The 41621-nt window shown below is 67.0% G+C and carries 37 protein-coding genes; 24 read left to right on the forward strand and 13 right to left on the reverse strand.

Annotated elements, in window-relative coordinates; all coding sequences use genetic code 11:
• Positions 1 to 134 precede the first annotated feature (134 nt).
• A complete protein-coding gene (locus AB0M95_RS35175) occupies positions 135 to 629 on the forward strand; it encodes an N-acetyltransferase family protein (protein WP_363774286.1) in 495 nt (164 codons plus the stop codon).
• A gap of 300 nt (positions 630 to 929) precedes the next feature.
• Here AB0M95_RS35175 and AB0M95_RS35180 read toward each other — a convergent pair whose 3' ends face one another.
• From AB0M95_RS35180 to AB0M95_RS35205, 6 genes are all read right to left on the reverse strand, one after another.
• Positions 930 to 1139, reverse strand: coding sequence for a helix-turn-helix domain-containing protein (locus tag AB0M95_RS35180; RefSeq protein ID WP_363774289.1), 210 nt, complete (start codon positions 1137 to 1139; stop codon positions 930 to 932).
• 318 nt (positions 1140 to 1457) lie between these two features.
• Positions 1458 to 1904, reverse strand: a complete 447-nt coding sequence (locus tag AB0M95_RS35185) for a helix-turn-helix domain-containing protein (RefSeq protein WP_363774292.1) — start codon at positions 1902 to 1904, stop codon at positions 1458 to 1460.
• A 104-nt stretch (positions 1905 to 2008) separates the two neighbouring features.
• Complete coding sequence (locus tag AB0M95_RS35190) at positions 2009 to 3037, reverse strand: C40 family peptidase (protein ID WP_363774295.1); 1029 nt, start codon at positions 3035 to 3037, stop codon at positions 2009 to 2011.
• A 367-nt stretch (positions 3038 to 3404) separates the two neighbouring features.
• Positions 3405 to 3974 (reverse strand): DUF6545 domain-containing protein, encoded by a 570-nt coding sequence (locus tag AB0M95_RS35195; RefSeq protein ID WP_363774298.1) that lies wholly within the window; start codon positions 3972 to 3974, stop codon positions 3405 to 3407.
• A 1-nt stretch (position 3975) separates the two neighbouring features.
• Entirely contained in the window at positions 3976 to 4494 is a 519-nt protein-coding gene (locus tag AB0M95_RS35200) for a hypothetical protein (protein WP_363774301.1), read from the reverse strand.
• Between the two features lie 211 nt (positions 4495 to 4705).
• Complete coding sequence (locus tag AB0M95_RS35205) at positions 4706 to 5137, reverse strand: helix-turn-helix transcriptional regulator (RefSeq protein ID WP_363774304.1); 432 nt, start codon at positions 5135 to 5137, stop codon at positions 4706 to 4708.
• Positions 5138 to 5392: 255 nt separating this feature from the next.
• Between AB0M95_RS35205 and AB0M95_RS35210 the strand changes: the two genes are divergently transcribed.
• From AB0M95_RS35210 to AB0M95_RS35260, 11 genes are all read left to right on the forward strand, one after another.
• A complete protein-coding gene (locus AB0M95_RS35210; RefSeq protein ID WP_363774306.1) occupies positions 5393 to 5716 on the forward strand; it encodes a hypothetical protein in 324 nt (107 codons plus the stop codon).
• A 19-nt stretch (positions 5717 to 5735) separates the two neighbouring features.
• Positions 5736 to 6485, forward strand: a complete 750-nt coding sequence (locus tag AB0M95_RS35215; RefSeq protein ID WP_363774309.1) for a hypothetical protein — start codon at positions 5736 to 5738, stop codon at positions 6483 to 6485.
• Between the two features lie 105 nt (positions 6486 to 6590).
• Entirely contained in the window at positions 6591 to 8009 is a 1419-nt protein-coding gene (locus AB0M95_RS35220; protein WP_363774312.1) for a hypothetical protein, read from the forward strand.
• Positions 8006 to 9556, forward strand: a complete 1551-nt coding sequence (locus tag AB0M95_RS35225; RefSeq protein ID WP_363774315.1) for an SCO6880 family protein — start codon at positions 8006 to 8008, stop codon at positions 9554 to 9556. Before AB0M95_RS35220 ends, AB0M95_RS35225 begins: the two co-directional genes overlap by 4 nt.
• Positions 9557 to 9558: 2 nt before the next feature.
• A complete protein-coding gene (locus AB0M95_RS35230) occupies positions 9559 to 11067 on the forward strand; it encodes a type VI secretion protein (RefSeq protein WP_363774318.1) in 1509 nt (502 codons plus the stop codon).
• Position 11068: 1 nt separating this feature from the next.
• Positions 11069 to 12943: a TraM recognition domain-containing protein gene (locus AB0M95_RS35235; protein ID WP_363774321.1), complete on the forward strand. Its 1875-nt coding sequence runs from the start codon at positions 11069 to 11071 to the stop codon at positions 12941 to 12943.
• Positions 12927 to 13739, forward strand: coding sequence for a hypothetical protein (locus AB0M95_RS35240; RefSeq protein WP_363774324.1), 813 nt, complete (start codon positions 12927 to 12929; stop codon positions 13737 to 13739). The genes AB0M95_RS35235 and AB0M95_RS35240 overlap by 17 nt, the downstream gene beginning before the upstream one ends.
• Positions 13740 to 14042: 303 nt before the next feature.
• Positions 14043 to 15059 carry a DnaB-like helicase N-terminal domain-containing protein gene (locus tag AB0M95_RS35245; protein ID WP_363774327.1) on the forward strand — a complete coding sequence of 339 codons (1017 nt, stop codon included), beginning with the start codon at positions 14043 to 14045 and terminating at the stop codon, positions 15057 to 15059.
• 17 nt (positions 15060 to 15076) lie between these two features.
• The gene (locus AB0M95_RS35250) at positions 15077 to 15403 is read left to right on the forward strand and encodes a hypothetical protein (RefSeq protein WP_363774330.1); all 327 of its coding nucleotides are present in this window, start codon (positions 15077 to 15079) and stop codon (positions 15401 to 15403) included.
• A gap of 113 nt (positions 15404 to 15516) precedes the next feature.
• Positions 15517 to 17187 carry a hypothetical protein gene (locus tag AB0M95_RS35255; RefSeq protein ID WP_363774333.1) on the forward strand — a complete coding sequence of 557 codons (1671 nt, stop codon included), beginning with the start codon at positions 15517 to 15519 and terminating at the stop codon, positions 17185 to 17187.
• Positions 17188 to 17207: 20 nt separating this feature from the next.
• Entirely contained in the window at positions 17208 to 18806 is a 1599-nt protein-coding gene (locus AB0M95_RS35260; protein WP_363774336.1) for a hypothetical protein, read from the forward strand.
• Between the two features lie 138 nt (positions 18807 to 18944).
• Here AB0M95_RS35260 and AB0M95_RS35265 read toward each other — a convergent pair whose 3' ends face one another.
• The 5 genes from AB0M95_RS35265 to AB0M95_RS35285 all read right to left on the reverse strand — a co-directional run bounded on the left by AB0M95_RS35265 (position 18945) and on the right by AB0M95_RS35285 (position 25876).
• Positions 18945 to 20123 (reverse strand): hypothetical protein, encoded by a 1179-nt coding sequence (locus tag AB0M95_RS35265; protein ID WP_363774339.1) that lies wholly within the window; start codon positions 20121 to 20123, stop codon positions 18945 to 18947.
• A gap of 42 nt (positions 20124 to 20165) precedes the next feature.
• The gene (fxlM, locus tag AB0M95_RS35270; protein WP_363774342.1) at positions 20166 to 22241 is read right to left on the reverse strand and encodes a methyltransferase, FxLD system; all 2076 of its coding nucleotides are present in this window, start codon (positions 22239 to 22241) and stop codon (positions 20166 to 20168) included.
• 78 nt (positions 22242 to 22319) lie between these two features.
• Entirely contained in the window at positions 22320 to 23426 is a 1107-nt protein-coding gene (locus AB0M95_RS35275; RefSeq protein ID WP_363774344.1) for a lanthionine synthetase LanC family protein, read from the reverse strand.
• 44 nt (positions 23427 to 23470) lie between these two features.
• Positions 23471 to 25612, reverse strand: coding sequence for a lantibiotic dehydratase family protein (locus AB0M95_RS35280; protein ID WP_363774389.1), 2142 nt, complete (start codon positions 25610 to 25612; stop codon positions 23471 to 23473).
• A gap of 90 nt (positions 25613 to 25702) precedes the next feature.
• Positions 25703 to 25876 carry an FxLD family lanthipeptide gene (locus AB0M95_RS35285; RefSeq protein WP_363774347.1) on the reverse strand — a complete coding sequence of 58 codons (174 nt, stop codon included), beginning with the start codon at positions 25874 to 25876 and terminating at the stop codon, positions 25703 to 25705.
• A gap of 164 nt (positions 25877 to 26040) precedes the next feature.
• Between AB0M95_RS35285 and AB0M95_RS35290 the strand changes: the two genes are divergently transcribed.
• The 9 genes from AB0M95_RS35290 (at position 26041) to AB0M95_RS35330 (ending at position 38065) form a co-directional block, all read left to right on the forward strand.
• The gene (locus AB0M95_RS35290; RefSeq protein WP_363774350.1) at positions 26041 to 27414 is read left to right on the forward strand and encodes a tetratricopeptide repeat protein; all 1374 of its coding nucleotides are present in this window, start codon (positions 26041 to 26043) and stop codon (positions 27412 to 27414) included.
• A 12-nt stretch (positions 27415 to 27426) separates the two neighbouring features.
• Entirely contained in the window at positions 27427 to 27903 is a 477-nt protein-coding gene (locus tag AB0M95_RS35295; RefSeq protein ID WP_363774353.1) for an NUDIX domain-containing protein, read from the forward strand.
• 1113 nt (positions 27904 to 29016) lie between these two features.
• Positions 29017 to 30018 carry a hypothetical protein gene (locus AB0M95_RS35300; RefSeq protein ID WP_363774356.1) on the forward strand — a complete coding sequence of 334 codons (1002 nt, stop codon included), beginning with the start codon at positions 29017 to 29019 and terminating at the stop codon, positions 30016 to 30018.
• Positions 30019 to 30096: 78 nt separating this feature from the next.
• Entirely contained in the window at positions 30097 to 31311 is a 1215-nt protein-coding gene (locus AB0M95_RS35305) for an ABC-three component system protein (protein WP_363774359.1), read from the forward strand.
• Complete coding sequence (locus AB0M95_RS35310; RefSeq protein WP_363774362.1) at positions 31308 to 31793, forward strand: three component ABC system middle component; 486 nt, start codon at positions 31308 to 31310, stop codon at positions 31791 to 31793. Before AB0M95_RS35305 ends, AB0M95_RS35310 begins: the two co-directional genes overlap by 4 nt.
• Positions 31794 to 31797: 4 nt before the next feature.
• The gene (locus AB0M95_RS35315) at positions 31798 to 33744 is read left to right on the forward strand and encodes a DUF3732 domain-containing protein (protein WP_363774365.1); all 1947 of its coding nucleotides are present in this window, start codon (positions 31798 to 31800) and stop codon (positions 33742 to 33744) included.
• An 83-nt stretch (positions 33745 to 33827) separates the two neighbouring features.
• The gene (locus AB0M95_RS35320) at positions 33828 to 36854 is read left to right on the forward strand and encodes a hypothetical protein (protein ID WP_363774367.1); all 3027 of its coding nucleotides are present in this window, start codon (positions 33828 to 33830) and stop codon (positions 36852 to 36854) included.
• Positions 36855 to 37080: 226 nt separating this feature from the next.
• On the forward strand, positions 37081 to 37518 hold the full coding sequence (locus AB0M95_RS35325) for a winged helix-turn-helix domain-containing protein (RefSeq protein WP_363774370.1): 438 nt from the start codon (positions 37081 to 37083) through the stop codon (positions 37516 to 37518).
• Positions 37466 to 38065 carry a transposase gene (locus AB0M95_RS35330; protein WP_363774373.1) on the forward strand — a complete coding sequence of 200 codons (600 nt, stop codon included), beginning with the start codon at positions 37466 to 37468 and terminating at the stop codon, positions 38063 to 38065. Before AB0M95_RS35325 ends, AB0M95_RS35330 begins: the two co-directional genes overlap by 53 nt.
• Positions 38066 to 38101: 36 nt before the next feature.
• Here AB0M95_RS35330 and AB0M95_RS35335 read toward each other — a convergent pair whose 3' ends face one another.
• Positions 38102 to 38935: a hypothetical protein gene (locus AB0M95_RS35335; RefSeq protein ID WP_363774376.1), complete on the reverse strand. Its 834-nt coding sequence runs from the start codon at positions 38933 to 38935 to the stop codon at positions 38102 to 38104.
• A gap of 49 nt (positions 38936 to 38984) precedes the next feature.
• Complete coding sequence (locus AB0M95_RS35340; protein ID WP_363774379.1) at positions 38985 to 39617, reverse strand: hypothetical protein; 633 nt, start codon at positions 39615 to 39617, stop codon at positions 38985 to 38987.
• Between the two features lie 291 nt (positions 39618 to 39908).
• On the opposite strand from AB0M95_RS35340, the gene AB0M95_RS35345 reads away from it, so the two are divergent.
• Genes AB0M95_RS35345 through AB0M95_RS35355 form a run of 3 tightly spaced genes read left to right on the forward strand, consistent with a single transcriptional unit; the run spans position 39909 to position 41558 of the window.
• Complete coding sequence (locus AB0M95_RS35345) at positions 39909 to 40697, forward strand: hypothetical protein (protein WP_363774381.1); 789 nt, start codon at positions 39909 to 39911, stop codon at positions 40695 to 40697.
• Positions 40624 to 41040 (forward strand): hypothetical protein, encoded by a 417-nt coding sequence (locus tag AB0M95_RS35350; RefSeq protein WP_363774384.1) that lies wholly within the window; start codon positions 40624 to 40626, stop codon positions 41038 to 41040. The genes AB0M95_RS35345 and AB0M95_RS35350 overlap by 74 nt, the downstream gene beginning before the upstream one ends.
• Entirely contained in the window at positions 40980 to 41558 is a 579-nt protein-coding gene (locus AB0M95_RS35355) for a hypothetical protein (RefSeq protein ID WP_363774386.1), read from the forward strand. Before AB0M95_RS35350 ends, AB0M95_RS35355 begins: the two co-directional genes overlap by 61 nt.
• The last annotated feature ends 63 nt before the right edge of the window (positions 41559 to 41621 follow it).

Here is a 41621-nt window from a genome sequence, read left to right on the forward strand (position 1 = left end):
GACTGGCAGCTGGACGACCCGGCCGGACAAGGCATCGACGCCGTACGGCCGATCCGCGACCAGATCGAGGCCCGCGTCGGCGCGCTGATCGCCGATCTTCTCACCTCCGAGACGACGACCGCCACCGGCCCGGCATGAGTATGCGCGTCCGGGCCATGACCGAAGAGGACGCCGGACAGGTGCTGGCCATCTACCAGCTCGGCATCGACGAAGGACAGGCCACCTTCGAAACCACCGCCCCGACCTGGCAGCACTTCGACGTGGCCAAGCTCCCCGACCACCGGCATGTCGCCGTGGACGACACCGGCCGGGTGCTCGGCTGGGTCGCCGCCTGCGCGGTCTCCGATCGGTGCGTCTACGCCGGCGTGGTCGAGCACTCGGTCTACGTGCACCCCGACGCCCGCGGCCGCGGCGTCGGGATGGCCCTGCTGCAGACACTCATCGCCTCTACCGAGACCGCCGGGATCTGGACCATCCAATCGGGGATCTTCCCCGAGAACACCGCCAGCCTGACCCTGAACGCCCGCGCCGGCTTCCGCCTCATCGGCACTCGCGACCGCATCGGGCGCCACCACGGCGCATGGCGCGACGTTGTACTCGTTGAACGCCGCAGCCCAACGGTGACATAGATGGCTCCCTGCTCCTGACGTGAGCAGCACCGGCACGCTCAGGCGGGAGTCGCCGAGGCCTTCCTCGCCGAGCTAATGTCCGGGGAGCCGACGGCCGACCGGCACGACGATGACGTGTCGGAGGCGGCCTGGGTGCCAGTGGAGGAGCCCAACACACTTATGCCGTGGTATCCGGACGGCATGGCCGAGCTCCTGGCGGTGGCAGGGGCCGCTACAGCACCGCCCGCGAGAGCCGACGGTACGTCCCGTCACTGGTCTTTCTCCGCATGGATCAGCTGGCACTTCATCTCGGCAGGCAGTTCACTGCGATGATGCCGCTTCCTGTTCCAGTAGCGTGATGTAGTCGAAGATCGCTGAGGCCGGGATCAGCCGGGTGCGGCCCTGGGTGACCGAGCGGATGCGCCCGGTCCTGAGCTGCTCGTAAATCACGGTGCGGCTCATGCTCAGCAGTTGCATGGCATCGGTGACGCGGTAGAGCCGCAGAGGGTCGAGTGCGGGGGTTGGAGTCATTCGGCCGCCCGCCAGCCATAGGCGGTGCGAGTGGTCTGTACCTTTTGCCGGACGCATTCGGTCAAGATCACCCCACCGCCGTCCACTGAGTCCTCGCTCAAGCTTCCCGCCTCCTAGCTCCCACCTATACCCTTGTATATGGCTAGTATGCAAATATACTCAAATATATGAGCCGGTCAAGAGGCCATGTGTTTCTTCGAGCCGGGCCGGGGACGATTCAGAGGGGGAAGGCGGTAGAACGGGCAACGCCGGCGGGCGATGTCGCGCTCTGGTGCCTGTTGCGTTTCCAGGTGCTGAGGTGGGTCTTTGGGCTCGCCTTCAGGCCCTGTGCTGTTCGTTGACCGCGGGGAGACCTTCGAGGGTGCGTGCGCGGTCGATCATGTCCTGGATCGTCTTCAAGGTCTCGTCGGAGAGGCCGGCCGCCCGTAGCGCGACCTCTTTGACCGCTTCGTCTCTGAGGGCCAGGTCGGCCTTCGTCGCTGGGGCTGTGGCGCCGTCTTCGGTCTCGTCCTCGAAGAAGTACAACACCGAGACGCCGAAGAAGGCCGCCAAGGCGGCGAGGTGCCGCTTGGTGGGGTTGTCCTTGATGCCCTTGCGGAGCTGCCAGACGTAGGCTTGCGAGATCACCTTTTCGCCGGCGGCGGCGTTGATCGATTCGGCGACCTCTACGTTGGTGTACGGCTTGCCGCCCTTGGGGTAGACGGTCTGGAACAGGTGCTCAAGCCGGTCTGCGAGCGGGCCGGGTTTGGAAGGCGTGGCGCTCACGTGTCCTTCCCCTCCCTTGGGCGGACGGTCGGTGACGCGACCCCTGCCGGACTGGCCATAGACTCCAGTACTCAGCAATAGGGCGGCGTTTACATGAGTACATCCTAGCCGGTGATGCGGGCGCCCGCGATGAAGGTCTTGTGCCGGTAGGTTCCTGGTGCCATGGAGTCGAAGCGCAGGTTGGCGCCGGTGAAGGGTGCGTTGAAGAAGCGGTGGTCGCCTGCGTAGATGCCGACGTGGGACGGGGCGCTGCTGGTGCCCGAGGTGCCTGGCCAGAAGACCAGGTCGCCTACCTGGAGCTGATCGTAGGGGACGTGCTTCCAGCGGCGGTCCTGGAACTGTGTGGCGGCGGTCCGGGGGAGCAGGACCTTGCCGCCGGTGGCCTGGTAGACGGCCCAGACGGTCAGGCCTGAGCAGTCGAAGCCTGGTTGGCCGCTTCCGTTGGAGTTCGTGCCTACCGAGGGCCCGTTCTGGTCGCCGCCGCCGTACTGGTAGGCCATCCCGGTCCACTTCTGCGCCTGGGCGAGGATCGCCGCGCCGAGGTCGCTGGCTGGGACGGCGGTGGGGCAGGTGGCTGCTGTCTCTGCGAAGGCTGCGACGATCTTCGTAGCGAAAGGCTCCCACTGCGCGTAGGCGTCCGGAGTGCGGGACTTCTGGACGGCTTGTGCGGCTTGCGTCAGGGGGATCGTCTGCCAGTTCGGCACCTTGACGAGCGCCGCGTAGAACTTCTTGGAGGCATGGACCGGATCGGTCAGCTGCTCGGGAGTGCCCCATCCTTGGGACGGCCGCTGCTGGAACAGGCCCAGGCTGTCGAGATCGCCTGGGGTTGTGGAGTTGCGGAGCCGGTCTTCCTGCATCGAGGTCGCGATGGCGATGATCGCCGCCCGTGTCGGCAGCTTGAGCTCGGTGGAGACCTTGTAGATGATCTGAGCGTTCTGGGCTTGGCTGTCGTTGAGGATCTCGCCGCGGCCGGCGTCCATGCCAGAGCCGGTGGTGCCGGAGCACGAGGAGTCCGCGTTTGATGGGGGAGGACCGGGGACGGTGCCTGCGGCAGAGCCGAGCCCGATGCCCAGAACAAGCGTGAGCGGCGCGGCGACGGCCGCGACCACGGCACCGACGAGCTTGCCGCTCACAGGCCGACGAGGGAAAGCGAGACAGGGGTGATCGTGTGCATGTGATCTCCCTTGAACTCGCTGAGATCCGGGTCGGCAGGGGAACAACCAGGCTGTTTGCTTCAGCAAACGAATTGGGACGACCGTATTAGACAGATCCGGATGTGGTCAACTGCGCCAAAGGAGATGAGCCTGCCTGGTGCTGCTCTGTTTGCCGGGACGTTGTGCAGAGTTCAATGGAGGAGCTTGTCGGCCCTGGTGTCGGCCGGTTCACGGAGTAGGGCCTGGTCCGCTGCCTGGCTGGGGCGTGGTAACGGAGTCGAAGATCAGCGTGTACTCGGTTCGCGTGGCTGCGAGTGCCGGGCGACGGCAGGCATCTGTGTCTTGGTCATGGGTGTCGCACCGCTATTCGGTGATTGAGTGTGGCAGCAGCGGTCGCGACGGCCTTGGAGCGGCGGGCGTGGTCGATCAGGCGGAGCCAGCGCACCTCGTCGCGCAGGTCGCTTCCACCGCGCGCTGGTCGTGAAGCTGGTGGCACGTAAGGCCGGCCATGGTGTCGCGCGTCGACCGCGCAGGTGAGCCAGGCGGCCTCGATCGCCGCGTCGAGCTGCTCTCCTGCCAGGCCATGGCTGAGCAGTTCGTCTCGAATCCAGCGATGGTCCTCGTCGGTCACGTAGCCGCGCAGGGCCAGCCATGCGTCGCGGATCTCGATCGTGCGACGCAGCAGCCGGATGCGGAGATCGGCGAACGAGGTCAGGTCGGTGCGTCGGCTGGGTGGGGTGCCGAGGACGACGTGCGGGGCCGCGTCGGTGAGTTGCTTCCACAGCGGGCGCAGCGCGTTGAGGTTCCGATAAGCCCAGCAGGCATCGAGCGCGACGCTGATGCTCGGAAGCGGCAGGCGCCACAGGGGGACGGCCCACAGGACGGTCCATGGGACGGTGATGGGGAGGATCTTCATCTTAGTCGCGCGGACTTTGCTTCGGGCGCTGCCAAGCGTTGCTGAGCCGGGTCACCCAGCTACCGGAGTGAGGCGGTGAGACGCTGGCCCGTTCCAGGATCAGCGAGGAGAGTAGCTCGGCCTGAAGTTCGTTGTCGGTGGTGTAGATCCGCCGGCTCAGCCAGTGCCGCACTTTGCCGGGGTCCAGGTCGGGCAGTATCCCGGCGAATTCGAGGGCGTCGGCCACGTCGGAGGAGTGGCCAAGGAGCATGTGAGAGATCTCGTGCAGGATGATCGCGTCTCGATGCAGGGGGCTGGTGTCCTGCTCGTAGTAGATGCGATCGACATGGTCGAAGCCGACCCACAGGCCGTATGGGCACGATTCCGCGGTGGGGGTCATCTGGGTCGGCGTGAGGATCATCGGCTTGCCGCGGCGCTCGGACACCGAATCACAGAACGTGGTGATCTCGAAAGGATTCGGAATCGTCAGCTCGCGCAGAAGTTCCTCGCACTGCGCGCGGAAGCGCTTCACATCGTTCAACCCGAACTCTCCTCGGTCAAACGGGAGGGTTGCCGTCACGGTCTGACTCGGCGGCACGATTGCGGGCAATCCACCCTCGTCTGGCAATGGGAGAGTAAAGGAACTTGAAGATCCTTGGGGCGGGTGGGGGGCTGCTGGCTGCGGAAACGCCGTGCGGCACGGGGATGTGGGGCCAGGTAAAAACTTTACGGCGGGGTCGACAGCCGGTGAATCACTGCTTGGGGCCGTCCTCTGGCAGGCCTTCGATCTTCCGGGCCTGCTCGACCATGCTCAAGATCGCTTTGAGGGTTTCGGGGGACAGGCCGGACGCTCGCAGAGCGATTTCGCGCACGCCGCTGTCGCGGATCGCGGCGATCAGCGCGAGCTGGCTGTCGGTGCGCACGGCCACCTCGTCGTCGGCGAAGTAGGTCACGTCGACGCCGAAGAAACGGGCGATGGCACTCAGTCGTTCGTAGCTGGGCCTGGTCTTCTCTCCCGTGCGCAGTTGCGACAGGTAGGAGGCTGAGATGATCGCCTTGCCGGCCTCTTGGTTGATCTGTCTGGCGGCTTCGCGGAGCGTGTAAGGCCCGCGCCCCTTGGGGTGCACGGTCTTGAAGAGATGGTCGAGTCGCTGCGCGAGCACATCCGGCTTGCTGTCGATCATGTCAGGTGTAGCCCTCCGTCAGCTCACCAACGCAAGATCCAGCACTGTCCATAGTGTAGTGCTTGCTCCCGCAAACTGGGTTGACCCTCTGCTGGCATGCTTGTTTGCTGTGGTTGACAGGGTTCTTCTTGGGCGCGTATAACCGTTTCCGCGGTGTTTGCTCGGAAACGTCGCAGGTCAGATCCCGTCCCTGCGCGATTCGGGCCGCTCGCGTGCCTGGTCGGCGGGCGGGCCCCCTACCCCAAGGAGCCCGATTTGCCCCTTTTGTTGTCTCTGCACGATGGTGTTCACACCGCGGTTCAAGCGCTGGCGGCCGACATCGACAATCCCGCCCCGCAGGACCCGACCGCGGGCAGCAACGGCGTCAACCTACTGCTGGCCTACGCCAAGTGGGGCGCCCTGATCGCCTGCGCGGTCGCCGCGGTCGTCTCCGGCGGGTTGATGGCCATCGGCGCCCTGTCCAACAGGCCCGACCACGCCGACAAGGGCAAGCGGGCCCTGGTGTGGAGCCTCGGCGGGGTCGTCGTGACGGCCATCGCGATTCCCATGGTCAACACCGTCTTCGGAGCCGCTTCCTAGCGGGCGGTGCGCAGACGACATGAGCAACACCTTCCTGCAGCGTCGCCGCCCGGTGCTCTTCTACGTGCGCATGATCGTGCTCGCACTGGTCACGTTCGTGGCTGTCGGCCTGGTCATCCAAACGGCCCTGATGCCCAACAACCCCCCGAACCACCGTGTCCCAGCGCCCGGCGGAGGGCCGGGGGATGTGATCGGCATCGACCAGAACGGCAAGATGATCGGGTTCGGTGAGCACCCGCCGCCGTTGCAACTCTTGCCAGGAACCCGGCTGGTGCATGACGTCTCGGTCGGTTACCCGCACTCGACGCTCGGCGCGGTCTCCGCCGCAGTGCAGTACTGGGGCCAGATCGCTTCCACCCTCGACCCCGCCCGCGCGGCGCAGATCGGCACTGTCATCGCGGATCCGGCGTGGACGACCGCCGCCGTTGAGCTGTCGAAGGGACCGATCAACACCCGCAAGCGCCTGGGGCTGCCCACCAGCGGACCGGCTCCCGACGGCGCGTCGGTGCTGCTCACGCCGATGGCTTATCAGATTCAGCAGATCACGGCTGACTCGGTGACCGTCCTGCTACTGGGCTACTACCAGATCACGCTGCCGGGCCAGGAGCCTGAAAACCGCATCGGGGTCTTTCCTTTGCAGATGCACTGGGCCGCCGGTGACTGGAAGATGCCTGTCCCCACGCTTAGCGCGGACTACTCGGGCCTTGAGGCTATGCCCGGGTCGGATGTGGCGGCTGCCATGGGCTGGCTGCCGCTGGCCTCGCGGTGAGTCCGAGCTCTGTGACCGATCATCCCCGTCTGACAACAGAGGAGGTCTCCCATGGCATGCCCATTTGATCCGGCCAGCTGTATCGGCGACCTCGTCGGCGGGGGCGTGAGCAGCATCGCGGGCAGCGCCTTCAACGCGGTCGTCCAGAGCTTTGTGTCGGCGGCGAACGGCCTGCTGGAAGGCTTCGGGAAAGCGTTCGTCGCCATCCCGCCGGTCGATCTGACCTCTCCCGGGGTCCGCAGCGTCTACCAGATCTCCCTCAAGCTCGCCGGAGTGATCGCTGTTTTGCTCCTGCTGGGCCAGGTCATCAAGACGGCGATCACCCACGACGGTTCCGCCCTGGTTCAAGGGCTGATCGGCGTCGGCAAGGCCGCCTTGGCGTTCATGCTGACCCTGGTGATCGCGGGGACGTCTCTCAGAGCCGCCGACGAGCTGACCAACTTCATCGTGGTGCAGAGCTTCGGCAGCACCAGGGCCCTCACCGCGAGGATCACCGGCCTGATTCCGTTGAACTCCGTTGGTGCGGCGGGCGCTCTCATCCTGCTCTTGGCTGTGATCGGGATATTGCTCACGCTGGTGCTCTGGTTTGAGCTGCTGCTGCGTAACGCGGCCATCGTCGTCTTGGTGGCCACCTCGCCGATCGCCGCGGCCGGGCAGCTCTCGGATGCCACCACCTCCTGGTGGACCAAGTTCGCGGTGTCCACCGGGCAACTGATCATCCTGAAGCCGGTCATCGCGCTCGTCTTCGCACTGGGCTTCGGGATGACCGGCAAGAGCACGGACATCCAAACGTTGCTGGCCGGGATGCTGGTGCTGATCCTGGCCGTCTTCGCCTGGCCGGCCATCGCCCGCTTCTTCGCGTTCGCCAGCGTCGCGGTAGGCGGCAGCGCGGGGCTTGGGGCGCTTTTGGGCTTCGCTGCGGGAAGGGCCGGTGGTGGTGCGGGGGGTGGCGCACCGACAGGCGTCGACCCCGACCAGTTCAGTCAGGCGTCTGAGGCGCGGACCATGGCGTCTTTCGGGCAGTCCGGCGGTGGTGCATCAGCAGCCGGGGGCGCAGGCGGGTCTGCGGCAGCCGGTGCCGGTGCCGCGGCGATCCCCGCAGCCGTTGCCGTCGCGGCCCTCCAAGGAGCTCAGAAGGCGATCAACAGCCTCAGTGGCGGCATGGACCAGATGGCGACCCATGCGGGAATGGGTGGACGACCGGCAGCCTATGCGGCAGGAGTACCGCCCTACGCCGGGCGCGGTGGTTACCGGCGCCCATACGGCGGCGGATCTTCCGATGGTTCAGGCAGCACGGCCCCCGCTCAGGGGTCAGACCCCGGCACGCCGACGCCACCATCGCCAGCTGAGCAATCTGCCCATGAGCCGGCGCAGGTTGAGTCTTCGGCGGGTCAGGCCGCCCCCGAGGAGTCGTCGCCTGCTCCGGCCGAGGAGTCTGCTCCGGCAGAGCGCCAGCCAGCGTCGCCACAGCCGAAGCCGAGCCCTGCCAGCGACGGCCATGAATCCAAGGCCGGTGAGGCATGAGCACACGTACTGAGAGCAGCACGCCCGCCTCGCGGACCTATTTCGGTTGGCAAGAAGAGAAGGTGGCCTTCATCTTCGGGCTCAGCGGCCGGCGCGCCGCGATGCTGGGCATCGGCGTCCTGGCCGCCGCCTGGCCGCTGGCCGCGTCCGACTTCAGGCAAGGTGCGGTGTGCTGGCCGGTCGCCGCTGTGCTGATCACGCTCGCGTTCGTCCGGATCGCCGGACGGACGGTCGATGAATGGATCACGGCCGCCGTCTCTTACGGACTGCTGCGGTCCCGAGACCAGCACAAGTTCGCCAGCGCCGCGTTCGCCCCGCGCTCCAAAACCCGGCCCGGCGCGCCTGCCCCGATGGACCTTCCCGGGATTTTGGCCCCGCTGACCATCCTGGAAGCGGACTTCGGCAACGGCGGCACCATCGCGGTCGCGCACAACCGATACGAGCGGACCTTCACCGCGGTCGCACGGATCCGTTTCCCCGGCATCGGGCTCGTCGACTCCTCGCGCAGGGACCTGCGTGTCGCGGGATGGGGCGGCTTGCTGTCAGGTCTGTGCACCGAGGGCAATCCGATCGTCCGGGTGCAGGCGCTCCAGCGGCTGGTCCCCGAATCGGGGGCGGCGCTGCGCCGATGGCACGCCGACCACCTCAACGACGAGGCTCCGCCGCTCGCGCGGCAGATCACCGAGATCCTTTTGGCGACCTCGACGCTGGCCAGTTCGCAGCGCGAGGCGTTCCTGGCCTTCACCATGGACCACAAGAGGGCGGCATCTCAGATCAGGGCCGCCGGCGGTGGCGCGGCCGGAGCCGCCGTCGTCCTGGTACGCCAGCTCAAGGCACTCACCTCCGCCATCAGCGGTGCAGACCTCCAGGTGGAAGGCTGGCTCGATCCTCGCGAACTGGCCGAGGTGCTGCGGACCGCGTTCGACCCCCACTCGGCTCGTGTCCTGGCCGACCAGCGTGCCGGGGCGATGGCCGCGGTGGGCGACCGGCAGTACGGGCTGCCGGGTGTCGACCCGGCGCTGGCGGGACCGGCCGCCGCCGAGGCCAAGCCCGGCTCCTACGCCCACGACGGCGCCCACTCGGTCAGCTACGTGGTTCACGACTGGCCGCGCAACCAGATCTACTCCACCGCGCTGGCCCCGCTGCTGGGTGAGGGAGACCACCGTCGCGCCTTCTCCTTGCACATCGAGCCCCTCGGCCCGCGCAAGGCCGAACAGGAGGTCATGCGCGAGCGCACCGCACGTGACGTCGCGATCAAGATGCGGCAGCGCACCGGCCAGATCGTCCCCGAACACGAGCAGGCCGCCCTGGACCGTGCCCGTGCCCAGGACCGCGAACGCGCGGCCGGTCACGGACTGGTCCGCTTCTCGGCGTACGTCACGGTCACCGTCACCGATCCGGCCAGCCTGGACGACGCCTGTGCGGCCCTGGAAGCCGACGCGGCGGCGGCACGGATCTCCATCCGCCGCATGTGGATGGCCCAAGACATCGGGTTCGCGCTCGGCGCCCTGCCGCTTGGCATGGGCCTGCCCCGGAGGAGGTTCTGAGCATGGGGCTGCTGCGGAAGCGGAAGAGCACCGCTCTGCCCGTCTTCGACCTTGCCGGTGTTCTCGGTGCTCCTACCACCCCGGCGGCCACCGCTCGCAAGAACCGATCCCGGACGGACGAGCGCAGCCGCAAGGACCCGCTCGCGCCCAGGCGGGGTCACGCGCACCCCTTCGGCGGGCGCGCTCCCCGCTTTCCTGCGATCCCCGTCTTCCGGGGGAGCACCGGCCAGGTGCAGGGCCTCTACCCGTGGCTGTACGGGGCGAGCATGCCGCCGGTCGGCGTCTACGTCGGCGTCGACTGCCTGTCCGGCGGCGCCTTCGCCTGCCACCCCATCGAATGGCTGCGCCGCGGTCTCATCTCCAACCCCAACATGCTGATCACAGGAGTACCCGGCGCGGGCAAATCCGCCACGATCAAAGCCCTCATCACCCGGCTCAGCGCGTACGGGGTCAAGACCTTCGTGCTCGGCGACATCAAGAACGAGTACGCGCCCCTGGCGCGCGCGTTCGGCGTCGCACCGGTCGAACTCGGCCCTGGCCTCGGAACCCGGCTCAACCCGCTGGACGCCGGGCCGCTCGGTGAGAACCTGCCCACCGACACCGAGCAGCTCCGCGAACGACTGGAGGAGATCCACCGCCGCCGCATCACCCTCCTCTCCTCGCTACTGGTCATGCGGCTGGACGGAGACCTCACCCCAACGGAGGAGGCGGCGATCAGCTTGGCGATCAAACACGCCTCCGGACAGGCCACCGGCGCCACCATCCTCAAAGACCCCACCATCCCGCAGATCTGGCAGCTGCTGCGCGACCCGCTGCCGGAGATGGCAACCGAACTGCGGGTGCGGGGCGAGGACGTCGGGGAACTGCGGGAGATGGTCCGGCGGGCGACCGACGCCCTGGGCAACATGGTCCGAGACTCCCTTTCCGGCCTGTTCGACGGCCCCACCAGCGTGCAGCTCGACTTCAACGCCCCGATCCAGACCGTCGATCTGTCCCGTATCGACGGCCGCGGGGATGAGACCGTGGCCATGACGCTCGCCTGCGTCTCCTCCTGGGGCCAAGCCGCCATCGACGAACCCGGCGGCCCCGTCCGCCTGGTCGTCCGCGACGAGCTGTGGCGTGCCATGCGCGTCCCGGCCATGATCCGCAAAGTCGACTCCGACCTTCGCCTGTCCCGCGCCCAGGGCACCATCCAGGTCCTGGCCACTCACCGGCTCGCGGACTTCGAGGCGGTGGGGCCGGAAGGGTCGCAGGAGGTCACGATCGCCAAGAACCTGATCGCGAGCTGCGACGTGAGAATCTGCCTGAGGCAGGACACCGCACCGCTGGCGATGACCCGGGATGCGATCGGGCTCACCGACACCGAGTGCGCACACATCGCGTCCTGGTCCGGCGAGCAGATCGGCCGGGCGGTCTGGAAGATCGGCCGCACCGCCAGCCACGTCGTCCAGGTCGTCCTCACTCCTGTGGAGCGTCGGCTCTACTGGACCAACGAGCGCATGGCCGTCTGACATGGCGCGAAACGAGACCATCGCCGGCCGCGGCATGTTCGATGGCCCTGCCGACTACCTGCTGTTCGGTGCGCTCGGATGCATCGTCGTCGCGGTCGTGGGGGTCTGGCTGACCGGGCAGATCGCCGGACTGGTATTCGCCTTCTCCTGGCCGGACACCAGCCTGGGTGACTCCCTGTCGATCCTGCAACGGCTTCCCCACCACCTGTCCGACCCCAAGCAAGCCTGGCCGGCCTCGGCACGTGACTCGCTGCCGGGCTGGCCCGGCTACCTACTGTCTTCTGTACTCACCTTCACCGGCATCGCGACCGCAGCGGTCATCGGTATCCGCCGGATCGGCAGCGGACGCTCGCACCGCGGGCTGGCCTCCCGCAACCAGCTCGCCCGGTCGATGTCGGAGAAAGCCATCATCGCCCAGGGGCCGGTCGTCCGCCCGAGCGTCGCGGGAACCGACTACACGGTGCAGGACGTGGGAGTCCGGCTGGGCCGCACCGCCTCTGGCGGTATGCCGCTGGCCATCAGCTCCGAGTCGTCGGTCCTGTTGATGTCCGCGCCCCGTCAAGGCAAGACCAGCATGGTCATCATCCCGTGGCTGCACCGCTGGCCTGGTCCAGCCCTGGTCACCTCGGTCCGCAAAGACATCGTTGAGGCCACCGCGCTGCTGCGCGCTGAAGGCGGCCGTCCCGTGTTGGTGATGGCGCCCACCGGAATGATTCATTGGCCTGACCTGGTGCGCTGGTCACCGACCTCGGGTTGCGAGAACTTCGAAAAGGCCCGCACCCGGGCCGATGTCATGGTCACGGTCGGTAAGACCGGCGCCAACCAAGACTCCGGGAACGCCGCCTACTTCGGCATGACCGCCACCAACCTGCTCGCGGGCTGGCTGCACGCGGCCGCCCTGTCCGGCGGCTCCATGGACGACGTCCTGCGGTGGGCGCTCGACGAGCGCCTCGACCGGCCCGTGAAAATCCTTCGCGACCATCCCGGTGCCGCGCCCGGCACCGCCGCGATGCTCGACGCCGCCTACCGCTCACCCGAAGGCACCCGCTCCAACCTGTGGACCACCGTGCAGACGGCGGTGGCACCGCTGCTGGCCCCCACCGCCCGCGCCACCTTCACCCCAGCGGCGGGGGAGGGGGTCGACCTGGAGGCCCTTCTCACGGCCCGGGGCACGATCTATCTGCTGGTCTCGGAGAAACAGGCCACTGACCTGGCGCCGCTGATCTCGGCGTTCGTCGACGAGCTCACCGAGACCGCCAAGAAGCTCGCCGACGCCTCACCCGGCGGCCGGCTCGACCCGCCGCTTGCCCTGCTTTGCGACGAGGTCGCCAACGTCGTCCCACTCCCGCACCTGCCCGCCCTGATGTCGTACGCGGGCGGATCGGGAATCTTCCTCGTCGCCGTGCTCCAGAACATGGCCCAGGCCGAGAACCGGTGGGGCCGCGAAGGCTCGGCAATGCTCTGGGGCGCCTCCACGGTGAAGATCGCTCTCGGCGGCTTGTCCGGTGACGAACTCCGGGACCTGTCCGCGCTGGCCGGTGAGTACCGCGAACTCCTCACCACCCATCAGCGCGGCAGCACGGGGCACACCGTCCAATCCACCCTGCATGATCGCAAGACCCTCCCTCCCGAGGTGATCCGAACCTTGTCCCAGGAACGGCGCGAGGCCCTGGTCATCCACGCCACCACCCCCGCCGTGCTGGTGCGGATGACCCGGCACTACGAAGGCCCAGACCGCGACGCCTACGCCCGCTCGGTCGCCAAAGCCACCCAGATGATCGCGAAGGCGGATCCGAGCACCAGGACCTCGGACACCACTGGCACAGACGCCGTCAGAGGCGGCGAGGATGGAGCCGACAGTGACCGAGACGCCTGAACAGTCCGTCAAGCCCCCCGCCCCCGCCCTGCTCAAGGCCTCGCTGAACAAGGGCTACCGCGACCAGCACGTGAACACTCTCAAGCGTCGTGACCGGCCCACGGCCAAGCCCAGTCGACGCCTGACCGAGTGGCATCGGATGGATTCCGGCGAACGCGCGGCCAACTGGACCGCCCTGCTGGCCTGGGTGACCTGGCTCCACGATCGCTACGAGCTCGGTGTCGAAGAGCGCTTGCCCCGGTGCTGGGCGCAGCACCCCGGTCTGATCGAGGAGCTGTGGGCGCTCAAAGCATGGCGCGAGGAGATCTACGACGCCAAGCAGCCATCGGGACAGGCCGCACGCTACTGGCACGCCGAACTCCGCCAGACCATGCACGCGGCCATCATCTTCTACGCCGCCGGCTGCCGCGCTGGGCACCGCGGCGCCGACGGCTTGGCCGCAGAGGACACCCGCCTCCAGCAGCACTGGGCCACGGCGGATCCCGCCGCGGGCATTCCCACCGCCTTACTCAAGGCCGACGAACCCAGCAGAGGCCGTACCGACAGCTATCTGTTCCTGACCGCCGCCACCATGAGCGCCCGCCGGGAGCAGCGGGTGGCCGTACCTCTGGGCAAGACCCTCACGGACTGCCTTCGCTACGACGGCTCTTGGTGGATGGCGGGCGAGGGTGGCTGGCTCCGGATCATCGACCCGAAACTCGACCACCACCTCAACAACCGGTTCGCCGCCCTGGCGCTCGCCGATCGCAGCGTCGACCGCCACCGCGCCCGCAAGGCGGCCGGGGGTAACGCCTGATGCCAACCTTCCCCCTCCGAACCCAGGAGGACGTCCCCGGCGCTCTCAACCATGCGTCCGACCGGCTGGGCGACATACCCCCGCTGAAAGCCGAGCATGTTCCCGGCACCAACTATCAGCCGATCTCTGCCGCATCGGTCGAAGCACGCACTGGGGACCCCGAAATGCGAGGCATCGGCCAAGTGGACACGATCCTTGCGACGCCCGGACATCCCTCCGCCATCAGCCCGAGTAACTGCTCTGCATTGAGCGGACCTGGGGTCTCTTCCAGGAGGTCACACAACGATAGGAAACCCCCACACCATGCCTAATCTCCTCCACCGGACCGAAGAAGCGCTGCTCGGCGCACTCATTTACGATCCGAGCCTTATCAACGACGTGCCCTACCTTCTTCCCCGGCACTTCGACCACGCCGATCACCAGGCCATCTTCGCGGCGTTCCTCGACGTCCGCGCGAACGAACCTGGCACGTGGGGCGCGGCGATGGCCGCGCGGATCACCTCCCAAGTCGACGTGCCCGGTATCGACGAGACCAGGCTCGCCGGTCTGGCCCTGTCCAGCCCCGATGTTTCCTCCGTCGCCGTCTACGGCCGCATGATCCAGGAAGCCGCGCTGCGTCGAGAGCTCCTCGGCCACGCCGACCGCCTCGCTGAAGCCGCCGGAACGGTCCGTGGCGTCGACCCCGAACTTGACCACTTCGCGCTGCTGTCGGACGCCCTGCGCTCCAACGCGGTCCACTTCCAGGCCAGCCTCACCTATGAACTCTCGGTGGAGGCTCCGCGCCAGGACCTGCGGACTCTGCGCGAGGAAGCACTCTTGGCCGACCTGATCCAGCATCCGGAACACCTGCACGAGGTGGCCGCCTGGCTCGATCCCGAGGTGTTCACCAGCCCCGACCGGCGCAGCATCTACGAGGCCATCGTCGCAGTCGACGAGTACGGCGAGCCGGTCGAGGAACTCACGCTCTCCTGGGAACTCGCCCGCTCTCCATCAACCGACCTGGCCTTGGCCGGCGAGACCACCGAGAGCCGGTCCGAGGCCACACCCGCGGCTCCCGGCTACCTTGCGCGCCTGGCGGTCACCGCGGTCGAGGCCGGCGTCGCCATCGAGATCGGACGCGACCTGCTGGCCGACCACGCCCGCGCCGAACTCATGACCGCATCCGGCCCGCTGACCAGGAACGCAGGGACGAGTGCGCACGACCTCGCCGCGCGCCGGGCTCTGCACCACGAACGCGGCCTCACACAAGAAGCCGCCGCACCTCTGCTCACACCACCCGATCGAACGCTCGGCCTCGACGGTCCCGAGCTGCGCCGGTAGAAGGAGCCACCGAAACCATGTCGCTCCCCAAGCGCCCCGCAGATCAGCCGTCCACCATCGAACCCGACGCCCAACCAATGATCATCAGTCATGCGGAGATGAGCCGGGCCTTCGACCAAGGTCTGGTGTCGCCGCTCGGCCAGACCATCGCGTACGCCGTCCATTACCAGGACACCTGGTGGATCCATTTCGAGAAGGGATGGATTCGCACGGACAAGAAGCTCGCCGACATGTTGGATGCCGAAGCCTCACGCATCACCGCTCAGGACGCGATTGTGGCCCGCAACGCCGCGATCCGCGCAGCCACCCGGCCCGACCCAGACGAACGATTGAACCCGATCTGACGGCCAGCTGCGATGCATACCAATGAAGGCGCATGGGTCCGCTTATGGCGAGGCTCGCACATGCTGCCTTTTCTAATCCCCTGGTCCGATCTACTTCAGGAGCGCTGATCTGTGTGCTAATCGACGATCCCGCCGCCCTGGAACGTCTGTGCCGCGAGTACGGCGAGCAGCTCTACGACTACTGCTGCTCTCTGGTGGACGACGACGATGCACTGTCAGCGACGGTAGGCGCCATCTACGGGGCCGTTGCCCACACCGCCCAGTTGCATGACGTAAGGCGTCGTCGCGCCTGGCTGTACGCCTTGGCCCGCGCCGAGTGCCAGGCCAGGCTCGCCGGCGTCACGCACACCGGTTCGCACGCCCGGCAGGGACGCGGCGGCGCTCCCGAGCTGGCGGTCGAAGTGCTGGCCTGCCTGGAGCCGCGCGAACGCGAGACTCTCGATTTGACCCTGCGGCATGGCCTCGCGCCGGATGACGTGGCGCGGGTACTCGATATCCCGGTGGACGCGGTGGAGTCGGCAGCGTGCTCGGGCAGGCGCACCGCCGAACAATGGCTGGCCGCCGTCATGGACGCCAGGCTCGCCACCCCCAGATGCGCGGTGATGGCCGGTCTGGTGAGGTCGTGGGTGGAGTCACCGACGCGGCTGCTGCGCGCTCACATCAGCCGGCACCTGCGTGCCTGCAAAAGCTGCCAGGCAGCGCCGTCGAAGGCGTCCATCACCACGCTGCTGTCACGCATGCCCATCCCGACGAGCTCTGCCCCAGCGGAACGACTTCTCGCCGGTGCCAGCACCTCGGTCACCACTGCCGAGACCCGCACCGAGGGCTGGCATCCCGACGGTTTCCCCGTCCAGCCCGACGCGCTAGAGGATCCTCCACCCCCTGAGGCGCCGTTGACGGTGGAAGAGGGCTTCACACCCAATCGGCCCCAAGGGGAGCCGCCGTCCGCAGAGTTCTGGGAGCCCGACCCGGAAGCCGCCGACCCCGAAAGCCGCATCCGGTGGGGGCGCGTCGGCCTGATCACCCTGGTGTCGGTGGCTTCGGCGGGCGTGATCTGGTCACTGCTGTTCCACCCCAGCAGCGCAAAGCCGATCGAGGTGAAGGCGGCCGGAGACACGATCGTCGCCGTCACGGCCGGCGATCCACTGCCACCCCTGGTCGACTCCCCGCCCCCACCACCTCCCGCGGGCGCCGGAGGTCCCGTGGACAACGGTCTCCCCGTCGCCACTGCCAGGCCGAAGGCCAACGAGCGCGCGGCCACCCGGGCGAACAAATCCGTGCCGCTCGTGCCGCCGCCGTCCCACCGCTCCCAACCCTCCGCGAAACCAACCGGCAAGCCCGACCGCAGCGGCCCGCCAACGGCTGACAACGGTCCGAACAATCCGCCGCCGCCACAAACCTCCCAGCCGCAATCGTCACCCAAACAGCCCCCTCCGCCCCCGCCTCCACCGCCGCCGCCGTCGTTCTCGGCGTCCACCACTTCGATCGACGTGGGCACCGGCCGGCAGGGGTCGGTGACCGTGAGCAGCCAGACCGGATCGATCACCTGGCAGGCAAGCGGCTCTAACGTGAGCGCCTCACCTGGCAGCGGAAGCGTTGGCAACGGCCAGAGCACGACCATCAACTTCTCGCTCCAGGTCGGGCCCGGCGACACCAACGACTGCGGCAAGCCCCTGAACACCTATATGTCGATCTCCTGGTCCGGTGACAACAACGGCACCAAAGGCTCCGGGACCATCGGCGTGACCATCACCTACATGAAGCACTGCCCCAAGCCCCTCTAATAACGAGAAGAGCCCCCCGAATGCCCCGACTTCGCAAACGCGAATGGATCATCGCCCTGGTTGCGGTGCTACTCACGCTGACCATCGGCATCCCCACCGGCATGGCCCTGGCCGACCCCGGTACCGACACTGTCTCGAATAACGAGTGTGACGACATCCTCGGCACCGGAACCCCGGAATTCATGTACTGCTCGTGGATGGCCGAGACACCCAAAGACGCCCTCAGGGTCCTGGACTACTGGAATTTCAACGACGGCCAAAGGCTCAAGGAAGCGGTCCCCTTTCCCGGCCCTGTCCTGTTCTGCAAGGACAAGAACAACAAAGGCCCCGGCATGCAGGGATGCGCCGACAAAGACCAGGTCCTGTGCAAGTACGACCAGAACGCCGGCAAGTACATCTGCAAGGACGTCGGCGGCAACATCACCAAGCCTCCCGCCAAGGCCTGCATCGGCGGCGAGTTCGACTGTTCCGGTACCGGCACGAGCGGCTCCGGCAGCACAGAAGCCGACTCCGGCGCTGGAGTGCCGACCACCGCTCCAACAGCCGACACCTCGGGCCAGAACCCCACAGACCCGACCGTCGGCGCGCCGAGCGCCTCACCGGCTCCGCTCACCCAACCTTCGACGGCCCCGACCGTAACCAAGCAGGAGCCGGTGGAGCCCATGACCACTACCGAGCAGACCCCACCTGACCAGACCACTCCCACGCCGAGCGCGTCCGCCGCACCGCCCAAGACCAAGACCCCGGCCGCGCCCGACGACGCCACCGGCAAGGCAGCCGCCACGGCCGTGAAGCTCGGCATGCGGGTCTGGATCGAAAGCGAACTGGCTCCCGCGTGGCAGGCAGGCAAGGACCAGTTCAACGCCGCGGTCGCCGCCCTGGCAGCCCAGGCCAACAGGCCCGGAGTCGTCGGCGTCAAGTTCGCCCAGGACCTCGGCTACTGGGGCTTCAAGACCGCCGACGATGTCCGCCGCTTCGTCAGCGACTCCTCCACGGCCCTGCGCGCAGCCATGCCCGCCGACAAGCAGCTCGCGGTGGACGTGTTCGTACCCGAACTGGGGTGCGGCGTCTCTCAACCCTGCCAGGCCGCCCTCCGTACCCAGTACCCGCTGATCACCCGGGCCAACGTCGAGAAGTACGTCCTGACGGGTGACGTGGACCACGTCAACGTCACCAGCGGCCTGTTCGCCAGCGAGTACGCCAAGTGGAAGATCACCCCGGACAAGGCACTGCGCAACCAGTGGATCGCCGTACGCGCCCGCACCTGGGACACCCGCGTCCACATCGGCGCCCGCGAGGTCGGCCTCGCCCACAGCGGCCCAGCCAAACTCACCGCCCAGCAAGCCGAGGCCGCAGCCAAACTCCGCGTCGACCTACCCCTCCAGGCTGGCGTCCAGACCATCATGCTGTGGACCCACCGCCAGAACTGGGACGGCACCACCTGGCGGCTACTCGACGAAGGCCTGAAGACCAACACCCTGTGGAAAGCACTCCAAGCCCGCAAAGCCCTCGGCCGCCTGGCCGTCACCTTCAACGCCAGCGACCCCGAGCGCGAGATCACCCAGGACCTGACCAAGCTCGCCGAGGTCTTCAACGAGATCTACATCCACTCACAGTGACGGCCCGGGCTCTCACGTCGGGTTGATGTATTTCACGCCCCCGCGACCGGAGATCTCCCCGCATCAGTCACGTCACGGCAACACCTCGGCGAATCTCTGCGGCACGTACGTTCCCAGAGTTGGGCGTGGCGCGTATCGTCACGGGGCACGGGGAGTTGCTTGAGGAGGCTCTGAGGCTAGGAGGGCGCGTAGCCGGTTTTCGGCGGTGTCGACCGCGGAGGTGAGCGTCGTGTGATGGTCGGTGTTGAGGGTTCGGGCGCCGAGGCCCGCGGCGGTGACAACCGCGGCGAGGTCGTCTTCCTGTCGGCGGGTCATGTGGGCGCGTGCGACGGGGTGCGCCAGGACGTCACGGGCGGCGTAGGCGTCGCACGTGGCCACGTCCAGCACGGCGGCCTGCATGGCCGTCACAGCGTCTGCCAGTTCGGAGCCGGTCTCGGCCGACCGCTCGGCGGTCAGGTCCAGTGTGGTCAGGCCGAGCCGGGCGCGGAAGGCGGCGGTCATCGGCTCGGGCTGGATGACCAGCGTGAGAGCGTCGCGCACCGCGTGCAGGAGGCCTGGTGGCGGGCAAGGTTCGACTGGAGGCTGGCAGCACAGGCGGAGCAGGGCCGCGACGGTGGTTTCCCAGGGCTCGGCGGGGATGGTGGTGTCGATCATGGCGATGGCCTGGTCCGCGTGTCCTTGCTGGAGTAGGGCCATGATCGTGATCTGGCGGCCGTCGAGGAGCCGGTTGCCGATGCCGCGGTGCGCGGCCATGGTGTCGGCGGCCTGGCTCCAGCGGCCGCTGCAGGCCAGGGCGCGGGCGCCGTCGATGAGCAGTGTGAGCCACAGCTCGGTGCAGATCGTGCGGTGGTCGTCGTCGTTGTGGATTAGCGGGGCGAGGTCGACGTCGTGTCCGGCGATGACGGTCGCGGTGCGCTGTTGGGCGGCCTGGTAGAGCTGCTGCAGCAGGATGATGGCGGCTTCGCCGTCGCCTTCGCGGATGAGCAGGCGGGCGATGTTGACCAGCGGCATCAGCGACATGACGGCGATGCCTTCAGTGAGGGACCCGGCCTGGGCGAAGATCGTGTGCTGTCGCCAGCACAGGTCCGCGGCCAGGCCGGGCAGCCCGGTGTCGGAGGCGATGAGGGCGGCGAAGTTGAGGACTCCGCTGGCGCGGGCCACCCGCTGGTGGTGGTCCAGGCCGTCCGGTTCGCTGGTCAGCGCGGTGAGGTCCGCGATGCGGGTGGCCAGGGGGAGTCCTGGGGGTTTGGACCGGCAGACCAGCGGGATACGGCTGGCGATCGCCGGGTTCATCGTCGAACTCGTCGCGGAGTTCATCGCGTCCTCCCTTGCCAGGGCCTCAGGCCTCGTGGGCGGGGGTCAGGGCCAGTCGATGACGAGGCGGCTGGCCGGCTTGTCGATGATGAAGCGCGGGTCGGCGGTCTTGAGCAGGTCGCGGTGGGCGGTGGTGGCCATGCGGAAGCCGGGGGCGGGCGCCCGGTTGCCGTAGTCGCGTTCCCACTCGCTGATCGCGGAGGCGACCTGCTCGGCGAGCTCGGCGCGCCCTGGGCCGTGGCCGATGACGCCGATCTCCCAGAACCTGCCGCCGTTGTCCTCGCCTTCGCGCACGGTCAGGTAGGTCAGGCTGTCGTCGTCGAGCGCGGCCATGGATCCCCAGGCGAAGTGCGGGGTGAAGCCGGGCCGCTGGCCGGGCATGCGGGACAGGCCGTTCGGCAGGACGCAGGCCAACCAGAGGTAGACCCACTGCCAGGGTGAGCCCTTGCGGAACTTCACGCCGGTGTAGACCTTGTGGGCGGGGGTGTCCAGGATGGTGCGCATCGCGTCGCGGTCGACGTTCTGCTCGCTGAAGGTCTCCAGCCGGACGTTCCCTTCCCCATTGTGGGAGACGAGGGTGTAGAGGTCGTCGCAGATGCCCTTGCGCAGAGGGACGAAGGTGGCCATCTCGCAGGAGACCGTGCGCCAGGTGTCGTCGCCGTTGTGCTCGAAGGCGAAGCTGCGGGAGATGCTGCCGCGGATGCGCATCGGAATGACGAGCCGCCCGTCGGGGGCGAGTTGCTCCAGCACGGCGGTGGGGACGTCTCCGGCGCCGACGGTGAACTGGATCCTGTCGAACGGGGCGTGCTCGGGCAGCCCGGAGGCGCCGTCGGCCAGCAGCGCGCTCACGTTCTCGGCTCCGGCGGCCGCCAGGTGGGCGGCGGCGTTGTCGACGAGGTCGGGGTCGACGTCGAGGGTCCACACATGCCCGCCGGGTGTCACGAGCCTGCCGAGGAGGGCGGCGTTGTAGCCGGTGGCGGCCCCGGCCTCCAGGATCTTGTGTCCTGGGCGGGCGTCGAGTTGCTCGAGCTGGGTGGAGACGATGGACGGGGCGGAGATGCAGGAGATCATCTCACCGTCCTGGTCGTGCTTGATCGCGACTGCGTCGTCGCGGTAGGCGGCCTGGACGTCGGTGTGCGGGACGAAGTGGTGGCGCTCGACTTCGCGGAAGGAGTCGATGATCGCGGGGGTGCGCAGGTGGCCGGAGCCGGTGAGCGTGGTCACCATGGCTTCGCGGAGTGCGGCGGGGTCGGCGGTGATGGTGGTCTCCATCCGTGTGAGGGTAGGGGGCGTGGGCGCCCCGGGGGCGGTGAACACGGCGGTTGACCCGACGGACGTTTCGGAGCAGCCGTCGGGCTCGTCGGGGTGGTCGAAGGCGGCGTGCCGGCCGAGCCAGGCGGCCGCCGTCTGGTCGGCGACACCGATCGCCGTGCGGTTGAACGCGAAGATGACGTGGTGGGCGAGGACCGCGCGCAGGCCTCGGGTCAGGTGCCCGGCGGTGGCCAGCCGCGCCAGGTGCCGTCCGGCGTCGTGGAAGGCGGCGACGCGTTCGGCCCAGCCCGGTTCGGCGCTTTCGCGGTGGGTGGCGTCGGCGTTGATGAGCCGTCGCATGGCGGTGATCGCTGCGGTGCGCGTGGCCGGGCCTGGAGGGGTGATCGGAGGGCGCAGCCGGGCGACCTTCGCCCACACGTCACCGATTTCGAATGGGTCCAGGCCCGCGGCGCGGTGCATGGCCGACAGCAGCAGGATGCAGCGCTCGCGGGCGCGGGTGCTGCCGGTCTCGGCGAGAGCGGCCGGGCTGTCGGCGCAGAAGAGATCGTGCGCGATGGCCATGCCGTCCGGCCCGCCGAAGGCGTCGGTTTCCGGCTCGTAGATTCCGCCGGCCCAGCCGGTGATCAGCTTGTCGGTGACGAGTTGGTCGAGCAGGCCGTCGGCGGGCTGCTTGGTGCGCAGCCGGAGCTTTCCCTGTTTGCGCAGGAAGTGGAAACGCTGGCCGGCCAGCGCGAGGGCCAGCGTGGTGGCGGCTGTGGTGGTCATGCCAGTGGTCTCGGGGAAGGAGACGGTCGCGTGCCACCAGCCGTGCGCGGCGTCGATCGGCAGGTGTTCGTCGTCGTGGTCCATCGCTCGCGGGTGCTCCTGCTCAGCTCGATGGGTCGGGGAAGGCGGGGCGGTCGGGCGTATCGGGGGTGGTTGGGGCGGTCAGGTGAGCAGCAAGGCGCGGGTCCAGCCGGTGGCGTCGGTGCCGTCCAGCGCGAGCCGCGCGCCCGCGTGGCCTTCCATGAAGCCGGGTTTGGCGAGCGCGTCGATGCTGTCGGCCAGGCAGCCGGTGAGGTGGCCAAGGTGGTCGGTGAAGCGGCCGGGGTCGGGGCTGTCGGCGGCGATGGCTCGGGTGGTGGTGAGCAGTCCTGCCCAGCCGTGGCACAGGGACGCGTCGGTGATCAGGGCCAGGCGGGCGGGGTCGGTCAGGGCGGTCAGGGCGAGGTCCTCGGCTGCTTGCCTGCGGGCCGGGTTCCCGGTCGCGAGCGCGGCCAGGTGCAGGGCGCGGGCGATGCCGAGGTCGCCGTAGCACCAGGACGGACGACGCGCCGGTGACGATGCCGCTGGTGCTGCGGGTGCGTCGGTGAGCAGTTGGGTGCGGATGGTCCAGTAGCTGGAGCCGAAGGTCTCCAGCCAGCGCGCGAATGTCTCGATCGCGTGGGCCTGGCCCGGCACGTGGATGCCATGGCGGGCGGCCAGGGCCAGAGCCGCCAGCGGACCGGCGATGCCGTGCGCCATCCCGTTGTCGCTGTAGCCGCCGGTGACCGGCTCGTGGGCGGGGTTGCCCGGCGACCACCATCCGGGCAGGTCGAGGTCGGTGTCAGCGGGACGGGCCAGGGACACCAGGTAGGTGAGTACCTGCGGCAGCAGGCTGGGTGTGCTCGGGCGGGTGAGCAGGAGCGCGGCCAGGCCGGTGAGTCCGCTGATGAGGTCGAACTCCGCCAGCGGTGCGAGCCGCCCGGCGGCGTGGCGGCGGGCGGCCGCGGACAGGCGGGCCGTCACGACCCGGTCCACGGCGGCCTGCACAACGGGGTCGGCGTGTCCCGCGCGATGGAGCACGAACTCCAGTGCCGGGGCGCCGTGGAACAGGGACGCGTTCGCGCCGGTGCTTACCCCGCCGCGGACCGCCTCGGCGAGCAGAGGCCGGGCGGCGGCAAGGTCGCCGTGCTCGATGTGCAGCAGCGCCACGCCGAGCGCGCCTTCGGCCAGGGCTTGCGTCGTCGGCGCTGCCTGCGCCTGTGACGCGTCTTCCGCAGGTCGTGTGTTCACCTGGTGTGCCGTGTCTGCCCTGCTCATCGGGGTCGGGGCCGGGCTCATGGGTGCGACCTCATCGGGACGACGATGCTGTGGGCTCGGCCGCCGATCCAGCCATCGGCCTCAGGCGGCGGCGCGTCGTACAGCACCGCGACCGGCGCACCGAGCAGGTGGGTGCGCAGGAGGTCGAGGTCCATGTCGTGGGAGAGGTTCAGCAGCAGCTGCTGGTCGTCGACGGCCAGCAGAATCCGGTCGGGCACCCCGGCCCGGGTCCGCCAGGCGTGCAGCTGTTCCGCCCACTCCCGCTGCGAGGCGGCGCGGCCGGGCAGGGTACGGGCCTTCAGCTGCCAGCGGGCGGCGACCACGATGGTGCGGCGGTAGTGCAACGCCGGGGTGAACGGCAGCGTCCACGCGGCGCCCCAGTCGAACCAGGTCACCTGCGGCGTGGCGGCGCGGCTGAGCTCGGCCAGGAAGCGGACCAGCGGCGGAGTGAAGTTGTTCCACACGAAGTTGATCGCCGTGGGGGTCAGCAGCTCGATGCGCTCGCCGGTCGCGGCCACGGCCAGGTAGAGGTGGCCGTCGCGAAGGCCAACGACCAGACCCGAGGGGTAGAGCACCCTCTCCTTCCCATTCCGGAACTCGCCGACGCTGACCAGCGTCGGCAGAACCTGCGGCGCACGCGTGAGCAGGTCGGCCTCGACGCGGGAGGGGTGGAACGACAGCTGGGCCAGGCGCGCCCCGGGCGAGACCGTGGGGAGGGTGGTGTACCCGGCGGCGGCATGGGGGAACAGGTGCCAGAACCGGCCGGTCATGGTGCCGGCCGCGCGGGAGACGGTGTGCACGCGTACCCGGAAGTCGCCCCGCTCCAGCGCGGACAGCGAAGAAGCCTGAACATGGGCGCACACCTCGAAGTGCGGGGCCGGGATCGGTGGCGGCCCGCCAGAGGCGGCCTCGATCTCTTCGACCACGGTCTCGGACAAGGTGACCGCCCGACGGCCCTCGAGCGCGGCGGTCCCGGCCAGCTCCAGGAGCAGCCGGTCGCGGCGCGACATCGGCCGGGGCGGCTCGTCCACCTCGTCGAACCCTTCGGGCAGTCCCAGCCCATGCTCGGGATCGGTCAGCTGCTCCACGCTGACCTCGGCGCCTTCGCCGTAGCGGTCGGCGAAACGCTCGATGTAGCGGCGCCACGACCCGGTCCCTGTCGGGCAGGTCGCGAGCCTAGCCAGTACGGTGGCCGCCGTCTCCAGCTCGACCGCGACCGTCTCCGGCAGGTGCACCGTGGCATCCAGGCGGACGTCCAGCGCCGTCCGCTCGTCCCCATCCCGCGCATCCCTGGTCAGCGCATCCGTCGTGAGAGCGCTGGGGGGAAAGGCGCTGGTGGTCAGGAAAGGAGCGCCCAGGGTGGTGAACGGGGCGGAGGTCAGGGTGGCGGCCGGGTCGACGATGGTGGCTGGGGCACGCAGCGCTGAGCGCAGCAGCCGCGTCCGCAGCAGGTCCGCCACGAGCCGTTCCCGCTGCCGGCGGCCCGTTTCGGGGAACTCGGCGGCGAGCTTGCCCAGCAGCTCCGCGTGCGTGATCGGTGTCGCGGCCGTTTTCAGTACCAGCGCCACCACAGGGGTAAGCGCGAGCGAGAACGCTGCGGCGCCCTCGGCGGGGATGTGCAAGCGGCCACCGTGCACACGCGCCAGCGTGTTGACGCACACCTCGACATCCGCCATCAGCCCGCTGTCTGCTTCCATCGCGGTGATCCGCGCGTCGAGGGCCTTAGGGTCGGTGCGGGCGACGACCTGGTGCTGGTGCCCGAAACGCACGACAGCCGCCTGCCCAGAGCCGACTGGGCAGGGATCGACTGAGCCGAAGTCCACTGGGGCGACGCCGGCGAACAGACCGAAGGGGGTGGAGCGGTGGGCGTATCGGAGAGCGTAGCGGGCCAGGGCGAGCGCGGCCCGGCGGGCCCGGCGCCGATCCGCCGACTGGCACGTCAGGAGGGCCTCGACGCGGTCGGCCAGGTCTGGGCTCGCAACGCTGACGGTGCGCCGGAAGGATTCATCGGCCCAGACCGGCGCGATCCAGGACCGCCAATGCTCGCCATCGGTGCCCGGACCCGGCCACGCGCCGAGCGCGGGGGCCGAGAGGTTCACCGCGGCACGCAGCAGGGCGGTGCCGGTGCGCCGGTAGAGTCTGCGCCGCGACCGCGTCATCACGCACGCTCCGTTCTTGACGATGGGGGAGGTCCACACGATCTGCTCCGGCCAGCCGTGCCGCCGCGGGCCCCGCGGCGCCACGCTGGATCAGGAGGTGGTGCACGCGCTCGGGCAGGAGCTCCCGCACGTGTCACCGGTGCTGCATCGCAGCGCGGTTTCGGCGGCAGGAGTGCCCTCGATGAAGGTGATGTCGAGATCGAACGGGTCGAACCCCGGCTGGGTGGCGGTGACGGTCTGCTGCGCGAGGTTGGAGGTGCTCATCTCCCTGCCCTTCTGTCCGGACAACGGTGGTAACCGGGATGTTCGGGCGCCGGCCCGACGGCCGTGATCGCGCCTGGGTTCAGTGAATGACGGCACGCCAGTGGGCGGCTATGGTCGGAGGTGCCGCGCAGCGTTTATCCGGTTTATCCACCGACGGGGTTCCGATGCCGAAGGCACGTGATCAGCGCTCTGCCCACCATCGAGTCAACAACCGTCTGCGCGAGATGATCAACGCGTCCGGGATGAGCTACGACAGCCTGGCCCGTGCCGTCGTCGGCATCGCGGCGGAGAATGGCGAGGTGCTGCGGACCAACAAGTCGGCCGTCGCGCACTGGGTGGCCGGTACCGTGCCCGGCGAGCGCACCATCACCTACCTCGCCGAAGCGCTGTCGCGGCGCGTCGGCAGGACGGTGACGCCCAAGCAACTCGGCCTCGCCGCCGCCCGCGCGCCTGAGCTGGCCGGCGCGCACCCGATCGAGACTGCGACCCTGCTGGGCCGGGCCGACGTCGAGCACCGCGCCTACCTGGCGGCCGCCGTGTACACCAGCGCGGCCGTGGCGATGCCGCTGCACTACGACCACGAGCCGGTGACCAGGCTGCTGCGGGCCCGCACCGGCCGCGCACGCGTCGGCGCCGAGGAGGTCGCCGTCGTCCGCCAGATCACCAAGTCCTTCGGCGCTGCCGACGAGGTACTCGGCGGCGGGCACGGCTTATCCACCGTCGCTACCTACCTTGCCGACACCGTCGCCCCGATGCTCTCGGGCCGGTTTCCCAGCGAGCGCGTGCGCCGCGACGCCTTCGCCGCGGCCGCGGAACTGGCGTGGCTGCAGGGCTGGAAGCACCACGACCTCGGCCAGGAAGGCGCCGCCCAGCGCTACTACCTGCTCGGCTTCCAACTCGCCGTCGAAGCCGACCCACACGCCCACGCCGCGTGGATGATGCGCGCCGTCGCACACCAGGCGCTCAGCCTGAAGCAGCGCGGCCGCAGCCTCGACCTCATCCAGGCGGCCCTCGCGCGCGCGGATGGCTATGCCGACGGCGCCACCCAGGCGCTGCTGCACATCACCCAGGCCCGCGCGTACGCGGCCCTGAGGGAAAAGCACTCGGCCGCGCGGGCGCTGCTGGCCGCCGAGGACGCCCTGGCCCAGCAGGACGAACCACAGCCGTCCTACTCGCTGCTGATGGGCCCGGCGGCCGGGACGGTGGACTCTCACACCGCCCGGACGCTGACCGAGATCGGTGACCACGCCGGCACCGAGGCCCGGCATCGGGCGGCCTTCACTTCCTGGGATCTGCTCGCGTTCCCACGCGTTCACCTGCTCACCCACATGGACCTGGGCGACTGCCTGGCCGCTCAGGCGCGAGCCGATGAGGCGGTGGCGGCCTGGGGCCGGGCGCTGGACCTGGCCGAGGGGATGGCCTCGGCGCGCACCCGGACGGCGCTGGCATCGATCCGGCCCGTGCTCGGCCTCTACAGACGGCGCGGGGTGCCGGGAGCGGCGCTGCTGGAGCAGCGGATCCACCAGGCCATGGTCTGAGAGGATCGATCCGTGACTGACATCGCCCTGCCCCCAGCGCTGGATTCCCACACGTTGCTGGTCGCCGCCGTCATCGTGCACGACACCACCACCGGCCAAGTTTTGCTCCTGCAGCGGGCTCCCAGCGCGAAGTTCGCCGCCGACCACTGGGATCTGCCCGTCGGCAAGGCCGACAAGGGTGAGCTAATCACCACGACCGCCGTGCGGGAGCTGCGAGAGGAGACGGGTCTGGTCGTCAACCCGGACCGGTTGAAGGTCGCCGGTCTCATCCACGGCGCGTGGGGTGTCGAGGCGCCAAACGGTTTCCTGACGGTGGTGTTCGTCGCGCATGAGTGGGAGGGTGAGCCGGTCAACGCCGAACCGCACAAGCACGTGCGGGTGGCGTGGATGTCGGTCGATGACATCCCGCAGCGGTTCGTGTCCACGACCCGTGAAGCGCTGATGAACTACCTCGGCGGCGGGCCGATGGTGGCCTCCGAAGGCTTCTGAACGAGACCGGCTCGCAGGAAGCTCACCGCTTGCGATGCCGGCCGCCGGGGTTCTGTGAGATGTCGGGCGGGCGGTTAGCTGTCGCGGCCGCCGCCGGTGGTGAAGCGTCCTGAGCCTCGCTTGGGTGGGGTGATGTCAGGAGCGCAGACACGGCAGCGGCGGCCGCCACGAACCTCCTCGGCCCGGATCGGACTGGGCGGATGCGGCTCGTAGTAGTAGCGATGCCGGCACCCGTCGTCCAGCACGCTGATCACCGATCCGAAGTCAAAAGAGGCAGCGTCGGACGGCTCGGCAGAGGCTCATGCCAAGGCGTTCTCCGTGGCCAGCGGCCCCGAAGCCGCCTCGCCGCCTGTCCCGGACCCGGATGTCATCGCTGCGGTCGAGCTCTACGCCGACACCCTCGACGGAGGGAAAGAGCCCCTCGATCCGTCGGACCAAACGAGAACTTCGTATGGGCCATCCCAAAGCATCAAAGATCCGAGCAACTCTGGAACAGCACTGATCGAGAACCGCCCTGGAGTCTGCTCCCTAGCAACTCGCCGCATGATCCAGCCGGTCGCAATCGTTACCCAGGACCCTTCTTGAGTTAGCTCCGGGGTGGTTGACGAGATCCCGCCGGATCGCTTGAGCGGGCGGATCTCATGGCTTCTCAGGTCCTGTGGCCCGCTGGGCGGGCTGATTTCGGCTCGCGCGGTCGTCGCAGGTGATGGTCGACCGCTGTGTGCGCATGCGGGACCGGCCAGTGCGCGTGCGAACCGTGGTGGGCGGAAGGATCACTCGCGAGGATCACGAGTGCTGTGCTCAGGAGCGTGGTGACCATTGTCAACACGCACGACCTGAGGGTCACCATGGTGCTGGGACTGAGCACTTGGAGATCACGGCCCAGTCGTCCTGGGACGAGAGCCATGAAGCCGTGGATCAGGACAGTGCGATCAGGTTGTCCCCGTGGTCAAGGACGCGTATCTTTCAAGCAGGCACGGAGTTCGGAATTGGGTCTGAGCCACCGCCGACACGCTTCAAGGTGCTGGTCTCGTCATGTGACCAGGCATCGTCTCCCCTCTCCTCGAGTCGATTGGACCTGTTGCGTCCTTTCGGCTGAAAGGACGCATCCCCATGGCTATCTACTCGCAGCACGCAAATCGCGGAAAGACGCAGATTCTGGCCACCTACCGTGCGCCGGACGGCGTTCGGTCGGTAACTGTGACGAGCGTGGAGAACACTGCGCTTGCTACGCCTCTGGTGAGTGCACTCAACAGAATCTCCGCTTATGCCACCGTCCCTATCGCCGTGCGGGACGAGCGCGGAGAGCGTGTGGCGCGCTACCCTGCCGACCACCTTGCTGCACTCGTCGACCAGAACGCGCGAGAGAATCTACTGAAAGGCGCGCACAGCCTCTGGTACGAGTACGTGAAGCTGCTGCTTCACCAGGCGCTGATCGATCTGGACGCTGCAACATCTTCGGTGCCCGCACCCGTCCGGGCCGCAGTCATAGCCGAGATCGAAGCGGAGGCGGGCGCACTGACCAGTTCTTCGGGGGACCTCGACCCCGAGGAGACGGAAGACACGCGGCTGTGTGAGCTCGAAAATCCGTTCGTCACCTTCGATAGCCGGCGCGGGAGCATCTTCTTTGGCGATCCTTACTGCCTGAAAGGCGAACGTACCCGCTTCGACCGCCTCGAACGCGGCGCTTCCGGCAACCGCCTTGAACGGGCAGTTGATGATCTACGGCTGCTCTATGACGCCCATGCCCGATGCAACAACGAGGAGGCGAACCTGATCATCGACAGATCTTTGTTCATTGAACATGACCCGTGGGACGAACCGGGCCGTTACTACCTCAACATCTTCGCTCCCATGCCCAGCGATGATGACAACACCTGGCGGTTGCAGATCGGACAATGGATACCCGATGACCCACAGGATGAGGACGGTTCTGCAACCGGAGAGCCACTCCTGGACTGCGATCGAGCAACCCCACCTACCGCCTCTGAACTCATAGAAGTGCTAGATCTTAGTTCGGGGCGAGGTCAGCAATTTGCTGACTGGGCGGCAACCCCCCTCGGCGAGGCCCTCGACGGCACGACGTTCCTGGTGACCAGCCGCTACCACAACTAGTACAGAGTCTGGCATGTTGGTGGAAGAGTTGTGCGCGTTTCCTAGACATGGCATCCGGGGCCGATAGAGACTCGCTCTATGCCTGCCGGCCAGCATGATGCCTCCGCGAGTGCGATCGGCTACCTCTATCAGGTGAACTGGTGTTTGGTCGAGCTGCTCCAGCGCGCCCCTGACAGACCTGATCAGGCGATCAGCTTGGAGACTCACGATGATGTGGCTTGGGAGGAGTCCGGCTCGCCGACTGAGTTGCTCCAGACGAAGCACCACGTAGGTGCCGCCATGGGGCTGGGCGATAAGCACGCCGACATTTGGAAGACCCTGCTGGTGTGGATGAACACCGCTCAGCCCACCGATCCGCAGGGGCCGGCGTTGATTCTGGTGACCACGTCCGTGGCACCCGCCGGCACCGCCGCCCACGCTCTTCGTCGCGATACCCGTAACACTCAGGCCGCCGTCATCAAGCTGGCAGACGCGGCGCGCACTTCGATCTCCGAGAGCACCGAGAAAGCGCGGAAACGGTTCTTGGCCTTGACCGAGGCCGAGCAGCAGACCCTGTTGGGCCGTGTGACCGTGGTTGATGGAGCGTTGGGTATTGACGATCTAGATCAGAAGCTGGCCAAGATCCTCTGGGCAGCTATGCCTCACGCCAACCAGGAGTTGTTTCTGGCGATGGTGTGGCGTTGGTGGTCCGGCGTGGCCTTGGACATGTTGCGTGGTCGGCGGCAGATGGTGGGAGCGGGCGAAGCTCAGGCCGCTATCTCCCACCTGCGTGATCAGTTCAGTGACGACAACCTGCCAACCACGGTGGAGTTGTCGGATGTCGATGAGAACCACATCATCGCCATGCACGGGGAAGACGTCTTCGTTCACCAGATGCGCTGGGTCGCTTGCAACGAGGTGAATCTGCGCAAGGCGATCGTCGACTACTACCGGGCGGTCACCCAGGCGACCAAGTGGATCACCGAGGATCTTATCGGCCTGCATGAACTGGAGAAGTTCGAAGACAACCTCCGCGACGAATGGGATCGGGCCTTCGCCGACATGATCGAGGATCTCAGCCTTGACGCCGACGAGGACGCGAAGATCGCTGCTGGCAAGGCGCTGCTGCGGAGGCTGCGAGACTCCACAGCGGTCAACGTGCGCCCCCGCTACAACGACGCGTTCTTTGCTCGTGGCAGGCGACATGTCCTTGCCGACCACCGGGACATCGGCTGGCATCCCGACTTTCAGTCTCGCCTTGAAGAGCTTCTGAGCGTGCCGGCCGCCCTTCCCGGAGCACCGGAGGGCCCATGAAAGCGTGGGCAGATCGGTCTCCCGAGTCGGCTGCGCTGCTCAACCCCGCACTCATGGCGGTCATCTCCACGAACGCGGCCATGCAGTATGAGCGTGAGTCCGACAAGGCGATGCCGTGGTATCTGACGTTCTTGGTCGCCCCGCTCGTCTTGCACAAGGGCACCCGGGAGGCGTTGCCCAGAAGCACCCGGACCCATCTATCGACGTGGATCACCGACAACCCAGTGATCCGGGCGGGATTCCCCCAACGTGCTCAGGCCCTCACCGAGCATGTACGTGAAGGCCTCCGGTTCGGTATGGCCCACGGGACGCTGGTGGTGACCGACGACGGCGGCCTGCGCGGGACGCTCTCGGCTTCGGCCCGGCCGATCGAAGGTGGTGATGCCGCGCAGATCGTGCGCGCTGCCGGCCTCGTCGGCAAGTGGTTCACCCGGGCAGATCAGCCAGCGACCCTCTTCGCGCTCTTCGGTGTGGCACCCTGATTCGGTGCAACTGCTGTCGGTAGTCCTCTACAACGCCAAAGGCGAGACTCGTCTCGTCGAATTCCACCCGGGGCGACTGAACATCGTCACAGGCGAATCCCGGACCGGAAAGGGCGCCCTTCTGACCATCGTGGACTACTGCCTGGGCCGTAAGTCCATCCAGGTCCCTGAGGGTCCGATCACAGACACCGTCGCCTGGTACGCCACCCTGTGGCAGCTAGAGGACGGGCAGGTCTTCATCGCCCGCCCGGCGCCCGCGCCTGGTAAGGCGTCCTCCCAGCAAGCCATGCTGGAGTTCGGCAACGAGCTTCAGCCCCCAGCGCTGCAAGATCTGGTAATCAACACCGACGCGGCCACGCTGCGCACCCAGATCGGCCGGCGGATCGGTATCGAGGAGAACATCACCGGACCCGGGACGCGCGGCCGGGCGCCGCTGGAGGCCACCCTCGCTCACGCCGTCCTCCTGTGTCTCCAGAGTCAGAACGAGATTTCCAGCGCCACCACGCTGTTTCACCGGCAGGGCGAACGAGGCATAGCCGACGCGCTCCGGGACACCATCCCCTACTTCCTGGGGGCCGTCCCTCAGGATCAGGCGATCAAGCGTGCCCAGCTGCGGGGCGCCAAGCAAGCCCTTCAACGCGCCGAATCCGCACTACAAGCTGCCGAATTTGCAGCTCAGACCATTGATGTGGAACTCCGCGCCCTCTATGGGGAGGCACGCGCCGTCGGCTTGGTCTCCGAGGACGAGATCACTGACCGTCTCAGCCTGGTGAGAGTTCTCCAGGGCGCACGTGTCGCGCCGCCGCCTGAACAGCGCCGCCCTGTGATCGATGACATCGCCCAACAAGATCGCTACGTTGCGCTGGAACGTCGGGCGCTGACCGTGAGGTCCGAACTCGCCCGAGTGATGGATGATCGAGCTCTCCTGCTCGCCCATCGCAGCGAGGAATCGGACTACGGAGACGCGCTGCAACTCCAAGTTGGACGGCTCGCTAGCCTTGGGCTGATCGAGGCCGCATCGGATTCGGGACCAGGTGCTGCCCCGGCATGCCCCGCTTGTGGGCAGGAGACCGACCACGCTGACCCGACCCCAACTGCGCTCCGTTCCAGCCTGACGCGGCTGCAAAGTCAGCTGGAGAACCTCGCCGAAGCCCGACCGTCTCAGCGCAGTGCCCTCATCGCGCTCGACGGCCAGGCCGCGTCCCTCCGCGATGAACTTGCCAGCACTGAAGCCGCTCTTAGCGCTCTACGTACCGCGAACCGGGTCACGGACCTGGCAGCGGCCGATGGTCGAGACTTCACCCGGGGCAGGATTGACGCGATCTTGTCCCGCGTCGACTCCACCGACGACACCGAACTCCAACGTCTGCGGGCCTCAGTCGAGAACTCCGCAGCCACCGTTTCGGCCCTCGAAGCCGAACTCGATGACGACGAAGACCGCGAGCAACTTACCTCCCGGCTTCTGCTTGTCGGACAGGACATGACCGCTTACGCTGACCGGCTGGAACTCGAACACAGCGAAGGCAGTGTCCGACTCGATCTCGCCCGACTCACCGTCGTTACCGACACCGAACGAGGCCCCATCCGTCTGGAGCGCATCGGCAGCGCCGCCAACTGGATCGGGTACCACCTGGCAACCCACCTGGCACTCCACCGCTACCTCACAAGGCAGAACAGACCCGTACCCCGCTTCCTCATCCTCGACCAACCGACCCAAGCCCACTACCCGTCCGAGATGTCTCTGCAAAGCGGTGTCCCCGAAGACGACACCGACCGCGGAGCAGTCCTTCGGATGTTCAAACTCCTCTACGACGTCGTCCAGGAACTCTCACCCGACCTGCAGATCATCGTCTGCGACCACGCGAACCTCCCCGAACCCTGGTTCCACAACTCAGTCGTCCACAACTGGCGGAACGGCATAAAGCTCATCCCTGGCGAGTGGCTAAGTTAGAAGCCCCAGCACGATCCCCCACTCGTCCGTGATCTTGAAATAGAGCGTCACGACGACGAGCACGACGAACGTGAGAGGTACCGGTGACCACTCCAACTGAGCTAGCTCACAGAATCAGATTCGAACTTAATGAGCTAAGCGCCCACGACGGTCACCACGAATTCGAACATCTCTGCCGCGAACTCGCCCGTGCTCGAATAGTCAGTAACATTCTGCCCGCCACTGGACCGGTCGCTGGTGGCGGCGACCAAGGACGAGACTTCGAGACCTTCCGCACCTATCTGGCTGGCAGTCTGCGATTCGCGACAGGCTTCCTCGCCCTGGCCACATCGGACACCGTGGTGTTCGCCTGCACCCTTCAACGAGACGACTTGACGTCAAAGATCAAGGCAGACGTGAAATCGATCTGCACGCAAGGCACACCCGTGCATCGGATCTATTCGTTCTGCGCCGAAGCTGTCAAGATCGCCGACCGCCACAAACTCCAAGCCTGGGCCAGCGAGGAATACCAAGTAGCCCTGGAAGTCATTGACGGCATAGGGATCGCCACACTCCTTAGTGAACCTGATGTGTTCTGGATCGCCCAGACCTACCTGCATCTCTCGGAGGAAATGCGCCCGGCCGCTCCGCCTAGCAAACAGGCGCTGCCTGACTGGTACGCCACGCTCAAGGACGACTGGGCTCTGGCAGACCGAAAGATTCAAAACCTCGGAGAGATGATGCAGGTCGTAGGAGGTCTACGCCATGCAACCGATGTGAGGGAGGCTCGCCCGAAGCTGCCTGAATGGGTGCGCCTGCTCGAAATCTTCCTCAGCACCGTCACTGACGTGGATACGGCGCAGCGAGGACGCTATGAGATCTCACGCGCAACGCTTCGGGGAACGGGTAACCTGCGGCCCGCTGAGCATCATGTCCGGGCCTTCTTCGCGAACGTAACCTCTATGACGGCTCCGGGCGATCTGCAGGATGCAGGCATCCTGCTGCAGTACGTGGAAACTGCTGCACAATGCGGTGAGTCGTCTCTCGGAGCAGCAGAGCTTCGTGCTTGGGCCGCAGAGCTTCGTGACCACGTCGCCTCCCTACTGCAGGCCACAGACTCCCCCGGACGACGTGCCGGGCTTCTCAATGTGGCGGCTCATCTGTCACTCCATATCGACTACGACGCGCTCAACCGGTATCCTAAACTTCCAAACCGAGAACGCCACCAGCATGCAGCGCCTGATGATATTGCCGAAATTCAAGAAATACCAGATTGGCTTCCGATCGTCGATATCGATCACGCGATGTCATCTCTGGTCGAGCTCGTCGATCTTCTTCCCGAAGCTCCCCTGTTTCCAGTCGACTCGCTGGCACAGCACTTTGTCATGTTCACGCCACAATTGATCGACCATGCGCACTACGCACGCGTGCGCTCAGGCCTTGATGAGGCTACCAGTCGCCAGGCAGGCGATGCATCAACCGCCGAAAACTGCCGCAAGCGTGCTATGTCACTGCATAGGAGCGGCAGACGTCTAGCCGCGTTGCGAGAACTCCACGAGGCCAAGGTGAGCTGGTGGCACGGCGACACGGTGCGCGGGTCGATACTTGCGATGCTGTTAATCGCCCATATCTACAGCGAACTGAAGCTGCCGTTGGCAGCTAAGAAATACGCGCTGTCGGCAGCATTCGCCGCTTTTAACGTGCAGGACAAGCGAATGCGCAACCTTGTACCGGTCGGCCTGTACCGGGCAGCCAGTTACGACCATCAATCCGGGTCGTGGATGCAGGCCTTGGAACTCACTCAAGTCGCAATGCTCCTTCAAAGTAACCTCGTCGCAGATCCCTGGGATCTCGATAGGCACAAGGACGTTGAGGTGGCGATACTGCAGGCAGTAGTAATCAAAGCTGCCGGTCGGCATCGGCCAGAACTCACTGAATCAATCGACCAACTCATCTCCAGTGCGGGGCTGAGTGACTACGTCGATGAGATCCTCGCTCAGGATCGAACCTATGAGGCGTGGGACGAAGCGTCGTGGCATCTTCATAGTGAGCAGCAGATGACCGGGCCGCCCTTCGGAGACATCGCGCCAGTCCGTGTGATCACATTTGGGGCGCTAGGCCAGCGGTGGAGAGTGCAATGCCGCAACGAACGCGCCGCGATCCTCGCTACAGAAGATTTCTGCGCAGCGGTGCAAATCGTCCTCGTCGAGCTAACCGCTGTCGATCCCGTGTTCATCAACTCGGCGATAGAGGTTGAGATTGAGATGTTCGATCCAGCGACAGAGCCGGCCGATCGTGTGCATCCTCTCCCGGACAACACCTGCGCGCGTTGGAAAGTCTACCTTCCTGCACATGACACTGAAAAAGCAGATGACTACGAAGCCGACCTTTTCTCGATATTCGTACGTATCTTGCATGGCAGCTCAATGCTGCCATGGGACAGATTCACCGAAACCCTTAGCAAGGCATTTCGCAGTGGGTTGATGCACAAGCTTGCCATGGTGGCGAACTATCAAAGGACCGTGTCCTACTTCAGCGAACGTTCCCATAGCCCGGCGAACCACCTGCCGATAGAGCCACTGGGAGGATCAGCTCACTTCTCATTCCATGAAGCGGCTGAACTGGCTGCACCAACTACGCCCGGTCCTGGCTATGACATCGATGTGGCTAGAACAGCCATCAAAGCTCGGTACGAAAACTCGGCAGCCATCACGCGCATCACACTGCCACGAGTCTTGGCCGATGTGGCGATACGGGAAAGGCTCATTAGCCTTATCGACGAAGGTCGGCCAGAGTGGATCGTACTGATGACACTGGCGAACATAGTGGCGAACCATCGGATAACCTACCTTCACGGCAAGCTCGATGGCCCACCCGATGAACAGCGGCAAAGGGAAGCTTTCAATGAAATGCGACGGCCGGAGCAGGTTGAGGACCCGCCGACTTCTCTGGAAGAGATAACCCAGACCTTTGAGATGAGACTCGCGATCACTGCAGCCACCGTCGCACAGTCTTGGGGTCTTGTAGTCAATCAAGACACACCAGACTTCAGCGCCATCGAGGCATTACTCAAGGCTCGCTATCGTTACTGGGAAGATGATATCGAACATAAGAGTTATTTTCGAGCATAAAACGCCTCTCGGAGGGCCTTTGTGCGCAGCCCGTGAATACGCAGAAGTCGATAATCCAGCCTCACTAAAGAGATTCAAAGGGTGACGTTATGTGGTTGTATCGTCACGGTTTGATGACGGGTGGCTTGTCGTCGTCCATACCTGAGGCATGAGATATCCCGACGGCGGTGGGCTGAGTGCGCAGGCGCGGGCTCGCCGGGAGCAGGTACGGTTCGCAGCTGGGGAGATGTTCGCGGCGGGGGCGAGTGATCGGCAGGTCGCCGAGCGCTTCCGGGTGTCTTTGATGTCGGCCAATCGCTGGCATCGGGCCTTTGACTCCGGCGGGATGGACGCGCTGGCCTCCAAGGGGCCCGGCGGGGAGAAGTGCAAGCTGACCGGCCGGCAGCTCACGGTCCTGGAGGCGGCGCTGGGGGATGGGCCGGCCGTGCACGGCTGGGATGAGGATCAGCGCTGGACCCTGGCCCGGGTCGCCGATCTGATCAAGGAGTTGTTCGGGGTGTCGTACACCTTGGGCGGGGTGGACTACCTGCTGCATCGGATGGGGTGGAGCTGGCAGGTACCCACGCGGCCGAGCGCGACGAGGAGGCGATCGCCGCGTGGCGGGAGCATGCGTGGGCCGAGGGAAAAGGGCCGCGGCGCGATTGGGCGCCTGGCTGTGCTTTGAGGACGAGGCCGGCCAGGGGTTGAGGCCGCCCAAGGGGCGCAGCTGGGGCCGGCGCGGGGTGACCCCGGTGGTGAAGGTGTCCGGCGGTGGCTCGGGCACGGTGATGATCGCCGGTCTGATCGCCACCAAGCCCGGCTGCATGCCCCGGATGATCTACCGGATCCGGCTGCGCCGCAACCGCAAGGGCGAGCGCAAGTCGTTCTCCGAGGCCGACTACGCCGCCCTGCTGGACGCCGCCAACCAGCAGCTCGGCGGCCCGATCGTGGTCTGCTGGGACAATCTCAACACCCACATCAGCGCCAAGATGCGCACACTGATCGAGGCCCGCCCCTGGCTGACGGTCATCCGGCTGCCCGCCTACGCCCCCGAACTCAACCCGGTCGAGGCGGTCTGGGCCCACCTGAAGCGCTCGCTGGCCAACCTCGCCAGAAAGACCCTCGACGAACTCGCCCGGCTGGTCAAGACCCGGCTGAAGAAGATGCAGTACCGGCCCCAGCTCATCAGCGGCTTCATCGCCAAGACCCGCCTGGACTTCAAACCGCCCTGACATAACACCAGCCTTTGAAACTCTCTAAGCCATAGCTCAATCCGCGCGTCGCAGCGCGGACGTTGGGGCGATCGGGTTCTCGAAGTGCGGACACGGGTGCTGCTTCTCGGTCCACGGACTGCGGCTGCCTTGTCGGTACCGCTCGTAGAAGCCCTTGGCGTGCGAGTACTGACCGGTGGTGTACCAGGTCAAACCCGGGTGGCGGGCTTCCATCTGGCGAAGGGCGAGGGTGCCGAGCCCACAGAACTGCCAATCGGACGAGAAGCTGATCTTAAGAAGGAGACCGACGCCGCACGGCTCGCAGATCTCATACCGGATGCGCCCCAGCGAATGCTCATCACTTGCAACGATCGAAAACTCATGGAACGCGGTCTGCGACTCGGCCGGCAGGCTAGGGCGGCTGGGTGTGGCAGCGGCCTGCGCGATCGCTTCTGATCGGGCGCGGCAGACGGCGGCGTACAGGCTCCAGCCCAGATCGGTATCCAGCTCCGCGATGGCGATCTCTGACCAGCCCGACACTTCGACGGTATCCCGCGCCAGGAGAGCAGCTAGGCGGGTCTTCCATGCATCGGCGAACGCGACCGGCCCTCGACGCTCGCTGTCTTGCTCAGCCAGCGTCTGCTGGTATGCCTCCCGGACGATCGCCTGCATCGCTCCTCGTCGTACCCGCCGCTCCATGTCATCGCGCCGGAGGACAGCGGCGGCGGCCTCCCGCACTCGGGCGGTCAGGCCGCGCAGCCCACCCTGCCGCTTCGGTGCTGCTGGCCACGACTCAGGCAGAGGCTCCCACAGTAACCGCGTCACCATGCAAGCACGGTAACGCTGGAACGGCTGGGGAAGCCGGTACTCGGACAACACCGGCATGGTCAATCGTTGGATCGTAAGACCCGAGGGGCGAGGTCCGCAGACGCGGCGAGCATCACGCCAACGTGTCGAGGAGTTCGCCCAGCCGGTTGAGGGCCTTGCCGTTGTGGTCCTTGGCGGCCATCGCTCCAAGGACGATGTCCCTGGTCAGGCCATCGCGTCCGTAGGTTTCGCGCAGGATGCGCTTGGTCTGGTCGCGGCCGAAACCGCGCGTCCAGCCGTTGTTCCCGTAGAAGTGAACCCGTTCGATTACCTCCCGCTGGCTGTCGCTGCGGATGTCCGGGGTTACCTCACCGGTCAGCAGGTTGATCGCCTCAGTTTCCATCGCCCAGCCGATCAACGGGGTTGACGCCGTCTCGACCACGGCGAGACAGTAACTGCGGGCGTAGCTCGCAGCCATGTGGAGGGTGTCGAAGTCGGGCACGTACACCAGCACCGGCCCCTGGCCGACCCCCGCCCGCCGGCCGCTGCTTCTCGGCGTGGTGGCCGGGTAGGTGTTGGCGAACCAGGTGATCGAGTCGACGCCGGCGTTCCACTGGTTCTGGTGTGGCGTCACCAGCAGCGGTGTGGCGCCTTCTGGGGCAGCCTGCTCAAGGGTCCAGGCCACGGCTGCCTTTGCCGCGTCTTCCCAGTCGCGGTGCGGGTCGTCATCGGGAACCCATGCTGCGGTGTATCCGACATCGGTCATGGCAGTGGACGCTAGCAGCGCCGACCGACAAAGTCGGCCCAGCGATCAACCCCGTCCCTCCAGCTCTGGTCAGCACGACGCCGAGGCCGGCGGCCGGGGAGCGCAGGGGCGATGGGGTATGTGTCCGCGTACGACCTCACGTGACGGTGACGGTATGACCTCACGTGTAGGTAGGGCTCCGGCGAGTTGAACACGCACTCGCTACGAAGTTGATCATCCTTCGGATTGTCAGCGGCCAAGCAGACAACCCGAAAGATGACAACCTTCATGATCCTGGATCAGGAGTCCTGGATGAACCTACGACGCTTCCGCGCCCTGCACGAAGCAGGCGCCACCTACAAAGAGATCGCCGAGGCCTGCGGACTGGACTGGCGCACCGTCAAGAAGTACCTGTCCCAGCCTGGTCCGGTCATCGCGCCGAGGGCCTCATCGCGGAAGGGTACCCAGCCGCAGGTGATCACTCCCTATGCCGGGGTGATCGACGCGATGCTACGCGCGGACGTGACGATTAGAGCGGCCACCGTCTACGAGCGGCTGGTCGCCGAGCACGGCTATGGCCACTCCTACCAGCGGGTCAAGCTCTATGTGGCCCAGGCCCGGCCCAGGGTCGCCGCCGAGCAGGGCACCGGCGTGCAGGCCGATCCGATGCGCGGGCTGCACCGCCGGTTCGAGGTCACCCCAGGGGCACAGGCCCAGGTCGACTGGGGAGAGGAGGGCGGCCTGCTGGCCCATGCCGGGATCGGCAAGGTGTACTCCTTCCACATGACGCTGTCGTACTCACGCGACCCGTTTTGCGTCTACACCACCGCCACCGACCTGGTCACCTTCTTCGACTGTCACCGGCGGGCGTTCGCCCACTTCGGCGGTTATGTGGGTGACTTCACCTCCACGATCTCGTGTCTCGGGTCAAGATGGTCGCTCCCGTCGAGGAGCAGTCATGGCGTGGCAACCGGACTTGGTACGGCAGGTCGATGCCGGCGGCGAGTTGGCCGTGTCGCTGGGGCATGTGCTGATCGACGACTACCTGGAGTTCGTCGCTGCGCGGTGCAGGCCGAACACGCTGCTGGCAACCGCCTATGACCTGAAGGTCTTCTTCTCGGAGATCCCCAAAGAGCCCGCCGATGTCGTGACGGCCGACATCTTCTCGTTCATCACCACCCAGAAGAAGCCACGGCGCGGGACCAAGGTGATCCGGCTGGAAGACGGTGAGGCAGGGTTGTCGGCGCGCACCATCAAGCGCCGCCTGGCCAGCGTCTCCGGGCTGTTCGGGCATCTGATCACCGGGATGACCTGGCTATCGAGCGCAACCCGGTGCCCACCGGGCTGGCCAGTCGACGCCGAGGCGAGCGCCGGGGGACGCCGTTGCTGCGAACCCCGCTGCGCGAGTTCGCGCTGCTCGTCGCCGCCGAGGACCCGAGCGTGACTTGCGTGGCCGACCTGCAGCGACGGCACGTCGAACGCTACCGGGGCTGGCTGCTGGAACGCCCGGCCGCACGCGGCGGGCCACTGCACCGGTACACCGTCCGCGACCGGCTGAGCAAGCTGCGCAGCTTCTTCCGGCGTCTGGACGGATGGGACGCCGAGGACCGGCCCGCCCGTCAACTGGTCTTCGACAGCGACTTCCCGATCGCGGATGAGCCGCTGCCCCGCTTCCTCGACGACGCCGCAGCTGCCAAGCTGCTGGCCGCCGCCCGGCAAGATCCCGACCCGTTCGTCCGGCTGGTCATCGAGAGCCTGGAGGAGGTGAACGCGGCGTTCGCCGGGTGGCTGCCGATCCGCCGTGCCCAGCGGCACCGCACGCACGGACAGATCATCGCCGAGCGTGCCCACACCGATCGGGCCGCGCTCGGTCCGCTGCCGTGGGCGGGGCGGGCGGTGAGGTCTTGGGTGCCCAGATCCCCCGTTTACTGGGCTCTGTCCCGTAATCGGTGGTGGCGATGAGTGATCACTGCCAGGCTGGGGCGTGCTAAAGATCGACGATCTTACGCGTGTAGTATTTGCGGG

Origin of the sequence: Sphaerisporangium sp. NPDC051017 (assembly GCF_040683095.1) — a bacterium.
Classification (GTDB): domain Bacteria; phylum Actinomycetota; class Actinomycetes; order Streptosporangiales; family Streptosporangiaceae; genus Sphaerisporangium.

What these genes read in the sequence shown, in the direction of transcription:
- AB0M95_RS35175 (WP_363774286.1), top strand. Translation starts at nt 135, where the DNA reads ATGAGTATGCGCGTCCGGGCCATGACCGAAGAGGACGCCGGACAGGTG.
- AB0M95_RS35180 (WP_363774289.1), bottom strand. Translation starts at nt 1,139, where the DNA reads ATGACTCCAACCCCCGCACTCGACCCTCTGCGGCTCTACCGCGTCACC.
- AB0M95_RS35195 (WP_363774298.1), bottom strand. Translation starts at nt 3,974, where the DNA reads ATGAAGATCCTCCCCATCACCGTCCCATGGACCGTCCTGTGGGCCGTC.
- AB0M95_RS35205 (WP_363774304.1), bottom strand. Translation starts at nt 5,137, where the DNA reads ATGATCGACAGCAAGCCGGATGTGCTCGCGCAGCGACTCGACCATCTC.
- AB0M95_RS35215 (WP_363774309.1), top strand. Translation starts at nt 5,736, where the DNA reads ATGAGCAACACCTTCCTGCAGCGTCGCCGCCCGGTGCTCTTCTACGTG.
- AB0M95_RS35225 (WP_363774315.1), top strand. Translation starts at nt 8,006, where the DNA reads ATGAGCACACGTACTGAGAGCAGCACGCCCGCCTCGCGGACCTATTTC.
- AB0M95_RS35230 (WP_363774318.1), top strand. Translation starts at nt 9,559, where the DNA reads ATGGGGCTGCTGCGGAAGCGGAAGAGCACCGCTCTGCCCGTCTTCGAC.
- AB0M95_RS35235 (WP_363774321.1), top strand. Translation starts at nt 11,069, where the DNA reads ATGGCGCGAAACGAGACCATCGCCGGCCGCGGCATGTTCGATGGCCCT.
- AB0M95_RS35245 (WP_363774327.1), top strand. Translation starts at nt 14,043, where the DNA reads ATGCCTAATCTCCTCCACCGGACCGAAGAAGCGCTGCTCGGCGCACTC.
- AB0M95_RS35250 (WP_363774330.1), top strand. Translation starts at nt 15,077, where the DNA reads ATGTCGCTCCCCAAGCGCCCCGCAGATCAGCCGTCCACCATCGAACCC.
- AB0M95_RS35260 (WP_363774336.1), top strand. Translation starts at nt 17,208, where the DNA reads ATGCCCCGACTTCGCAAACGCGAATGGATCATCGCCCTGGTTGCGGTG.
- AB0M95_RS35265 (WP_363774339.1), bottom strand. Translation starts at nt 20,123, where the DNA reads ATGAACTCCGCGACGAGTTCGACGATGAACCCGGCGATCGCCAGCCGT.
- fxlM (WP_363774342.1), bottom strand. Translation starts at nt 22,241, where the DNA reads ATGGACCACGACGACGAACACCTGCCGATCGACGCCGCGCACGGCTGG.
- AB0M95_RS35280 (WP_363774389.1), bottom strand. Translation starts at nt 25,612, where the DNA reads ATGACGCGGTCGCGGCGCAGACTCTACCGGCGCACCGGCACCGCCCTG.
- AB0M95_RS35285 (WP_363774347.1), bottom strand. Translation starts at nt 25,876, where the DNA reads ATGAGCACCTCCAACCTCGCGCAGCAGACCGTCACCGCCACCCAGCCG.
- AB0M95_RS35290 (WP_363774350.1), top strand. Translation starts at nt 26,041, where the DNA reads ATGCCGAAGGCACGTGATCAGCGCTCTGCCCACCATCGAGTCAACAAC.
- AB0M95_RS35300 (WP_363774356.1), top strand. Translation starts at nt 29,017, where the DNA reads ATGGCTATCTACTCGCAGCACGCAAATCGCGGAAAGACGCAGATTCTG.
- AB0M95_RS35305 (WP_363774359.1), top strand. Translation starts at nt 30,097, where the DNA reads ATGCCTGCCGGCCAGCATGATGCCTCCGCGAGTGCGATCGGCTACCTC.
- AB0M95_RS35310 (WP_363774362.1), top strand. Translation starts at nt 31,308, where the DNA reads ATGAAAGCGTGGGCAGATCGGTCTCCCGAGTCGGCTGCGCTGCTCAAC.
- AB0M95_RS35325 (WP_363774370.1), top strand. Translation starts at nt 37,081, where the DNA reads ATGTTCGCGGCGGGGGCGAGTGATCGGCAGGTCGCCGAGCGCTTCCGG.
- AB0M95_RS35340 (WP_363774379.1), bottom strand. Translation starts at nt 39,617, where the DNA reads ATGACCGATGTCGGATACACCGCAGCATGGGTTCCCGATGACGACCCG.
- AB0M95_RS35345 (WP_363774381.1), top strand. Translation starts at nt 39,909, where the DNA reads ATGAACCTACGACGCTTCCGCGCCCTGCACGAAGCAGGCGCCACCTAC.